Source organism: Streptomyces yaizuensis, from assembly GCF_034961445.1.
GTDB classification, from domain to species: Bacteria; Actinomycetota; Actinomycetes; order Streptomycetales; family Streptomycetaceae; genus Streptomyces; species Streptomyces yaizuensis.
Window position 1 is genome coordinate 57,672 of record NZ_BSBI01000022.1, and the last position, 56,987, is coordinate 114,658.

A 56,987-nucleotide genomic window follows, 5' to 3' on the forward strand; every position below is an offset into this window, starting at 1 on the left:
CGGTAGATCTCGAAGTAGCTCATCGGTACGGAGTCGAGGACCCCGAGGCAGGGCACGCAGCGGCCGTCGCCGTGCACCCGGGTCCGCAGATGGGCGGCGGTCACCGCCTCGGGTCCTGCCAGGTTCCAGAAGGCGGCCACGGCGGGGTCGTTCATCCAGTGGCTGATGAGCGCGAGATCCCGCTCGATACGGACGGGGACGAGACGGAACGCGCCGACCGGGGTCGGCAGGGCGCCCCAGGCCGCGACGCCGTCGAGCAGATCGCCCGCCGGGGCGGTGCCCGCGGAATCGGCGGAGTGGGCGGAGTCGGGGGCCGGGTGCGTGCGGCCGGGGTCCCCCGGCGGATCGACGTGCGGGTCCCGGGCCCTCTGGCCGCTCGTGTCCCCCGTGTCCCCCGTGTCCCTCGGGGGCGGCGGCGGGGGCTCGGCGAAGGGGGCGCCGCCGGGGAAGAATCTGCGGATGTCGTCGGAGAGCAGCAGTTCCAGGGTGTCCACGGCGCAGGGGTCCGGGGCGTTCGCCGGATCCCCGGCGAGCCGGGTGGCCGGACCGGGGCCGCTGCCCGCTTCGGTGGGAGGCACGCCGGCGCTCTCCTCTCGCTCTGGGGTCGGCCGGCACGGTCCCGGGCCCCGCGCGGAGTGTCCGGGCGGGGCGCGGAGCCGTGTCAGCGGTGCAGGGGGTTGGCGATGGTGACGTAGACGGACTGGGTCGCGACCGGGCCGGTGAGTTCGTCGAGCCCGCGCAGCCGGGTCAGCAGATTGGCCTTGGCGCGGAGGGTGGGGGCGTCGAGGAGCCGGGCGGGCAGGGAGGAGCCGAGGCCGGTGGCCGAGGCCAGGAACACGCGCGCCACGCCGAGCAGGACCGGTTCCGCGGCGAGACGCTGGGACCCGAAGGCCCCGATGAGGCCGAGGATCTGGTTGACGCCGAGGTAGTAGGCGAAGCGCTCGTCGGCGACGGCGTCGGGGACGAAGGTGTCGCCGGCGGTGCCGACGCCGGGCAGCAGCCGCTCCAGCCGGTCGCGGTGGGACTCGCGGAAGTAATAGCCCTGGTTGTCGCGGTAGCGGCCGCCGGCGGGCCAGCCGTCGGAGTCCAGGACGACCAGGGTGTTCTGCTGGTGCGCCTCCAGGGCGACGCCCGCGGTGCCGTCCAGCCAGAGGACGGGTCGTACCACCTGGTCGAGGTAGCGCCGGAACCACTCGGCGGCGACCGCGCCCACGGGCCGCCCGGTGCGGCGGGCGAGGCCGGCCACGGTCTCCGCGAGGCGGGAGCGCAGGGTGTCCCGGCCGGGCCAGGGCCTCTGCGCGGCGAGCCCGGCGACGCAGACGGCGTCGTCGCCGGGGCCGAAGGGGTTGTGCCGGAGGACGACGTCGAGGCCGGGCACCGGTTCCCCGGCGGCGGGGCCGGCGGCCGGGGTGTCCACGGCGAGCCAGGCGGGGTCGCGGACGACGCCGAAGCCGGGGTGGGCCGCGCGCCAGCGCTCCGCGAGGCCGGTACGGAGCAGCCGGTGGACCTCGACCCCCCGGTGCAGCTCCTTGCGGAGGTTCTCCCTGCGGGAGTTGGTGAGGTGCAGGGCGAGGGAGAGTTTGAGCATGGCCGGGCTGCCGGGGCGGTGCACGGTCCGTACGGAGGACGTGGGGTACCAGGGCTCCCCGTGGGGGCCGAGGTCCCGGAGCAGCCCGGCGTCGAGAAGGGCGGCGACGGCGGGGCGGCGGGCGAGTTCGGCGGCCTGCCAGGGGTGGAGCGGCAGGGCGACGGTGTCCCCGGGAAGGGCGAGGCCGTCCCCGGCGAGTCGCGCGGTGAGCTGTTCGGCGGGGAGCGGCCGGCCCCGTTCGGTCCACGCGGAGTCGGTGGCGAGGATCGAACGGTCGACCGCCATCCAGTGCAGCGGGAACGATCCGTACAGCTCGGGCGCGTACCGCCGGTGCTCGGTGTCGGTGAGGCCCTCGCGGCTCTTGGGGGCGGGGTGCAGGGGGTGGCCGAGGAGCAGGGACTGTTCGGCGGTGAGGAAGGGGTCGGGGTGCGGCGGCGCGGGGTGGGTCCGGCGGTGGGCGAGGGCGGCGGCGGTGCGGTGGACCGAGTCGGCGACCCGGGCCACGAGTCCGGCGTCGGGCGCGGTGTCCGTCTCGCGGGCGAGGAGGGCGGCGACGGTGACGGCGTCCACCGGGGGCGCGGTGCGGGGCGCGGTCTCCAGGGCGGGCGGGTCGAGACGGTGGGTGCCGGCCGGGGACCAGTGGCGGACCGGGACGAGCAGGGCCGTGCCGCTGGCGGGGAGGGGGATCCGCAGGACGGGTCCTTCGGGCGCGGGCACGTTCCGTTCCCGTACCCAGCAGCGCAGCAGCGCCTCGGTGCCGGCGGCGTCGGCGGCCCGGCGGGGGTCGGGGTCGTCCAGGGGGTCCCGGGTGCCCGGGGTGCGGCGCTCCGTACCGGCGCGTGGTCCCGTTGGTCCCGTACGCGTGGACGGACCGGTGGCGGTCCGGGCCCCCTGGCCGCTGTCGGTGCCGGTGCCGGGTCCGGGTCCGGGTCCGGGGTGCTGCCGGGGCACCCGGCCCGCATCGGTGGACATGCCCGTACCCGCACTCGTATCGGTGGCCGTGCCGGGGTCGGGGTCGGGGCCGGGGCCGGGGCCTGCGGCGGGCGGAAGGGACGGGCCGGGGCGCGCGGGGGTGGCGTTCACGAGCGGTTTCCTTGGGAGGTGGGGCCGGTCAGGACGTCGGTGCCGCAGCGGGCCCCCGCCGGGCCCCGCTCTCCGCCGCCGCCAGGGCGTCCGCGAAGCGGTCGAGGACGGCGACGGCCTGTTCGTCGGTGAGGGTGAGCGGGGGCAGCAGCCGTACGACGGCGGAGTGACGGCCGCCGAGTTCGATGATGAGCCCCCGGTCCAGGCACTCCCGGCGGACGGCGGCGGCGAGCGCGGGCGCGGGCGGGGGCCGCCGGGTGTCGTCGTGGGCCGTGGCCTCGGGGTCGACGAGTTCCACGCCGATCATCAGCCCCCGGCCCCGGACATCACCGACCGAGGGGTGGGCGGCGGCCAGCTCCCGCAGGCTCGCCCGCATCCGGGCGCCGAGTTCCGCGGCCCGGTCGGCGAGCCGGTTCTCGCGGACGTAGGCGAGGGTGGCGGCTCCGGCGGCCATGGCGAGCTGGTTGCCCCGGAAGGTCCCGGCGTGCGTCCCCGGCGGCCAGACGTCGAGCGCGGAGCGGTAGACGATCACCGCCAGCGGCAGGGAGCCGCCGATCGCCTTGGAGAGGACCATCACATCGGGGACGACGCCGCTGTGTTCCACCGCCCAGAACGCGCCGGTGCGTCCGACGCCGGTCTGGACCTCGTCGGCGATCAGGGGGATGGAACGGGCCTCGGTGATCGCGCGCATGCGGCGCAGCCAGACATCGGGCGCGGGCAGGACCCCGCCCTCCCCCTGGACGGGTTCGAGCAGCATCCCCGCCGGGGCCGCCACCCCGCCGCACGGGTCGTCGAGCAGGCTCTCGGTCCAGCGCGCCCCCAGTTCGGCGCCGACAGCGCCGCCGACGCCGAACGGGCAGCGGTACTCCTGGGGGAACGGCAGCCGGGTGACCTTGACCTCGGAGGCTCCGCCGGACGCGGCGAGGGCCCCGGCGGTCATCCCGTGGTACGCGCCGGTGAAGGCCAGCAGTCCGCTGCGCCCGGTCGCCACCCGGACGAGTTTGATCGCCGCTTCGACGGCGTCGGTGCCCGCCGGGCCGCAGAACTGGATCCGCGCGTCGTCGGCGAGACCGGGCGGGAGGGTGGCGTACAGCTCGGTGACGAAGGCGTCCTTCACCGGAGTGGCCAGGTCGAGGACGTGCAGGGGCGCACCGGAGTCGATGACCTTCCGGATGGCTTCGAGGACCACCGGGTGGTTGTGGCCGAGGGCGAGCGCGCCCGCGCCGGAGAGGCAGTCGAGGTAGCGGCGGCCGTCGGCGCCCTCGATCGTCAGCCCTTTGGCGCGGACGGGGACGACGGGCAGCGAGCGGGCGTAGGTTCGGGCCGCGGACTCGCGCAGCGACTGGCGGCGCAGAATCCCTTCGTGCGCGGCCGGGGCCACGGGAGCGGATCGGGTCACGGCCACGGCGGTCGGTCCTCCAGCGGTCACGTCGGTGCGGTATGGGAGTGTTTCGGTACGTCGGTGGTGCGGTACGGGCGATACGAGCGGTGCGGTCGTGCGGCGGCGGTGCGGTACGGATGGTGCGGGGTACGGCGGCGCTCCGGCCCGGCCGGCCGGTGCGGTCGGCCGACACCCGGCGGGGCCGTCGTCCGCGCGGTTCCGGATCGGCCCCGGCGGTACGGATCCGTCCGCCGCCCGGCCGGGCTGAACGCTCGCGGTCCCGCTTCCGTATCCATCCCCGTGTGTACCAACGACGCGGCGGGCCGGGGATCACGGTCGGCCCGAAGATCCTTGCGGGGGCGGAACCGTGGAGCCGCCGGGTGCCGTCCCCATCGGCACCGGCGCCGGGGAATCCGCGCTCCGGGAAGGGCGCCCCCCCTTGTAGGGTTCGCGGCGGTCCCGGGAGGCTCCCCGGACCACACGTCCGCGCGTGCTCACGGCACGCCGGTGCCCGCCGGCACGGCCCGCGCCGCGGGGTGCCGCACGGAAGACGAAGCCCCAGGGGGATCACCACATGCAAACCGTCCGTCCCGTCCTGACCGCGGTGTCCATAGCCGCCGCGCTCGCGCTGACCGCCACCGCCTGCACCACGGAGGGCGAGGGCGCGGGCGAGGGCGCGACGCGGGCCGGCGAGGAGAACCTGCTGGACCGGATCACCATCCCGAAGGAGCTGGCGGACCGGCTCAAGGAACACGGCATCGACCTGGAGAAGTGGCGCGACGGCGCCTGGCGGAACTGGGACAGGGACCAGTGGCTGCGCGAGGCCCAGGACTTCGTCAACCCGATCATCGAGGACCTGTGGGACCCGGACCGGATGCGGAAGGCCGAGACCCCGCCGGAGCGGCCCGTCGGCCGGGGGATCCCGGACGGCGACGGGGTCAGTGACCCGGCTCCCCGGCCCGTGACGGCGCGGCCGGTCGCGGCCCCGTACCGGACCGGGGCGCCGGAGGCGGGGAAGGTGTTCTTCGACGGGCCCGAGGGCTCCATGGTCTGCTCGGCCACCGTCGTCGAGGACCCCGCCAACCCAGGGCGGTCCAACCTCGTCTGGACCGCCGGGCACTGCGTCCACGCAGGGAAGAACGGCGGCTGGTACCGGAACATCGCCTTCGTCCCCTCGTACAACAATGCCGCGCGGCCCACCGCCGAGCTGGATTCCGCGCCGGAGAGCGAGATCGCCCCGCACGGGGTGTGGTGGGGCGACTGGGCGAAGACCTCCGGGCAGTGGATCGCCCAGGGCGAGAAGAACGGCGGCAGGGGCGCTCCGTACGACTTCGCGGTCATCCATGTCACCCCGGAGAAGGGCGGCTCGGGGAAGTCGCTGGAGGAGACGGTCGGTTCGGCGCTGCCGGTGGACTTCGACGCGCCGGGGGCGGCGGATCTTTCGGCGGTGACGGCGACCGGTTATCCGGCGGCGGAGCCGTTCGACGGTGAGCGGATGTTCCAGTGCCCGGACGACCCCGGAAGGCTCTCCGTGGCGTCGGAGCAGCCCACGATGTACCGCATCGGCTGCACCATGACCGGGGGTTCCTCCGGTGGCGGCTGGGTGGCGCGGGGCCGTGACGGCCGGCCCGCGCTGGTCTCCAACACCTCCATCGGCCCGGTGCCGGCGGGCTGGCTCGCCGGGCCGCGGCTCGGCGCGGAGGCGAAGGCGGTCTTCACCGCCGTGAGCAGGAAGTTCGCCGGCCGATAGGCTCCCGGGCCGGGTCCTTCGGGGACCGGCGGCCGGCTCCGACCGAACCCTGAGGGGGGATCGTTCCATGCGACCGACGATTTCGTGGCCGGCCGCCGCCGCGCTCGCCCTGGCGGTGGTGTTCACCGCCTCCGGCTGCGGCGGTACGGGCGGGAACGCCGTCAAGGAGTCCGCCGCCGATGCGGCTGCCGAGGCCGCCGGCACTGCCGCCGGGTTCCCCGCGGAGGTGGCCGAACGGCTGCGGGAGAACGGCCTGGACCCGTCCGCCTGGCTGGACGGCGCCTGGCGGGACTGGGACGAGGACACCTGGCTCCGCGAGGCCCGGGACTTCGTCAACCCGGTGATCCGGGATCTGTGGGGGCCCGAGCCGATGACCTCGGCGAGGCCGCCCGCGCAGACGCTCGCCGACGGGGACACGGCCGGGGACCAGGGGGTGAGCGACCCGGAGCCGCGACCGGTGACGGCGGTGCGGGAGGAGCCTCCGTACCAGCGGAACGCGGCCCCGGTGGGCAAGGTCTTCTTCGACGGCCCCCAGGGGGCCATGGTCTGCTCGGCCACCGTCGTCAAGGATCCCGCCGCCCCGGGGCGGTCCAACCTCGTCTGGACCGCCGGGCACTGTGTCCACGCCGGCAAGGACGGCGGCTGGTACCGGAACATCGCCTTCGTCCCCGCGTACAACGACCAGGGCAGGCCGCCGGAGAAGCTGGCGTCGGCACCGGCGGAGGAAGTCGCTCCGTACGGGGTCCACTGGGCCGACTGGGCGTCCACCTCCCAGGAGTGGATCACCCGGGGCGGTCCGACGGGCGGCGCGGGCGCTCCGTACGACTACGCGGTCCTGCGGGTGAAGCCCCGGGAGGGGGCGCGGTCGCTGGAGGAGACGGTGGGCACCGCGCTCGACATCGACTTCGCGGCACCGGATGCGCGGGAGATCAGTGCCCTGGGGGCCTGGGGTTATCCCGCCGCCGCGCCCTTCAACGGCGCGATCATGCACAAGTGCCTGGACCGGCCGGGCCGGCTGTCCCTAGGGAGTGTCTTCAAAGTAGCGTCGTCCGCCCGGAGGGCGGGCCCGGCGGGGTCTGGTGCGGTGCATCGCAAGGCGGAGGAGGGAGTCCATGCGGAGCATCGGCGACTGACGACAACGCAGCGAGGTGCCGTGCCAGGGCACGCCGGGCAGACGGGACTTTGAAGACACGACCTAGGGCCTGGCACCCCGACGATGCACCGCATCGGCTGCACCATGACCGGCGGATCCTCCGGCGGCGGCTGGTTCGCCGCGCGCGCCGACGGCTCGCCGGTGCTGGTCTCCAACACGTCGATCGGCCCGGTGACGGGCGGCTGGCCGGCCGGGCCCCGGCTCGGCGGGGGCGCCCGGGATCTCTATCCGGCGCTGAGCCGGCGATCCGCCGGGCCGTAGCGCGGGAGCGTCGCACCCCACGGACGCGGAAGTGCCCGCACCGGATTCGGTACGGGCACCTCCACGATCACGGGTGGGCGGTCAGCGGGCCGCCGGCACATACGGCGCGAGCGCCGCCGCCAGCTCCTCGTGGACCCGGGCCTTGAGCAGGGTGCCCTCCTCGTCGTGCTGCTCGGAGATCACCTCGCCGTCGGCGTGCACCCGGGCGACCAGGCCGCCCTGCGCGTACGGCAGCAGCACCTCGATCTCGACGGCAGGGCGGGGCAGCTGGTCGTCGATGAGCCGCAGCAGCTCCTCGATGCCCTGCCCGGTACGCGCCGAGACGGCGATGGCGTGCCGCTCGATCCGCAGCAGCCGCTGGAGCACCAGCGGGTCCGCCGCGTCCGCCTTGTTGACGATCACGATCTCGGGCACGTCGGTCGCGCCGACCTCCCGGATCACCTCACGGACGGCCGCGAGCTGCTCCTCGGGGGCCGGGTGCGAGCCGTCGACCACATGCAGGATCAGATCGGAGTCCCCGACCTCCTCCATCGTGGAGCGGAACGCCTCGACCAGGTGGTGCGGCAGATGCCGGACAAAGCCGACCGTGTCCGCGAGGGTGTAGAGCCGGCCGCTGGGGGTCTCGGCCCGGCGGACCGTGGGGTCCAGGGTGGCGAACAGGGCGTTCTCCACCAGGACTCCGGCGCCCGTGAGCCGGTTGAGCAGGGAGGACTTGCCCGCGTTGGTGTAACCGGCGATCGCCACCGACGGCACCTTGTGGCGACGGCGCTCCTGCCGCTTGATGTCGCGGCCGGTCTTCATCTCCGCGATCTCCCGGCGCATCTTCGCCATCTTCTCGCGGATCCGCCGCCGGTCCGTCTCGATCTTGGTCTCACCGGGGCCTCGGGTGGCCATGCCGCCACCGCCGCCGCCACCCATCTGCCGGGAGAGCGACTGACCCCAGCCGCGCAGCCGGGGCAGCATGTACTGCATCTGCGCCAGCGCGACCTGGGCCTTGCCCTCGCGGGACTTGGCGTGCTGGGCGAAGATGTCGAGGATCAGGGCGGTCCGGTCGACCACCTTGACCTTGACGACGTCCTCCAGGTGGATCAGCTGGCCGGGGCTCAGCTCACCGTCGCAGACGACCGTGTCGGCGCCCGTTTCGAGGACGATGTCCCGCAGCTCCTGGGCCTTGCCGGAGCCGATGTAGGTGGCCGGGTCCGGCTTGTCACGGCGCTGGATGACGCCGTCGAGCACGAGGGCGCCCGCCGTCTCGGCGAGGGCCGCCAGCTCGCCCAGGGAGTTCTCCGCGTCGTGCACGGTGCCGGAGGTCCAGACACCGACCAGCACCACGCGCTCCAGGCGCAGCTGGCGGTACTCGACCTCGGTGACGTCCTCGAGCTCGGTGGAGAGGCCGGCGACACGACGCAGCGCCGCGCGCTCGGCGCGCTCCAGCTGCTCGCCGTCCCGCTCTCCGTCGATCTCGTGGCTCCAGGCGACGTCCTCTTCCATCAGGGCATCGGCCCGAAGGCTCTCGGCGCGCGTCCGCTCGAAGCTCTGCTCGTCCTGGGACTGGGAAGGGGATGAAGAGGAGGTCATTGGATCCTTACGTCGATACGTCGAATGGGTGGGGGTGCGCCGCCCCGGAGCCGGTCCGGTGCGCCGTTCGTCAATCACAACGCGTGACGGGGCCGGATGATTCCCGTGGGGCATCCCCCGGGGAATCCGCGCAGTCGGCGCAACCGGCCTCGGCGGCGTCGCCGACCCGTCGATGGTCCCACGCGGCCGGCGGGCCCGTCACGCGGGTTTCCCCGGCGGCCGGGCGGGGGGCCTCACCGGCGTACCGCAGGGGCGTGCGCGGTGTCCTTGCCGGGCTGCCGGCCGGTGCCCCGGGTGTCCGCGCCCTCGGCCCTGCCGCCGGTGGTCCCGCCGGTGGCCGTGGCGACCGGCAGGCTGCGCCAGTCCGGATGGCCGGGCATCGGCGGGGTGCGCTCCCCGTACAGCCACCCCTGGAGGAACGCCGACAGGTCGCGCCCGGCGGTCTCGGAGGCGAGCCGGACGAAGTCCTCCGTACCCGCCGTTCCGTCGCGGTACTCCCGTACCCACGCCCGCTGCAACCGCTCGAAGGCCTCTCGGCCGATCGTCTGCCGCAGGGCGTACAGGACGAGCGCGCTGCCGTCGTAGACCACCGGCCTGAAGAGGCTGATCTTCTGTCCGGGGGCGGGCGGTTTCGGCGCGGCCGGCGGTCCGCCGTCGGCGCGCCAACGGTCCGACTGCCGGTACGCCTCGCGCAGCCGCGCCTGGAGCGTGTGCCCGGACTTCTCCTCCGCGTACAGGGCCTCGTACCAGGTGGCGTGCCCCTCGTTCAGCCACAGATCGGACCAGCGGCGCGGGCTGACGCTGTCGCCGAACCACTGGTGGGCCAGTTCATGGACCATGATCGAGTCGACGTACCACGCGGGGAACGGGCTCCCGATGAAGATCCGGCGCTCGAACAGCGACAGCGTCTGGGTCTCCAGCTCGTAGCCGGTGGCGGCGTCGGCGATCAGCACCCCGTAGTTCTCGAACGGGTAGGGGCCGACCTTCCCCTCCATCCAGGCGATCTGGTCGGGGGTCTTCGCGAGCCACGGCTCCAGGGCGGCGGCGTCCTTGGCGGGGACCACGTCGCGCACGGGCAGCCCGCCGGGTCCTTCGCGGGTGGGGACGGCGGAGGCCCCGATGGCGACCTGGGCGAGTTCGGTGGCCATGGGGTGCCGGGTGCGGTACGCCCAGGTGGTGGTGGCGCCTTCGGGCCGGCGGCCCACGCGGACCCCGTTGGCGACGGCGGTCAGCTCACTGGGCGCGGTGACCCTGATGGTGAAGTACGCCTTGTCGGCGGGGTGGTCGTTGGAGGGGAAGACCCGGTGGGCGACATCGGCCTGATTGGCCATCACCAGTCCGTCGCGGGTGCGCACCCAGCCGCCGGTACCGCCCCGGGGGTCGCTGGTGTGGGTCACCGTGATCCGTGTCCTGGAGCCCGCCTCCAGGGGCAGCAGGGGCTGGATCACCAGGTCCTCGTCGACGGTGGCGAACTCGGCGGGGAGGCCGTCGACCTCCACGGAGCCGACCGTTCCGTGGGCGAAGTCGAGGTTGATCCGCTCCAGCCGCTCGGTCGCCGTGGCCTCGATGCGGGTGACGGCGTCCAGGGGCGTGGTGTTGTTCCCGTGGTAGGTGAAGGCCAGGTCGTAGGAGAGGACGTCGTAGCCGGGGTTGCCGAGCAGCGGGAAGAGCGGGTCTCCGATGCCGAGCGCGACGGGCGGGGGCGGCGGCAGCACGGCGGCCACCAGGGTCGCCGCGGCTCCGGCCAGCAGCAGCGCACGCATCCGGCGAAGGACGCGGGAGCTCCGGGGTCGCCGGGGGGCGACGGGCGGAGCGGCCAGGGAGTGGGACAGCATGCACAACCGCTATCAGGGCCGGTGGGCCCCGGGTGCGCGGGCGCGCGTCCAAACCACCCGAACGAGGTCAGCCGGTCGCCGCCGGATGCTGGCTCCGGCTCACGTCGTACACGCCCGGCACCTGGCGCATGGCCCGCATCAGGGCAGGGAGTCCGGCGGCGTCGGGGAGGGCGAGGGTGTAGGTGTGGCGCACCCGCTGCTCGCTGGGCGGCTCGACGGTCGCGGAGACGATGGCGGCGCCCTCGACGGCGATGACCTCGGTGAGGTCGGCAAGGAGCCGGGGGCGGCCGAAGGACTCGGCGACGAGGGTGACCCGGCAGCCGGCGGCCTCGCCCCAGCGGGCGGTGATCGGCTGCCGGTCCAGGGTCGCCATCCGGGCGACGGCCGAGCACATCTCGCGGTGGACGGTGACGACTCCGCCGCGTACCGCGAACCCGATCACCGGGTCGGGGGGGACGGGTGTGCAGCAGCCGGCGAGCCGCACGGTGGCGTCGGGGAGGTCGACGACGGCGTTGGCGACGGCCGGCCGATCGGCCTCGGTGGTGACGGGCGCGGTCCTGCGGGGGGCGGTCGCGGGGTCCTCGGCCCCGTGGGGATGGCTCTCCAGCCAGGTGGTGATGGCGATCCGGGCGGCGGGCGTACGGGCGTGCTCCAGCCAGTCGGGCGCCGGGCCCCAGCCGGCGTCCCGGGCCTCGGGGGTGTCCTGGACCCCGGGGGCGCCGGCGGCGTCGGGGGCGTCCTGGGCGAAGAGCAGATGGACGGTGTCGCCGTCGCCGAGGACGGTGCCCAGGGTCGCGAGCCGGCCGTTGACCCGGGCGCCGATACAGGCGTGGGCGTGTTCGCCGTACTGCGCGTAGGCGGCGTCCACGCAGCTGGCGCCGGCCGGCAGACCCAGGGCACGGCCGTCGGCGCCGAAGACGGTGATCTCCCGGTCCTGGGCGAGGTCGGCGCGGAGCGAACTCCAGAAGGTGTCGGAGTCGGGGGTGGACTGCTGCCATTCGAGGAGCCTGGAGAGCCAGCCGGGCCGGGTGGGGTCGGCGCGCTCGCCGTCGGCGGGCTCGGCGCTCTCCAGGGCGGGGTGGGGGTTGCCGAGGGCGATCACCCCGGCCTCGGCGACCCGGTGCATCTGGTGCGTACGGATGAGGACTTCGGCGACGGACCCCTCCGGGCCCGCGACGGCGGTGTGCAGCGACTGGTAGAGGTTGAACTTGGGCGCGGCGATGAAGTCCTTGAACTCGGAGATCACCGGGGTGAAACAGGTGTGCAGCTCGCCCAGGACCGCGTAGCAGTCGGCGTCCTCGCCGACGAGGACCAGGAGCCGGCCGAAGTCGGTGCCGCGCAGGTCGCCGCGTTTGATGCTGACGCGGTGGACGGAGACGAAGTGGCGGGGGCGGATGAGGACTTCGGCGGCGATCCCGGCCTCCCGCAGCACGGCCCGGACGCGCTCGGCGATCGCGTCGAGCGCCGCGCCCGCCGAGGAGTTCTCGGCGATGAGGCGGCGGGTGCGCTCGTACTCGGCGGGGTGCAGGATCGTGAAGACCAGGTCCTCCAGCTCGGTCTTGATCGCCTGGACGCCGAGCCGCTCGGCGAGCGGGATCAGGACCTCCCGGGTCACCCGGGCGATACGGGCCTGTTTCTCGGGGCGCATCACGCCGAGGGTGCGCATGTTGTGCAGCCGGTCGGCGAGTTTGATCGACATCACGCGGACGTCGTTGCCGGTGGCGACGAGCATCTTGCGGAAGGTCTCGGGCTCGGCGGCGGCCCCGTAGTCGACCTTCTCCAGCTTGGTGACGCCGTCGACGAGATAGGCGACCTCGGCGCCGAACTCGCGGGTGACCTGATCGAGGGTCACCTCGGTGTCCTCGACGGTGTCGTGGAGGAGCGACGCCGTCAGGGTGGTGGTCTCCGCGCCGAGTTCGGCGAGAATCAGGGTGACCGCGAGCGGATGGGTGATGTACGGCTCGCCGCTCTTGCGGAACTGGCCCCGGTGGGACGACTCCGCGAGCAGATACGCCTTGCGGAGCGTGGCCAGATCGGCGTCGGGGTGATGGGCCCGGTGGGCGTCGGCCATGTGCGCGATGGCGTCCGGCAGCCGGTCCCGGCCGGGTGTGCCGAGGAGCGCGGCACGGCCCAGCCGGCGGAGGTCGATGCGTGGACGGCCGCGTCTGCGGCTGTGGGCACCAGGGTTCACGGCCTCTGCACTCATGGGGGCTCCTCCGGGCGGCAATCGACCGGCGAGGGAGGGCAGGCGCCCTCCGGGCCGGTCCTTGATGCTATCGAGCCCACCACGTGGAGCAGTCCGCCTCTCGCCGAGCGTGAAACGGATCACCCATTCGAGCGAAGCTCTATGACGTGACGGTTTGGGATGGTGCGAACAAGCCGGGTGCGATATGCCCCTCGGCGACGATCACGGCGGGGCCGGTCATCTCGATCTCGCCGTCCGGCCGCTCCGTGATCAGCAGCCGGCCGCCGGGGAGGTCCACGGTGTACGTGACGGGGGCGCCGGTGACGGCGGGGTCCAGGCCGTCGCGGCGGGCGGCGGCGACGGCCACGGCGCAGGCGCCCGTACCGCAGGACCGGGTCTCGCCGGAGCCCCGTTCGTGGACCCGCATGGCGAGGTGGCGCTCGCCCCGGTCGACGGCGAACTCCACGTTCACCCCGGCCGGGTAGACGGCTGACGGGGTGTAGGACGGCTCGGTGAGGAGGTCGCCCGCGTGGTCGAGGTCGGCGACGAAGGCGACCGCGTGGGGGTTGCCCATGTCGACATGGGTGGTGGGCCAGGTGCGGGCGCCGACGGCGACGGTGACGGTCGCGGCGGGGAGGTCCGCGCGGCCCATGAGCACGGTGATGTCGCCGTCGCCCGCGCCGGGGGCGCTGTCCTTGGCGATGTGCACCCGCTTGACGCCGCCGCGGGTCGCCACGGCCAGGTCGCCGGCCCCGGCGTGGCCGGCGCGCTGGAGGTGGCGGGCGAAGACGCGGACGCCGTTGCCGCACATCTCGGCGATCGAGCCGTCGGCGTTGCGGTAGTCCATGAACCACTCGGCCCGGTCCGCCATCGCGCGGGCCTCCGGGTGGGCGGCCGACCGGACGACATGGAGCAGCCCGTCACCGCCGACACCGGCCCGGCGGTCGCACAGCCGCGCGACCGTGGCCGCGGGCAGGTCGAGCGCGTTGTCGGGGTCGTGGACGATGACGAAGTCGTTCTCGGTGCCGTGGCCCTTCAGGAAGGGCACGGCGGGGTGCTGGGCGGGCGTCGCGGCCGGTGGAGTGCTCACGCCGTCCATCGTACGAGCGAGCGACGACAACGGGGCGACCGGACAGCCGGAGGACCGGACAGCCGGAGGGCCGGGGATCAGGCGGCCTGTACGCACCGCCGGCCCCGCGGGCCCCTCAGCGCAGCCGGGCCACGCGCCAGACGGCGAGCGCCACCAGGAGCGCGCACACCGCCGCGTACAGCAGCAGGACCCGCCAGTCGGGGCGCTCCCCCGAGCCGCGCGGCGGCAGTCCCGGCCAGGTGTGGCCGACCCGCCGGGCCGCCATGACGGCCCACCCCGCGGCACAGCAGCCGATCAGCAGGCCCAGCATCGCGACGACGGGGCCGGAGCCGGAGCTTCCGGTGCCGAAGGCGAGAGGGAAGCCGAACATGAGGGAGCCGGCGACGGCGAGGATCACGATGGGGGCGAGCTGCCAGAGGCGGAGCCTGCGCGCGGGGCGCAGCTCGACCTCGACCTCGCCCGCCAGGACGTCCTGCTCCTCCGACGCGTCGGGGCCGTCCGGGCTCAGCCCGGGTGCCGCGTCCGGACGGTCCAGCCGCTGCCGGTCGGTGTCGTGAGGGCCGGCCTCCATCGCCACGTGCCCTCCCCACTCGGACTCCACAGTCGATCGTCGCTCGATGATGGCACGCTCCAGGGCGCCCCCATGACGGGCAGGGCGTCCCGATGCCATCACGTGATCAGGCTGTAACCGCCCGTTCGACGATCAGGCGGTGACGGCCTGTTCGATCAACGCCAGCGCACGTCCGGGAAGTTCCCGTCGGTCCGCCTCGGCACCACTGAGCCAATGCACCCGGGGATCCCTTCTGAACCATGAATCCTGACGGCGCGCGAAGCGTTTGGTGGCGCGCACGGTCTCGTCGCGCGCCTCCCGATCGGTGCACTCGCCCGCGAGCGCCCGGAGGATCTGCTGGTAGCCGAGGGCGCGCGGGGCCGTGAGCCCCTCGCGCAGCCCGTGCGCCTCCAGGGTCCGCACCTCGTCGACGAGGCCCGCCTCCCACATGCGGTCGACCCGGACGGTGATCCGCTCGTCCAGCTCGGGGCGGGCCACGTCGACGCCGATCTGCACCGTGTCGTACACGCTCTCGTGACCGGGGAGGTTGGCCGTGAAGGGCTTGCCGGTGATCTCGATCACCTCCAGCGCGCGCACGATGCGGCGGCCGTTGCCGGGGAGGATCGCCGCGGCGGCCCCGGGGTCGGCGGCGGCCAGCCGGGCGTGCAGCGCGCCGGGGCCGAGTTCGGTCAGCTCCGCCTCCAGCCGGGCCCGGACCTGCGGGTCGGTGCCGGGGAACTCCAGCGCGTCGACCGCGCCCCGGACGTACAGCCCGGAGCCGCCGACCAGGATCGGGGTGCGCCCGGCGGCCAGCAGCCGGTCGATCCGCGCGCGGGCGAGCCGCTGGTACTCGGCGACGCTCGCGGCCTCGGTGACGTCCCAGATGTCCAGGAGGTGGTGCGGGACCCCGCCGCGCTCGGCCGTCGTCAGCTTGGCGGTGCCGATGTCCATCCCCCGGTACAGCTGCATGGAGTCGGCGTTGACGACTTCCCCGCCCAGCTGCTGGGCGAGGAAGACGCCCAGGTCGGACTTTCCGGCCGCGGTGGGGCCGACGACGGCGATGACCCGCGGTGCGGGAGGGGTGCTTCTCACCGCCCCAGTCTCGCAAACCCGCGGCGATGTCCCCGAACGAGCGAGGTGACGTCACGGCTGGGGGGTCGTTGCCTGTTGCGAGGTCTCGAACGCCGGTTTTCCGGCCGGCACGCCATCACGGCGATGACGAGGCACTTCGGGCAGCCGCGCGGCACGGCGCGGCAACCCCTCACACGAGTACGCTATGGAGTAGATATGGGTGTTTTTGCACGCTTGTTCCGCCGGTCGAAGGGCGACGACCCCGCCGCACAGACCCCGGCCGACGGAAGGACCCCCGATACCCTGGAGGTGGAGCCCGAAGCCGGCAGCACCACCAGCGAGGCCGAGGCCCCGAAGGACGAGGCCGCCCCGAAGGCGGCGGAGACCGCGGAGCGTCCCACCGAAACCACGGGGGCCGCCGAGACCACCGAGGCCGCGAAGGCCGAGGGGGCTTCGACCGCGGCCCCCGAAGGTGTGGAGATTCCGCGCCAGCAGTCGTCCGGGGACGCGGCGGATCGCGAGGCCGGCGAGGGCGCCCGCCAGTAGTCCCACGAGGAAAGGTGCCCCATGGGTCTCATGGACACACTGAAGGCCAAGCTCGCCCCGGCCAAGGAGAAGGTCTCCGACCTGGCACAACAGCACGGGGGCAAGATCGAGCAGGGCCTTGACAAGGCCGCTCACGCGGTCGACGCCCGCACCAAGGGCAAGTACAGCGACAAGATCCAGTCCGGCACGGGCAAGGCCAAGGAGGCCCTGGACCGCATCGCGCACAAGGACGACGGCGGCACCCCGCCGCCGGCGGCGCCGCCCGCCTCCTGAGGCCCGAGGGGCCTTTCACGATCACGGCCGGAGGGCCGCGGGGCGATGACCCCGCGGCCCTCCGCCGTCGTCTGCGCAGTCGTGTGTGCCGTCGCGCACGTCACCCGCACGGACGCGGCCCGGACGGCTCAGGTCCAGGCGGCGACCGGCTCAGGTCCAGGCGGCGACCAGATAGCCGACCCCGTAGGGCGCCTCGTCGTAGAGCAGCCGCCCGGCGGCCGAGGTGTCCTCGGCGGCGCCCGCGAGCACCTGCCAGGGGGCCCGGCCCGCCGCCTTCAGCTCCCGCGCCAGCGGGGCGTCCAGCGCCTTCAGGGCGGCGGTGTCCGCGGCGCCCAGGGCCCGCGCGGCGAGGGCGTCGAAGCCCTCCGCCCGTTCGTCCAGATAGCCGGGGGCCTTCACCCCCCGGCAGGCGCTCCCGTCGCCCATCACCAGCAGGGCGACCCGGCCGGCCCGGGTCGCGGTGCGCCGGCCCAGCTCCACCGCCCGCTCCGGCGCCAGGTCCTCGGTCACCGCCGCGCCCTCGACGGGGCAGGCGTCCCAGCGCGCGCGGGAGAGCAGCCAGGCGGCCACGGACAGGGAGTACGGAAGCTCCCGGGCCGGCTCCTGGTCCGGTTCCCGGGCCGGTCCGGTGCCCAGCCGTACGGTCAGGTCCGCGCCGAAGCCCCGGAAGGAGCCCGGCGTACCGGGGTGGTACGTACCGTCCGCGCCGGTGGGCGCGGGGCCGACCACCACCAGCAGATCGGGGCGGGAGGCCGCGAGCACGCCGACGGCGTCGGCGCAGGCGTCCCGGGCCGCGTCGAGTTCCGGCGCGGCGCCCGCGGCGACCTCCGGCACGAGCAGCGGCGGGCAGGGGCAGACGGCGGCGGCGACAAGCATGATCGGCAGCCTAGCCCGCCGGGCGCGGGCACGCGGCCCCCGTAACGACCCGTACCGGAGCGCGCACGCCCGCGGACGCCCGTGACGTCCGCGGGATCGGACGGGTCAGCCCAGGCCGCAGGCGGGCGCGGACGCCGCCGGCAGCGGCTCCGGGACGCCGATCTTCGGCAGTCCGAGCAGCACGCCCGCCGGCTTCGCCGCCCGCCCCTCCTGGCGCTTCTGCCAGGCGTCGCCCGCGCGGGTGCGGCGCACGGACGTCACCGGGCCCTCGGCGAGCAGATGGTGCGGAGCGGCGTAGGTGATCTCCACGGTGACGGTGTCCCCGGGGCGCACTTCCTGGTCCGGCTTGGTGAAGTGCACGAGCCGGTTGTCGGGGGCGCGGCCGGAGAGCCGGTGGGTGGCGTCGTCCTTGCGGCCCTCGCCCTCGGCGACCATGACCTCCAGGACCCGGCCGACCTGCTTCTTGTTCTCGTCCCAGGAGATCTCCTCCTGGAGCGCCACCAGCCGCTCGTAGCGGGCCTGGACGACCGCCTTGGGGATCTGGCCCTCCATGGTCGCGGCGGGGGTGCCGGGGCGCTTGGAGTACTGGAAGGTGAAGGCGTTGGCGAAGCGGGCCTCGCGGACCGTGTGCAGCGTCTGCTCGAAGTCCTCCTCGGTCTCGCCGGGGAAGCCCACGATGATGTCGGTGGAGATGGCGGCGTGCGGGATCGCCTCGCGCACCTTGTGGATGATCCCGAGGAACTTCTCCTGCCGGTAGGACCGGCGCATGGCCCGCAGCACGGTGTCCGAGCCGGACTGGAGGGGCATGTGCAGCTGCGGCATCACGTTCGGCGTCTCGGCCATGGCGGCGATCACGTCGTCGGTGAAGTCCCGGGGGTGCGGCGAGGTGAAGCGGACCCGCTCCAGGCCCTCGATCCGGCCGCAGGCGCGCAGCAGCTTGCTGAAGGCCTCGCGGTCGCCGATGTCCGAGCCGTACGCGTTGACGTTCTGCCCGAGCAGGGTGATCTCGGAGACGCCCTCGCCGACCAGGGCCTCGATCTCGGCGAGGATGTCGCCGGGGCGGCGGTCCTTCTCCTTGCCGCGCAGGGCGGGCACGATGCAGAAGGTGCAGGTGTTGTTGCAGCCGACGGAGATCGACACCCAGGCGGCGTACGCGGACTCCCGCCGGGTCGGCAGGGTGGACGGGAACGCCTCCAGCGACTCCGCGATCTCGACCTGCGCCTCTTCCTGGACCCGGGCGCGCTCCAGCAGCACCGGCAGCTTGCCGATGTTGTGCGTACCGAAGACGACGTCGACCCAGGGGGCGCGGCCGACGATGGTGTCCCGGTCCTTCTGCGCCAGGCAGCCGCCGACGGCGATCTGCATGCCGGGGCGCCGGGTCTTCATCGGGGCGAGGCGGCCGAGGTTGCCGTAGAGCTTGTTGTCCGCGTTCTCCCGGACGGCGCAGGTGTTGAAGACGACGACGTCGGCGTCGCCGTCGGAGCCCGCGGGGGCGCGGACGTAGCCGGCGTCCTCCAGCAGCCCGGACAACCGCTCGGAGTCATGGACGTTCATCTGGCATCCGTAGGTGCGGATCTCGTAACTGCGCTGAACGTCCACTGCCTGGCTCCGGTCGCTGCTGGTCATGGAACAAGGGTAGGCGGTGGCGGGGACAGCTCCGCCCACCTGCCCGGCGATGGCCGGCGGGAGCGGCCGCGAGCTGCGGGAACGTGCTCCGCGCGGGGGTGTGCGCCGATGCGCGCGGGGGCCGGAGGGGGCGGCTCGCGCGGGGGCCGGTGGGGGCGACTCGTGCGGGGCCGGTGGGGGCGGCGGCGCACGGGCCGTCGGCGGGGGTCCATCACGGTTTGGCCTCCCCGGGGCACTTTCTGGCCAGCGCGGGGAGTGGCCTGGCAGGATCGCCCGTATGTTCCAGGCCGTCTCCCGTCTCAGCCGCCGCCGGGCCGCGCAGGCCGCCGCGGCGCTGTTGGTGGTGTCCGGTCTGCTGCTGTGGTGGCTGTTCCCCCTCGGTGAGCCGGGCCCCCGCGGCGACGTCAGGATCAGCACCGGTCTGCGCAACGGGGTCTACGACCGCTACGGGGAGCTGCTGCGGACCGAGCTGGCGCACGATCTGCCCGAGGTGGACGTGGTGCTGGAGAACAGCGCCGGGTCGCAGGAGAATCTCGCCCGCGTCGCGGGCGGCGGGGCGGACTTCGCCATCGCCACCGCCGACGCCGTCGTCAAGTACCGCCAGAAGGGCGAGCCGGGCGCGGCCGGGCTGCGCGGCTGTGCCCGGCTCTACGACGACTACGTGCAGCTGGTGGTGGCCGAGGACTCGCCGGTGCGGAGCGTCGCGGACCTGCGCGGCCGCAAGGTGGGCATCGGCCCGGAGGGGTCGGGCGTGCGGCTGGTGGCGGAGCGGCTGCTCCAGGCGGCCGGTCTGGACCCGGACACCGACGTCACCCGGGTCCCCGCCGGGATAGACACGGCCCCCGGCCTGATGGAGAAGAAGGCCGTGGACGCGTTCTTCTGGTCGGGCGGCCTGCCGACCGGGGCCGTGGAGGACCTCTCCCGGGCGATGGAGATCCGGCTGGTGCCGCTGCCCGCGGCCCTGGTGGAGGAGGTCCACCGCAGCTCCGAGGCGACCAGCCACTACCGGCAGGCGGTGATCCCGGCGGACGCGTACCGGAACATCGACAGCCGGGAGCCGGTGCCGACGATGGCCGTCGCCAATCTGCTGGTGACCACGGACACCATGGACGAGGGGATGGTCGAGGGCCTGACCCGGACGGTGATCCGCAGCCGTGACGAGATCGGCCAGATGGTGCATCCGGCGCAGGGGGTCGATCTGCGGACCGCGATCTACACCGCCCCGCTGGCGCTGCACGAGGGCGCCCAGCGCTACTACACCTCCGTGAAGCCCTGACCCTCAGTTCCTGCCGGGATGCCCACGGCGGGCCGGGCGGCCGTCCGGGGAACGGTGACGGTCACTTTCAGGCCGCGTGGCCGGTGATGGTCGTACGCGATCGTCCCGCCGCCCGCCGAGAGCAGCGCCCGGGAGATCGACAGGCCCAGTCCCGACCCCTTGACGTTCTGGTGGCGTCCGCTGCGCCAGAAGCGGTCCCCGACGCGGAGCAGTTCGTCGTCGGTGAGTCCGGGTCCCCGGTCGGCGATCACCAGGGTGCAGTGGTCGCCGCGGGAGGACACGGTCACGGTGACCTCCTCGCCGCCGGGGGTGAACTTGAGGGCGTTGTCGATCACCGCGTCGAGGGCGCTGGAGAGGCCGATCGGGTCGCACCAGGCGGTCACGGCAGTGTCGGGCCCGGACAGGCGCACGCCCTTCTCCTCGGCGACCGGGCGCCATGATCCGACCCGCTCGGCGGCGAGTGCGCCGATGTCGGTGAGCTGGAGCGTGGCCGCCGCGTGCTCGGCCAGGGCGAGGTCGAGGAGGTCGTCGAGGACCCGGGCGAGCCGTTTGCCCTCGGTGCGGACGGAGGCGATCTCCTCGTTGCCCTCGGGGAGTTCGAGGGCGAGGAGTTCGATGCGCAGCAGCAGGGCGGCGAGCGGGTTGCGGAGCTGGTGGGAGGCGTCGGCGACGAACGCGCGCTGTTGTTCCAGCACCATTTCGACGTTGTCGGCCATCTCGTTGAAGGAGCGGGCCAGGCGGCGCAGTTCGGGTGGCCCGCCGGCGGCCGCGACCCTGGAGTTCATCCGTCCGGTCGCGATGTCGTGGGTGGCCGCGTCGAGGACGCGGACGGGCCGCAGCACCCAGCCGGTGAGGCGGAAGGCGGCGGCCACGGCGACCAGCATGGCGGCGGCCTCCCCGGCGGCGATCAGCAGCCAGCCCTCCAGGATCCGGGCGCGCAGCCGGTCGGTGGGCGAGTCGGTGTAGACGACGGCGACGACGTCCCCGTCGCGAACGACCGGTGAGGCGACGACGAGGCGGCTGCCGGTCTGCCAGGGCCACACCTGCGGCGGGTCCTGGCTGCGCCGTCCGGACCGGGCCTCGTCGAAGGCGTCGGCGCCCTCCCCGGCGTCGGGCAGCGACCAGCCCGCGGGCGAGCGGTGCATGGGGGTCCGGTCGCGTTCGAAGACACCGACCCTGATCCGGTAGGTCTCCCAGTACCGGTGGAGCTGCCCCTGGAGCAGGGCCTGGCGTTCCCCCGGCTCCTCGGGTCCGGCGACGAACTGGGCGAGGGCGGCGAAGCGGACGGTGTCGTCGATCCGGTCGACGACGACCCGCTGCTGCTGGGCGGCGGCGAGGCTGACCGCGAGCGGGAAGCCGAGTGCCAGCAGGATGCCCGCGAGCAGGATGATGAGGAGCGGGAGGAGTCGGGTACGCACAGGATCCGTCAGCCGGCCGGTGCGACGAGCCGGTAGCCGACCCCGCGTACGGTCTCGATCAGCGCGGGCATCCGGAGTTTGGAGCGCAGCGAGGCCACGTGGACCTCCAGGGTGCGGCCGGTCCCCTCCCAGCTGGTGTGCCAGACCTCGCTGATGATCTGTTCCCGGCGGAAGACGACGCCGGGCCGCTGGGCGAGCAGCGCGAGCAGGTCGAACTCCTTGCGGGTCAGCTGCACTTCGTCGCCGTCGACGCTCACCCGGCGGGTGAGCAGTTCGATGGTCATGGAGCCCAGCCGCAGGCCCTGGTCGGAGGCGGCCGCCGGGTCGTCCCCGGCGGGGGTGCGCCGGGCCACGGCGTGGATGCGGGCGAGCAGTTCGCCGGTGTCGTAGGGCTTGACGACGTAGTCGTCGGCGCCCAGGTTGAGGCCGTGGATGCGGGAGCGCACGTCGGAGCGGGCGGTGACCATGATGACCGGGGTGGTGGTGATCTTCCGGAGCCGTCCGCAGACCTGGTAGCCGTCCTGGTCGGGCAGGCCGAGGTCGAGCAGGATCACCCCGAAGGGCGGCCGGCCGGGGTGCGAGGCGGGCAGGACGGCGTGCAGTGCCTCACCGCCGTTGCGGGCGTGGACGACCTGGAAGCCGTGCCGGGCGAGCACGGCCGACAGGGCGGCCGCGACATGGTCGTCGTCCTCGACGAGCAGCAGTCTCATGGCCCCCCTCGGGTCGTTCGGTGTCGCGCGTTCCGCGAATCTCGTGCGTGTCGTGCGTGTCGTGAGCATCGCGAGTGCCACGAGTATCGCGGGTGTCTCAGGTGTCGCGGGTGTCGCGTATTCCGGTCAGTGGTCGGTCGTACGTGGTCGGCGGCCGGTCCGGCCCCCGGCTCCGGTGGTCCGGGCCCGAGGTCCGGTGTGCGCGGCTCCGGTCCAGTGTGCGGCGCCGCGCCGGGCCCCCTCCAGTGTGCGGCCCGTCGCACGGTCGTCATGCGCACAGGGCATCAAGGCCGATTCTCCGCCAATCAGTCAAGAGGTTGTCGGCCGGGGGACGTCTTCCGTTATCCACCCGGTACGCCATTCGTCACCCTCATCACGCATCGTGGCCATCCGAAGCCATATCGTTATGCTCAATTTCCGCTCAGATGTAATGACGCTCGTCACAACCCCTCACTACTGTCCTCCCAACCGATGGAGGATGGAGCGAGAAGCCGATGAGCGGAGTAGCGAAGACCGGGGGCCCGGAGGACGCCGTAGCGGCAGCGGGTGACCTGGTCGTGCTGAGCGGGGTGAACAAACACTTCGGCGCGCTGCATGTCCTCCAGAACATCGATCTGACCATCGAGCGCGGCGAGGTCGTGGTCGTCATCGGCCCCTCCGGGTCCGGCAAGTCCACGCTGTGCCGCACCATCAACCGTCTGGAGACGATCGACTCCGGCGAGATCTCGATCGACGGGAAGCCGCTGCCCCAGGAGGGCAAGGAGCTGGCCAGGCTCCGCGCCGACGTCGGCATGGTGTTCCAGTCGTTCAACCTCTTCGCGCACAGGACCGTGCTGGAGAACGTGATGCTGGGCCAGGTCAAGGTCCGGCGCAAGGAGAAGGCCGCCGCCGAGCAGCACGCGCGCAAGCTGCTCGACCGTGTCGGTGTCGGCTCCCAGTGCGACAAGTACCCGGCCCAGCTCTCCGGTGGCCAGCAGCAACGTGTGGCGATCGCCCGTGCGTTGGCCATGGACCCCAAGGTCATCCTCTTCGACGAGCCCACGTCGGCGCTCGACCCGGAGATGATCAACGAGGTGCTGGAAGTCATGCAGCAGCTGGCACGGGACGGGATGACGATGGTGGTCGTCACCCACGAGATGGGCTTCGCCCGCTCCGCCGCCAACCGGGTGGTCTTCATGGCCGACGGCAGGATCGTCGAAGAGGCCACGCCCGAGGAGTTCTTCAACAACCCGCGCAGCGACCGCGCGAAGGACTTCCTCTCGAAGATCCTGCACCACTGACGACCGACCGAATCACGACACAAGGGATGTTCTCCATGAAGCTCCGCAAGGCATCGCTGGCGCTCGCCACGGGTCTGGCCCTCTCCCTGACGCTCACCGCGTGCGGTGGCGGCTCCGGCAGCGACGACGGCAAGATCACCATCGGTATCAAGTTCGACCAGCCCGGTGTCGGCCTGAAGACGGCGGACGGCGAGTACACCGGCTTCGACGTCGATGTCGCCACGTATGTCGCCAAGGAACTCGGCTACGACGCCAAGAACATCGAGTGGAAGCAGGCGCCCAGCGCCAACCGCGAGACGCTGATCCGCAACGGTGACGTCAAGTTCGTCGCCGCGAGCTACACGATCAACGACAAGCGGAAGGCCGAGGTCGACTTCGCCGGTCCGTACTTCCTGGCCCACCAGGACCTGCTGGTCCGTGCCGACGACGACGCCGGCATCAAGAAGGTCGAGGACCTCAACAGCAAGAAGCTGTGCTCGGTGACCGGCTCCACCTCGGCGCAGAACGTCAAGGACAAGCTGGCTCCCAAGGCCGACCTCCAGCCGTTCGGCGGCTACTCGGAGTGCCTGACCGGCCTGGAGAACAAGGCCGTCGACGCCCTGACCACCGATGACTCCATCCTGGCCGGCTACGCCGCGCAGAAGGAGCACCAGGGCAAGTTCAAGCTGGTCGGCCTGAAGATGAGCGACGAGCCCTACGGCATCGGCCTCAAGAAGGGCGACAAGGAGCTTCGCGACAAGATCAACAAGGCCCTGGAGAAGATGAAGAAGGACGGCTCCTGGGACAAGTTCGTCAAGAAGAACTTCGGCGCGGCCAACTACGCGTACGAGCCCGCCCCGGAGATCACCGAGACCAGCTGAGGCCAGCGGTGACGTGCCACCGGCCCCGGCCGGTGGCACGCGCCACGATCCAACCAGGAGAGATCGCGGGTCATCGTGTTCGACTTCCTTGATTCCGGGCAGTACGACCTGCTCGGCGCGTTCTGGGTGACGACCCAGCTCGCCCTCTACTCGGCCATCGGCTCCCTCGTCTGGGGAACGGCCCTGGTCGCCATGCGGGTCGGCCCCGTCCCCCTGCTGCGGGCCTTCGGCACCGGCTATGTCAACGTGGTGCGCAACACCCCGCTGACCGTGGTCATCGTCGGCTGCTCCATCGGCCTCAACCAGACCCTGGGGTTCTCCCTCGGGGCCGACCGGTTCGAGGACATCGGCTTCCGGATGGCCGTCCTCGGCCTGGTCGCCTACACCGGCACCTTCGTCTGCGAGGCACTGCGCTCCGGCATCAACACGGTCCCCGTCGGCCAGGCCGAGGCCGCCCGTGCGCTCGGGCTCGGCTTCTTCCAGGTGCTGACCCTCATAGTCCTGCCCCAGGCGTTCCGCGCGGTCGTCGCCCCGCTGGCGAACGTCCTGATCGCGCTCACCAAGAACACGACGGTGGCCGCGGCGATCGGTGTGGCCGAGGCCGCGCTGCTGATGAAGGACATGATCGAGAACGAGGCCGACGCGCTCTTCGCCGTCTTCGCGGTCTTCGCCTTCGGCTTCGTCGTTCTCACCCTGCCGATGGGCCTGCTGCTCGGCTGGGTGTCCAAGCGTGTGGCGGTGAAGCGATGACCTCGGTCCTGTACGACGCCCCCGGCCCCCGGGCCAAGCGGCGCAACATCCTCTACACCGTGCTGTTCCTGGTGGTCATGGCCGCCGCGGCATGGTGGGTGCTCGGCACCATGGCCGACAAGGACCAGCTGGCGTCGGAGAAGTGGAGTCCGTTCGTCACGGACTCCAAGGTGTGGACCACCTTCCTGCTGCCGGGCCTCTGGGAGACCCTGAAGGCCGCCGGGCTCGCCATGCTGATCGCCCTGCCGCTCGGTGCGGTGCTCGGCATCGGCCGGCTCTCCGAGCACGCCTGGATACGGGTGCCGGTCGGCGTGGTGGTCGAGTTCTTCCGCGCCATCCCCGTCCTGCTGCTCATGGTCTTCGCCTACAACGCCTTCGCGGAACTCACCACCATCGAGTCGGAGATCCGGCCGATGTACGCGGTGGTCACCGGCCTGGTGCTGTACAACGCCTCCGTCATCGCCGAGATCGTCCGGGCGGGCATCCTCTCTCTGCCGAACGGGCAGACGGACGCCGCCAAGGCGATCGGCATGCGCAAGAGCCAGATGATGGCCCATGTGCTGCTGCCGCAGGCGGTCACCGCGATGCTGCCGGCGCTGGTCAGCCAGCTCGTGGTCATCGTCAAGGACACCGCGCTGGGCGGGGCGATGCTCGGCTTCGCCGAACTGCTCTACCAGAACCGGGCCATCACGGCCAACTACGGCGCCAACACCATCGCCACGCTCACCGTGATCGCGCTGATCTTCATCCTGCTCAACTTCCTTCTCACCTCCTTCGCGAGCTGGCTGGAAGGCCGGATCCGCCGGGGCAAGAAGGGCACGGGCGCCGTAGTCGACATCAAGGCCGTCGACGGGCAGCTCGGCGGCGTCTGACCGCACGGCGGGGCGCCCCCAAAGACCAGGGAGGGGCGGTGGCACGGCGGTGCCACCGCCCCTCCCTGCTTGCCCGCACCCCCCGGGAAGCGGGGGTGCGGAACCGGTGGTCGTGTGCACGCCATGCCACCCTCCCGTCACTTGACGCAGGCATCCCCAGTCGGTTGCATACGTTCTGTGATCACACACCGGGCCACCACGCTGCCGTTCGGGCCGCCCACCGCCTTCCCGCGAGGCCGGGGGGTCCCGCTGTGGACCCGGTGATCGTCGTCGGCGCGGGCCCGGTGGGGCTCGCGCTCTCCCTCGCCCTCGCGCAACAGGGCGTCCCCTCCGTGCTGCTCGACGAGACCACCGGCCGGGAGGAGCCGCGCCCCGCCCGTACGGTGGTGCTCCGCCCCGACACCGCGCACATGGTGGACCGGCTCGGCTGCACCACCCTCCGTGACGAGGGCGTCCGCTGGACCGCCTGGCGCTCCTACCGGCGCAAACAGCTGGTACGGCGGGTCGAGCTGACGGGCCCGCAGACGCCGACGGAGTCCGCCACGGAAGCACGGTCCCGTGACGTCGCTTCCGCTGCTTCCCCTGTCTCCGCCGCTTCCGCCGCTTCCGTGGTCTCCGCTCCCCTGCACCTTCCGCAGGACGCCCTGGCGCGCGGGCTGCGGGAGGCCGTCGCGGGCCGGCATCTGATCAAACTGGTCACCGGGAGCCACGTCGACTCGCTGGAGCAGGACGGCGCCGGGGTCACCGTGCACACCCGGGGGCCCGGGGCCACCTGGTGGCGGGGCAGCCATGTGGTGGGCTGCGACGGAGCACGCTCCACCGTGCGCAAACTCCTCGGCATCCGCTTCCCCGGCCGGACGGCGGTCGAGCGCCACGCCGTGGCCACGCTCCGCGCCGAACTGCCCTGGCCCGGCGAGGCCGTGCTGCACCGCCGGCCGCCGTGGCGCTCCGGCGGCGAGGAGATCACCGCCCGGCCGCTCCCCGACGGCGTGTGGCGGCTCGACTGGCTGCTGCCGCCGCAGGGGGAACTCGTCACCCCGGACGTCCTGGTGACCCGGGTCCGGGAGACCCTGGCCGGCTGGTGCGGCGAGACTCCCCCGTACGAACTGATCGACACCGGGGTGCACACGGTCCACCACCGGCTGGCCCGCGACTGGCGGGTGGGGCGGGCGTTCCTCGCGGGCGACGCCGCGCATCTGCTGGGCGCCCTCGGCACCCAGGAGCTGGACGAAGGGCTCCGGGACGCCGAGAACCTGGCGTGGAAACTCGCCCACGACTGGCACCAGGGCGCCGCCGAACCCCTCCTCGACAGCTACCAGTCGGAGCGCCGCACCGCCGTCGCGGCCCGGCTGCGCGCCGCCGACCAGGCCCTCTCGGTACGCGGCGGGGCCCTGCGCAGCCGCCTCCCGGGCGCGGGCCGGGGCCAGGCCACCCTGCTCGCCGACGGACATCTGGGGCTGGGGCAGCTCGGCGCGCCCCCCGCGCACCCCCACTTCCCCCTCGGCCCCGTGTGCGCCCCCGCCCAGGTCGTCCTGGGGACGGCCCTGGGGGCCCAGGTCGCCGACGTACGGATCACCGCTCCGGACGGGTCCGGCGCGCGGCTGTGGGACCGGGTGGGCCGGGGGCGGCTGCTGGTGGTGCTCGTCGCCCCGGGTACGGGGGTGTGGGACCGGCGCCACTGGCAGAGCGCGGGGCTGATGCCCCGGCTGGCGGAAGCGGTGGCCGCGCTCCCGGCACGGGCCGAACTGCTCGTGGCCGAGGCCTATCCGGGCGCCGCCGCCCACACCGTGCTGCTGGTGCGCCCCGACGGTCATCTCGTCGCCTCGTTCGCCGGGGTACGGCCCGAGGAGCTGTACGCGGCGGCCGACGCGGTCCGGGGCGGTGAGCCCTCCACCGCCTCCAGCGCCTCCAGCGACCGTACGGCGGACGTCAATTGACCCGGCTCCGCGCCCTGGTCATACTCGCCGTATGACCGACACCGATGTGCGTCTGTGGCGGAGGGTCCATATGGATCTGCTCCGTTACGCGGGCTGCGTGTGTCGTCCCTCCTGCTGAATTCGCCTCTTTCCCCGCGCCGCCGCGCGCTTCCCGCCCGGCTCCCGCGCGCCCTCAGCGAACTTCCAGGACGGTTTCCCATGTCCCAGGCTCCACCCCGCTCCGCGCTGCTCACCGCGCCGCCCCCCGCCGCCCCTCTTCTTCCCACCGATCCTCCCTCCGGTCCTCCCGCCGATCCCGTCGGCGGCTCCGGATCCGGTGACTCCGGATCGCGTGACTCCGGGTCGGTGACGGCCCGTCCCGATCCGGCCGTCTCCCCGGCACCCACCCCGGCGGAACTGCTCGACTTCGTCCGGCGCACCGCCGCCGACCGGGCCCTGATCGCCTCGCTCCCCCTGGTCGCCGGGGAGCGGACCTGGGTACGCCTGGACGGGCCGGGCGGCAGCGAGGCATGGCTCATCGGCTGGCCGCCGGGGACGGGCACCGGCTGGCACGACCATGCCGAGTCGCACGGGGCCTTCGCCACGGCGCACGGCGAACTGACCGAGCGTTCCCTCGCCGTACGGCTCCCGGCCGGCGGCTGGCGGGCCCTGGAACTGCACGAGGGGGTGGACCGGGAACGCCGGCTGGCCACGGGGCAGGGGCGGGCCTTCGGCACCCACCATGTGCACGAGGTGCTCAACGAGTCCGCCACCGAGCACGCCGTGTCCGTCCACGCCTACCACCCGCCGCTGCCCCTGATCCGCCGGTTCGGCCGGACCGGCGCGGTGCTCCGGCTGGAGCAGGTCGAACACCCGGAGGACTGGCAGTGAGCGACACGACCACACCCGCCGGCGGCAAAGAGCCCGACGGGACCGGACCGGTACCCGTCGGCATCGACGACCTGCTGGAGCAGGTCCGCGCCGATCTGGACCGGGTGGGCCCGGAGCAGGCCCGCCGGGAGGCGGCCGACGGCGCCGTGCTGGTGGACATCCGCTACGCGGCCCTGCGCGACCGGGACGGTCTGATCCCCGGCGCACTGGTCGTGGAGCGCAATGAGCTGGAGTGGCGGCTGGACCCGCGGGGCAGCCACCGTCTTCCGGAGGCGGTCGGCCATGATCTGCGGATCGTCGTCGTCTGCAACGAGGGTTACGCCTCCTCTCTCGCGGCGGAATCCCTCCGCCGGCTGGGCCTGCACCGGGCGACCGATCTGATCGGCGGTTTCCAGGCGTGGCGGTCGGCGGGGCTGCCCGTGCACACCACGCACAACACGGACACCACCGACGCTCCCGACGCCACGGCCGTCACGAACGGCTGATCCCCTCCGGCCGCCGGCCTCCCGGGGCTGCGGCGCGGAAGGAACGGAAGGACGGGAACATGGCGCCCCGTCCGCCGGCACACGAGGTCGCGCGGGCGGGGACGGTCAGGACCGGTGGGGCGAGGACCGGCGGGGGCGGGGCGGGGCGGCGCGGGACCCGGGGGTCAGTACCCCTCGTCCAGCCCCACCAGGTCCCCGTCCTCCAGGTCCTCCGCCAGGCCTTCCTCCTCCAGGGCCTGCCGCACGACCCGCAGCGCCACTCCCTCCCCGTAGCCCTTCCGGGCCAGCATCCCCGCGAGCCGGCGTATCCGGCGGTCGCGGTCCAGCCCGCGGGTCGACCGCAGCTTGCGGGCGACCAGCTCCCGCGCGGTCTCCTCCTCCTGCTCGGGGTCGAGCCGGTCCATCGCGTCGTCGATCAGGGCCGCGTCCACCCCCTTGGTCCGCAGCTCCCGGGCGAGCGCCCGGCGGGCGAGGCCCCGGCCGTGATGCCGTGACTCCACCCAGGCCCCCGCGAACGCGGCGTCGTCGATCAGCCCCGCCTCCTCGAAGCGGGACAGCACCTCCTCGGCCACCTCCGGGGGGATGCCCCGCCGGTCGAGCGCGTCGGCGAGCTGCTTCCGGGTACGCGGGGTCCCGGTGAGCAGGCGCAGGCAGATCGCCCGCGCCCGCTCGGCCGGGTCCTGGGACGGCGGCTGCCGATCGGCCCTCGACGAGTCGGAGCCGCCGTCCTGTCCCCGGGGCCGCCTCTCCGCTGCAAACGGCATGGCGGACCCTAGCTCTTGGCCGCCGCCGACTTGGCCGCCCGGGACTTGGCGGCGGGCGCCGCCACGGCCTTGGCCGGCTCATCGGCGGACGCGGGCGCGGCACCTGCGGCGTCCGGGCCCGGCTCGGCGGCCGCGGCCTCCGGGCGGATCCCGACACCCAGCTTGGTCTTGATCTTCTTCTCGATCTCATCGGCGAGATCGGGATTGTCCTTCAGGAAGTTACGGGCGTTCTCCTTGCCCTGGCCGAGCTGGTCGCCCTCGTACGTGTACCAGGCGCCGGCCTTGCGGACGAAGCCGTGCTCCACGCCCATGTCGATCAGGCCGCCCTCGCGGCTGATGCCCTGGCCGTACAGGATGTCGAACTCGGCCTGCTTGAAGGGCGGCGCCACCTTGTTCTTCACGACCTTGCAGCGGGTGCGGTTGCCCACCGCGTCGGTGCCGTCCTTCAGGGTCTCGATACGGCGGATGTCGATCCGGACCGAGGCGTAGAACTTGAGCGCGCGGCCACCGGTCGTGGTTTCCGGCGAGCCGAACATCACGCCGATCTTCTCGCGGAGCTGGTTGATGAAGATCGCGGTCGTCTTGGACTGGTTCAGCGCGCTGGTGATCTTCCGCAGCGCCTGGCTCATCAGCCGGGCCTGGAGACCCACGTGGGAGTCGCCCATCTCGCCCTCGATCTCCGCCCGGGGCACCAGCGCCGCGACGGAGTCGATCACGATGAGGTCGAGTGCGCCGGAGCGGACCAGCATGTCGACGATCTCCAGCGCCTGCTCGCCGTTGTCCGGCTGGGACAGGATCAGGTTGTCGATGTCGACGCCCAGCTTCTTCGCGTACTCGGGGTCGAGCGCGTGCTCGGCGTCCACGAAGGCGACCTGGCCGCCCGCCCGCTGCGCGTTGGCCACGGCGTGCAGGGTCAGGGTCGTCTTGCCGGAGGACTCGGGGCCGTAGACCTCCACCACACGGCCGCGCGGCAGGCCACCGACGCCGAGCGCGATGTCGAGCGCGGTCGAGCCGGTGGGGATCACCTCGATGGGATCGTTGGGCCGGTCGCCCATGCGCATCACTGCGCCCTTGCCGAATTGCCGTTCAATCTGTGCGAGCGCGGCGTCGAGCGCCTTCTCGCGGTCGGTTCCTGCCATGGGTTCCACCCGATTTGCTTGTGTCGATCGCTTCACGTCAAAGACGCTAACCCCTGCCACTGACAATGGGCCCGGCGTCCCTGCCGGCCTGTGGAAAACCCTGCGGTAGCCGGGTGCCGCATCACCCATGAGAATAGATGTTCGATTTTGCTGTCAAGCAGACTCGCCACCCTCTCCGCACCCCATCAAAATTATCTATATGCCTACAAATCACCCCGCCCAGACGTCCGGACCGTCGGCCCGCCGACCCTCCGGACACCGGCGCTCGGCGCGGTCTCCGTAACGTCCGTCACACCGGTCCGTCACACGGAAGAGCCCCCGTCCACGGTCGGGTGGACGGGGGCTCCGCGGTCTCGGCGCGCGGGGCGCGGGTCAGTCAGGCGGACCCCTGCCCCGAGCGGCCCCGGGCGAGCACGGTCCGCCCCTTCGCCAGGGTGCCCCGGGCCCGCCCCATCAGCCGGCCGCGCTCCCGCTGCCGGTGGCCGTGGACCCGGGGGTCGTCCGTGACGTCGTACCGCCGCACGTAGGCGCCCAGGAACGCCTGGAGGGTGGCGACCGCCGGAATCGCGATCAGCGCGCCGACCGCGCCCATCAGGGCCGTACCCGCGATGACCGAGCCGAAGGCCACCGCCGGGTGGATGTCCACGGTCCTGGCGGTCAGCTTGGGCTGGAGCACGTAGTTCTCGAACTGCTGGTAGATCACGACGAAGCAGAGCACCCAGACCGCGTACCAGGGGTTCACGGTGAAGGCGATCAGCATCGGCAGCGCACCGGCCAGATAGGTGCCGATGGTCGGGATGAACTGCGAGACCAGCCCCACCCACACGGCGAGCGCCGGGGCGTAGGGCACCCCCAGGGACTCCAGCAGGATGTAGTGCGCGCCACCGGAGATCAGCGCCATCAGGCCGCGCGAGTAGATGTAGCCGCCGGTCTTGTCGACGGCGATCTCCCAGGCGCGCAGCACCTCGGCCTGCTTGGCGGGCGGCAGGACGGAGCAGATCCCCCGCCGCAGCCGGGGCCCGTCGGCGGCGAAGTAGAACGAGAAGAGGAATATCGTCAGCAGCCGGAACAGCCCGCCGAGGACGGTGGCGGAGACGTCGAGGACGCCGGTCGCGCTGTCCTCGACGTAGTTCTGGAGCCAGTCCGAGCGCAGCACGCTGTCCTGGACCTCGACCCGGGACAGCTCGGTCTTGAAGGTCAGGTTGATCCAGCTGATGACCGAGTCGAGGTACTTGGGGAAGTCCTCGACCATGGTCACGATCTGGTCGGCGAGCATCGAGCCGAGCATGACGACGAAGCCGACGGCGGCGGCCAGCACCCCGAAGAAGACGAGGAAGGTCGCGAGCCCCCGGCGCATGCCCCGGGAGGCCATCCGGCCGACGGCCGGCTCGATCGCCAGGGCGATGAAGAACGCGATCAGGATGTTGATCAGCAGGCCGATGAGCTGGTGGAAGGCCCAGCTGCCGAGTTGGAAGCAGGCGTAGAGGGCGAGCGCGAGGAGCATCGCGCGCGGCAGCCAGCGGGGCATCCGGACCGGACCGCCCGTGACGCCCGTGCCGTCTGTGCCGTCAGGGGGTGGGGCGCTCGGCGGCCGCGCCTCCCGGTCCGGACCGGCCTTCGGGGGCGTACCGGGGCCGGCGCCCTGCTGGGGCACCCCGGTTCTGTCGGTGTCGTCCGGGATGCCCGGGTCCTGTGCGTCGGTCTTCGGAGCCACGGGGTCAGTGTCGCGTACCGCGCGCCTGGCGGGAAAATCGCCCCGGGATCCGGGGGTCCGGGGCGCCGCCGGGAGGGTGCCCGGCGGTCACCGCTTGTCCGCCGGAACGCCTGCGGCTGCGCAGACCGCGCGCCAGACGTCCCTGGTCTCCCAGCCGGCGTCCAGGGCCTCGTGCACGGTACGCCCGCCCAGCTCGGACATCACATGGTCGCGTGCGAAGGAGTCCGCGTACGAGGCACCGAAGTGGTCCGCCATGCGCTCCCAGAAAATCGTCAACCGCATGCCCCCAGTATCCCGCCCCCGGGTAGCGGTATCGCCGGTTCCGTATGCCGGGAGCACTTTCCGCCCTACGGTCGGGGCATGGCTGGAACCGGAGCAGGCCCCGACCCGTCGTCCTCGTCACCGCTCTCCCGTGCGGAGCGGTTCGTCTGGCTCACCGCACGGGTACTGGAGCAGCGGCGTTTCGCGTACCACTTCCTGGGCGGGGAAGCGGACCCCGTCGAGGCCGCCCTGACCGCGTATCTCCGGAGCGACGGGGGCTACGGCCACGGGCTGGAACCCGATCTGCGGGGTCCCGTCAGCCAGCCCCTGCACACGGGGCACGCGCTGCGCGTGCTGGACTCCATCGGCCGTTGCGGCGGGCTGCGGGTGGAGCGGGTCTGCCGTTACTTCACCGATGTGTCGACCCGGGAGGGCGCGCTGCCCGCCGTCCATCCGTCCCAGGGGGGCTATCCGGCGGCTCCGTTCGTCCCGGTGGTGGACGATCCGCCGGGGTCGCTGCTGGCGACCGGTCCTGTGGTGGGTGTGCTCCACCGCAATCAGGTCTGGCACGCCTGGCTCTTTCGGGCCACGGACTTCTGCTGGGCTGCGGTGGAGTCCCTGACCGACTCCCACCCGTACGAGATCGAGGCCGCCGTCGCCTTCCTGGACGGGGTGCCCGACCGGGTCCGCGCGGAGGTGGTGGCGGACCGGCTGGGGAGACAGGTCCGGGAGCGGCGGATGGCCGTGCTCGACCCGGACCGGATCGCGGACCATCCGGTCGCAGAGGGGTATGCGCCGGGCGAGCACCACTTTCCGTACGACTACGCGCGCACGCCCGGGTCGCTGGCCCGGCGCTGGTTCACGGGGGAGGAGATCGAACGCTCCCTCGACCATCTGGCGGCCGCGCAGCAGGAGGACGGCGGCTGGCCGGTCACCTGGCGGCAGTGGGCACCGGGGCCGGCGCTGGAGGCCCGGCCGCTCGTGACCATCGAGGCACTGCGGACGCTGCGGGCGTACGGGAGGGTCGTCGGCTGACGCTCCGCCGATGTCGGCGGACGCCCGGTGCGCCGTGACCGCGACCGCCGTCCGGTCGCCGCGTACCGGGTGCGGACGGACGAGCGCGCCGGACATCCGGCCGGTACGGGTCACCGGGCGGACGTCACGAGCAGCGGGCACGAAGGCGGGGGCGGAGTCACCGGGTGCGCGGTGCCCCGGTCAGCCGCCGAGCGCCCGTACCCCCGCCGTGACGGCGACGGCCGCCGCGACCACGACCAGGAAGGGGGCGCGCAGCAGCAGGGCGAGGGCCGCCGCGCCGATTCCGGCGGCGCGGGCGTCGAGCACCAGGGCGGTGCCGGTGGCGAAGGTCTGCTGCGCGGTGAGGGCCGCGAGCAGGGCGACCGGCAGCAGCGCGGCCAGCCGCCGCACGACGGGGCGCTCCAGCGTGTGGGCGGGGACCAGCAGGCCGGCCAGTTTGACGAGGTAGCAGCCGACGGCGGTGGCGGCGATCGCGATCCAGACGCTCAACGGTCCTCCCCGGGTGCGGTGGTGTGCGGCGGCTGTCCGCCGGTGGGCACGGTGGGCGGCGGTGTGTCCGGCCCGGTGGGCCGCGGGCGCGGGTCCGCGGCGCCCCGGCCCGTGAACCAGAGGACGGCGGGTGCGGCGAGGGCGGCGACCAGTACCGGGACACCGGCGGGGAGCAGGGGCAGGGCGCCGAGGACGAGGACGACCGCGAGCGCGGCGGCCGCGCGTTCCGTGCCGGTGCGCAGCATGGGGGCGAGGAGGGCGAGGAAGACGGCGGGTCCGGCGGCGTCCAGGCCCCATGCCCGGGTGTCCCCGATGGCCTCGGCGCCGACCGCTCCGGCGAGGGTGGTCAGGTTCCACAGGACGTACAGCGTCGCGCCGGTGACGGTGAAGCCGAGGAGTGCGGCCCGCCGGGTGGGCTGGGCGAGGGCGACGGCCGCGGTCTCGTCGATGACCCAGTGCGCGGCGAGCGGCCGCAGGAAGCGGGGCAGGGCGAGCAGCTGGGACAGGCGCAGCCCGTAGAAGGCGTTGCGGACGCCGAGGAAGAAGGCCCCGGCGGCGGCCGTGAAGGGGTTGCCGCCCGCCGCGAGCGCGCCGACCAGGGCGAACTGCGAGGCACCGGTGAAGACCAGCAGGCTCAGCAGACAGGTCTGGAGGATGCTGAGCCCGGAGCCCGCCGCGGTCACCCCGAAGGCGAAGCCGGAGAGGCCGACGGCCACGCCGACACCGAGGGCGTCGCGGACCACGGCCCGGTCGGGCTTGGCTCCGGGACCCGTGCCGGGGCCGGTTTCGGGGCCGCTGCCGGTTTCCGCGCCGATGGCGCCGGGTATCGGGGAGTCCGCCGCGCGGGGCGGCGGGGGGCTCTCTGGGAAGGTTGTCTGTTCCACCACGCCGGGGACCCTACGCGGGGACGTGACCAGCGGTCTTGTACGTTCTTGCGATTCGGTTCCGGCCTGTCCCCCGGCGGTCCCCGGCCATTTCCGGTCTGTCTCAAGTCCGCTTTCGGTCGTCTGTCCCCTGGCTGCTTTCGGCCTGTTTCCCGTCGGCTTCCGGTGTGTCCCCTGTTCGCCGGTCGGGTCACCGCGCTCCGTCACTCAGGCGGCCGGCCGGGGCGGGCCGGGGGTGCCGCCGCCGGGGCCGTCCGGGCGGTGTACGGCGTGTTCCCTGCGGTAGGCGCCCGGCGGCACCCCCACGATCCGCGTGAAGTGACGGTTGAGATGGGGCTGGTCGGTGAAGCCGACGGCGGCCGCGGTCTCGGCGGGGGTGCCGCCGTTCTCCAGGAGCCTGCGCGCCCGGCGGACCCGGGCGTCGGTGAGCCAGGTGTGCGGGGGCATGCCGTACGCCGTGCGGAAGGCGCGGAGCAGGACGAAGGGGCCGGTGCCGACCTCCTGGGCCAGCTGTTCCAGGGAGGGCGGATCGGCCATGCGCTCCTCCAGCAGGTCCCGGGCGCGGGCGGCGGCGCGGGCGCCGGATTCCTGGGGGGTACGGGCGGGCAGCCGGCTGCCGTACCGGGCGAGGAGCCGGGCGATCGCGACCCGGAGCAGGCTGTCGGCGGCGAGCGCGTTGCCCGCCTCGGCGGCCCGGTGGACGCCCCGGATCAGTTCGGCGGCCCTCGGGTCCTCGACGATGGTCTCGCCGAAGCCGGGGGTGCCGTGCGTGCCGTGCGCGGTGCCCGTGTCGGCCGCTATCGCGGAGACCAGCTCGACCGAGGGGTAGAGGGTGGAGTAGGTCCAGCCCTCGGGGCCGCCCGCGCGGGCGGAGTGCGGCACCTCCGGGTTGATCATGACGACGGTGCCGGGGCGGGCGCTGATCACGCCCTCGGGCAGGTGGACCTCCTCGACCCCGCCGGTGACCGCGCCCAGGGTGAAGCCGTCATGGCTGTGGCGGCGGAAGGTGTGCCGGACGTAGTGCGCGCGCAGCAGGTCGAGGCCGGGCAGCTCCTCGTACCGCCAGTGTCTCGCCCACTCGCCCGTGCCGCCCCCTGCCGGATCTTCCATGGCTCCATTGTGCGCCGCGCGGTCCGGGACCCGCCGACCCGCCGGAGGGGATGGCTCCGGGCAGGGCCGGGCACCCACTGAGCCGGAAGGATCAGATCCGGATCGGCGGCGACCAGCCGGAACGCCGTCGGGACGGCCGGTTGTCAGTGGCCGGGTGCACGATGGGGGGCATGGCCAGGACTGCGCTCGACTCCTTCTCCCCCGCGACCCGTGGCTGGTTCACGGGAGCCTTCAGCGCGCCCACCGCCGCGCAGGAGGGCGCCTGGCAGGCCATCGGCGAGGGATCGGACGTCCTGGTCGTGGCCCCCACGGGATCCGGCAAGACCCTGGCGGCCTTCCTCGCCGCGCTGGACCGGCTGGCCTCCACGCCCCCGCCGGCCGATGCCAGGGCCCGCTGCCGGGTCCTCTACATCTCCCCGCTCAAAGCCCTCGCGGTCGATGTGGAGCGCAATCTCCGCAGCCCGCTGACCGGCATCCGGCAGGAGGCCGTGCGGCTGGGGCTGCCCGAGCCCGAGGTGCGGGTGGGCATCCGGTCGGGCGACACCCCCGCCGCCGAGCGCCGCTCGCTGGCCACCCGGCCGCCGGACATCCTGATCACCACCCCCGAATCGCTCTTCCTGATGCTCACCTCGTCCGCCCGGGAGGCGCTGGCGGGTGTGGAGACCGTGATCCTCGACGAGGTCCACGCGGTCGCCGGGACCAAGCGGGGCGCCCACCTCGCCCTCTCCCTGGAGCGGCTGGACGAGCTGCTGCCGCGCCCGGCCCGCCGGATCGGCCTCTCCGCCACCGTGCGCCCGGTCGACGAGGTCGCCCGCTTCCTCTCCCCGCTGCGGAAGGCCCGGATCGTCCAGCCGCCGTCGGCGAAGGAGTTCGACCTGTCCGTGGTCGTCCCCGTCGAGGATCTGGGCGAGGTGGGCGGCTCACCCGCGGCCGACGCCGGCGGGTCCGGCGCCTCCTCCGGCGCCGGGGACCGGCCCTCGATCTGGCCGCATGTCGAGGAGCGGATCGCCGACCTGGTCCAGGCGCACCGCTCCACGATCGTCTTCGCCAACTCCCGCCGCCTCGCCGAGCGCCTGTGCAACCGGCTCAACGAGATCGCGTACGAGCGGGCCACCGGCACCGCCCTCTCCGCCCCCGACCCCGGGACGGCCACCGGAGCGGCACCGCCGAAGAGACCCCCCGCCGAGATCATGGCCCAGTCCGGGGCCGCCCAGGGCGCCCCGCCGCTGCTCGCCCGCGCCCACCACGGCTCCGTCTCCAAGGAGCAGCGGGCCCAGGTGGAGGAGGACCTGAAGGCAGGCAGGCTCCCCGCCGTGGTGGCCACGTCCAGCCTGGAGCTGGGCATCGACATGGGCGCCGTCGACCTCGTCGTCCAGGTCGAGTCCCCGCCGTCCGTCGCCTCCGGGCTCCAGCGGGTCGGCCGCGCGGGCCACCAGGTGGGCGCCGTCTCCACCGGCGTCGTCCTCCCCAAGTACCGGGGCGACCTGGTCCAGGCGGCCGTGGTCACGGAGCGGATGCGCACCGGGGCGATCGAATCGCTGCGCGTCCCGTCGAATCCGCTGGACGTGCTCGCCCAGCAGCTGGTCGCCATCGCCGCCATGGACAGCCGGCCGGCCGACGACCTGCTGGCGCTGGTCCGCCGGGCGGCCCCGTTCGCGTCCCTGCCCGAGTCCGCGTTCACCGCCGTCCTCGACATGCTCGCCGGACGCTACCCCTCCGACGCCTTCGCGGAGCTGCGCCCCCGGGTCGTCTGGGACCGGATCGCGGGGACCGTCACCGGCCGTCCCGGAGCCCAGCGCCTCGCCGTCACCTCCGGCGGCACCATCCCCGACCGGGGCCTGTTCGGGGTCTTCCTGGTCGGCTCCGACCCGAAGAAGGGCGGCGGCCGGGTCGGCGAGCTGGACGAGGAGATGGTGTACGAGTCACGGGTGGGCGATGTCTTCACCCTCGGCACCACCTCCTGGCGGATCGAGGACATCACCCGGGACCGGGTGCTGGTCTCCCCCGCGCCCGGCGTCCCGGGCCGGCTGCCCTTCTGGAAGGGCGACCAGCTCGGGAGGCCGCTGGAGCTGGGGCGCGCGGTCGGCGCCTTCCTGCGGGAGGTCGGCGGGGCGGCCGAGGACGACGCCAGGCTCCGGCTCCTCGCCGCCGGCCTGGACACCTGGGCCGTGGACAACGTCCTCGCCTACCTCGACGAGCAGCGCCGGGCCTGCGGTCATGTCCCCGACGACCGCACCATCCTGGTGGAGCGGTTCCGGGACGAGCTGGGCGACTGGCGGGTGGTGATCCACTCCCCGTTCGGTGCCCAGGTCCACGCCCCGTGGGCACTCGCCCTCGGCGCCCGCCTCGCCGAGCGGTACGGGGTGGACGCGCAGGTCATGCACGCCGACGACGGCATCGTGCTGCGGCTCCCGGACGCCGATCTGATGGGCCTGGACCTGCTCGACCAGGAGCCCGCCGACGGCGGCGGCTCCCTGTTCGACGACCGGCCCCCGGTCGGCGCGGCGGACGCCGTCTTCGACCGGGGCGACATCGAGCGGATCGTCACCGAGCAGGTCGGCGGCTCCGCGCTGTTCGCCTCCCGGTTCCGGGAGTGCGCGGCCCGGGCCCTGCTGCTGCCCCGCCGCCGGCCCGGCAAGCGGACCCCGCTGTGGCAGCAGCGGCAGCGCGCCTCCCAGCTGCTCCAGGTGGCGAGCGAGTTCGGCTCGTTCCCCATCGTCCTGGAAGCGGTCCGCGAATGCCTCCAGGACGTCTTCGACGTGCCCGGCCTCACGGAGCTGATGGGCGACATCGAATCCCGCCGGGTCCGCCTGGTCGAGGTCACCACGGCGGAGCCCTCGCCCTTCGCCCGCTCCCTGCTCTTCGGCTATGTCGCCCAGTTCCTGTACGAGGGGGACTCGCCGCTCGCGGAGCGGCGGGCCGCCGCGCTCTCGCTGGATTCCCGGCTCCTCGCCGAGCTGCTGGGCCAGGCTGAGCTGCGCGAGCTGCTCGACCCGGACGTCCTCGCCGAGCTGGAGCGCGAGGTCGGATGGCTCACCGAGGACCGCCGCGCCAAGGACGCGGAGGGCGTCGCCGACCTGCTGCGGATCCTGGGGCCGCTGACCGGCGCCGAGCTGGCCGGGCGCGGCGCCGACCCCGAGTGGGCAGCTGAGCTGGCGGCGGCCCGCCGGGCCATCCGGGTCAGGATCGCGGGCGAGGACCACTGGGCCGCGATCGAGGACGCGGGCCGGCTGCGGGACGCGCTGGGGACCGCGCTTCCGGTGGGCGTCCCCGAGGCGTTCACCGAGCCGGTCAAGGACCCGCTGGGCGATCTGCTCGCCCGCTACGCCAGGACCCACGGCCCCTTCACCTCCGCGCGGGTGGCCGCCCGCTTCGGGCTGGGCACCGCCGTCACCGAGGGCGCGCTCCAGCGGCTGGCGGCGGCCGGCCGGATCGTGCAGGGCGAGTTCCACCCCGCGGGCATCGGACAGGAGTGGTGCGACGCGGCCGTGCTGCGCAGACTGCGGCGCCGCTCCCTCGCCGCCCTGCGGCACGAGCTGGAGCCCGCGCCCCCGGCCGCGCTCGCCACCTTCCTGCCCCAGTGGCAGCACCTGGGCGGCGGGCTGCGCGGCGTCGACGGGCTGGCCCGGACCATCGAGCAGCTCCAGGGGGCCGCCGTGCCCGCCTCCGCGCTGGAGAAGCTGATCCTGCCCTCCCGGGTCCACGACTACGGCCCGGCCCTGCTGGACGAGCTGACCATGACCGGCGAGGTCGTCTGGGCCGGCGCCGGCCCCCTGCCCGGCAAGGACGGCTGGATCTCCCTCTACCCGGCGGACACCGCGCCCCTGCTGCTGCCCCCGCCGCGCCCGCTGGAGCCGACCGCGCTCCAGGAGTCGGTGCTGACCGCCCTCGCCCCCGGGTACGGCCTCTTCTTCCGGCAGATCGCCGACCAGGTCAGAGCCACCACCCACCCGGACGCCACCGACACGCAGCTGGCCGACGCCCTGTGGGAGCTGGCCTGGTCCGGGCGGCTCACCAATGACACGCTCGCCCCGCTGCGCGCCCTCCTCGGCTCGGGCCGCACCGCCGGATCCACCGCCCACCGGGCCCGGCGGACCGTGCCCCGGGGCCGGTACGGCGGACTGGCGGCGGCCCGGCCCGCCGGCCGGAGCGGGCCACCGACGGTGGGCGGCCGCTGGTCCCTGCTGCCCGCGCCCGCGCCGGACCCCACCCATCGCGCCCACGCCCTCGCCCGTACCCTGCTCGACCGCCACGGCGTGGTGACCCGGGGAGCGGTGGCGGCCGAGGGGATCGAGGGCGGCTTCTCGGCGGTGTACCGGGTGCTGTCGGCCTTCGAGGACAGCGGCCAGGCCCGCCGGGGCTATGTGGTGGAGGGCCTCGGCGCGGCCCAGTTCGCCGTCGAGGGCGCCGTGGACCGGCTGCGGGCGGCGACCACCGCCGGGGAGCGCGGTGAGGGCCACCGGGCGCCGTCGGCCCTGGTGCTGGCCGCGGCGGACCCGGCCAACGCCTACGGCGCGGCCCTGCCCTGGCCCGAGTCCCCGGCGGGCGCGAGCCACAAACCGGGCCGGAAGGCGGGCTCGCTGGTGGTCCTGGTCGACGGCGAGCTGACGCTGTACGTGGAGCGCGGCGGCAGAACCCTGCTCGCCTGGGCGGACACCCCCGACGCACCCGCGCTGCACGCGGCTGCCGCGGCCCTCGCCGACGCCGCCCGCGCGGGTGCGCTGGGGACGGTCACGGTGGAGCGCGCCAACGGGGTCCCCGCGCTGACCTCGCCCCTGGGCCCCGCGCTGGAGGCGGCGGGTTTCCATGCCACCCCGAAGGGACTGCGCATACGCCCCTGACCCGGCCACGGACGGGGCAGTGAGCAGGCCCGGTGCCGTGGAGCGGAGGGCCAAGGACTGTCACCCCGGGCCGCGCGGGGCCGACCCGGCCCCGACACCGCACGCTGCCCCGGGAGCGGCCCCCACGAGGAGGAATCGCGACGCCGCGGGCGCCGAGGACCGCGACGCCGGAGAAGGTGCGGTGCCCGGGCAGATGGGCCGGCAGCGTCCCGGCTCCGGGCCCGTGGTCCCGCATCAGTGCCGCATCCACGCCTCATCAGTGCCGCATCATGGGGGCATGCCCGAAGGAGACACCGTCTGGCGGACCGCGAAGCGGCTCGACACCGCCCTCGCCGGGCAGGTGCTGACCCGGTTCGACCTGCGGGTGCCCCGGTTCGCCACGGCCGATCTCACCGGGCGGCGGGTGCGGGAGGTGGTGCCGCGCGGGAAGCACCTGCTCACCCGGATCGAGGGTGGGGTCACCCTCCACTCCCATCTGCGGATGGACGGGGCCTGGCGGGTGTTCCCGGCGGGCGGGCGCTGGAGCGGCGGCCCCGGGCACCAGATCCGGGCCGTCCTCGGCACCGATGCCCACACCGCCGTCGGCTACCGCCTCCCGGTGCTGGAGCTGCTGAGCACCGGCGACGAGCAGCGGGTGGTGGGGCATCTCGGACCGGATCTCCTCGGCCCGGACTGGGACCCCGGCACGGCGGTGGCCGCGCTGCTCGCGGATCGGGCCCGTCCGCTCGGCGAGGCCCTGCTCGATCAGCGCAATCTCGCGGGGATCGGCAATGTCTACAAGTCCGAGCTGGCCTTCCTCGCCGGAGTCACCCCCTGGCTCCCGGTGGGGGACCTGCCCGAGGGCGTCATGGCCCGCCTGGTCGCCACGGCCCACCGGCTGCTGGACGCCAACAAGGACACTCCGGAACGGCGCACCACGGCCCCCGGTTCCCGGGCCGCGGCGTCCCGGCTCCATGTCTACGGCCGGGAGGGCCGGCCCTGTCCGCGCTGCGGCACACCGGTCCGCCGCCATGCGCGCGAGGACGGCACGGAGGAGCGCGTCTCCTACTGGTGTCCCGGCTGCCAGTCCGGCCCCGGCCCGGATCCTTCGGCCGGCCCCGCCACCTGACGCGCCACCGCCTGACGCCCCCACGCCCGGGCCCCACCACCCGTTCACCGGACCGCTCCGGCTCCCTGTCCGGAAGCCCCGCCGGGCATCCGCGCCCGAAGTCGTCACCCCGCACCTTGATTGACACATCGTCAGATCCGGTCGTACGGTCCCCGCATGCCCCTCACGGCGTACGACCTCAGCGGCAGGACGGCGTTGGTCACCGGCGCGGCGAGCGGCATCGGCCGGGCGTCGGCGGTCCTGCTGGCGCGGGCGGGCGCGTCGGTCCACTGTGCGGACATCGACGAGAAGGGCCTGGCCCGGACCCTGGAACTGATCGACAGCGACGGCGACGGCGGCCCGGGACGTGGACGGTCCCTCACTCTGGACGTCACCGACCGCTCGGCCGTCGCCGCGGCCGTGGCCGGCATCGTCGCCGGTGACGGGCGGCTGGACATCGCCGCCGCCGTCGCGGGCATCATGTTCAGCGCCTCCGCCCTGGAGACCACGGACGAGGACTTCGACCGGGTGCTCGCGGTCAACACCAAGGGCGTGCTCTACACCTGCCAGGAGTCGGCCCGCGCGATGATCGGGCGCGGCATCCCGGGCTCGATCGTCACCGTGGCCTCCACCGCCGTCGACATGGGCCATCCCGGGACCCTCGCCTACAGCGCCTCCAAGGCGGCCGTGGTCCAGCTGACCCGTACCTTCGCCACGGAACTCGGCCCCCGGGGGATACGGGTGAACAGCGTCGCGCCCGGCTGGATCCGCACCCCCATGACCACCACCGGCGAGGCCGGGGACGACCATGCGAGGGCGCAGGCCATGGCGAAGCGGTCCCCGCTGGGCCGGCCGGGCGAGCCGGATGAGGTCGCCCACACGGTGCTCCACCTGGCGTCCGACGCGTCGTCGTTCACCACGGGCCAGGTCATCCGCCCGAACGGTGGCGCGACGATGCCCTGGTGACCCCACCCGGGTCACCCTGCGCGCCCTGCGCGTCCGCCGTCCGCTCCACACCGCCCCTCGCGGCGCCCCGGCGACCGTCGACCCGGCGACCGTGGGTCCGGGGACCGTCGACCCGGGGACCCAGGAAGCGGCGCCGCCCCCGGTGGGCCGTCACATGGACCGGAAGCAGGCTCAGCCCCCAGCCGCCGGCCAGCACCACGGCCTCGACGGGACCGGCACGCTCGGGCGCCGCCACCAGCCGCACCAGGGCCCACCACCAGAGCCCACCCGCGACCGACGCGACCGCCAGCACGGCCAGGACGGGCCCGAGGCCGCCTCCGCGTTCCGCCATGGCTGCCTCCCTCGGCACCACGCTAGGGCCTGTCTGACGGATCTTGCTGGGGCTCGCGTGCCCTGGCACCGCACCTCGCCGCGTTGTCGTCAGTCGCCGATGCTCCGCATGGACTCCCTCCTCCGCCTTGCGATCCACGGCACCAGACCCCGCTCCCTTACCCAGCCTGATCCGTCAGACAGGCCCTAGGGCTTCCCGATCACCCCCAGGGAGGGCGCACCGGGGGTGACCCCGGGCGCGCGCCCCCGGACCGCGCCGTCCCCACCACCCCGCAGACGGCCACAGCCGCCACGGCAGCGGCGACAGCGGCGACAGCTACGCGCTTTCCGCCTGGAACATCCACGAATGCTTTTCGAGGTCACCCGTCAGCCCGATCAGGATGTCCTGGCTCACCGGGTCGGGGTCGCCGGTCACCTCGATGCGCTTGCGCATCCCCACGATCACCGCTTGCAGCGCGCCCACCATCACCCGGATCGCGTCGGTGTCCTTGATCCAGCCCTCCGGTACGGTGCCAATCGCGCTCTGCGCGGCCACCGTCGCGGACCGCCCGTCCGGCGTCACACCGATCGCGGAACATCGCTCGGCCACCGTGTCCGAGTGCAGCCGGGCGGTGTCGACCACCTCGTCCAGTTGCAGATGGACGGAGCGGAAACGTGGGCCGAGGACGTTCCAGTGGACCTGCTTGGCCACGAGCGAGAGATCGACCAGATCCACCAGCGCTCCCCGGAGCGCTTCTCCGACGACCTTGAGATCGGCGTCGGACAACGGGCTCTTCACCACAGACATGCAGGGCCTCCACTCGATAGGCGACGTTTTCCACCATGACATAGACCCCCGAAACAGACATACGGACGGGTGTCGCACGAGCGCGCACCGCAGCGCGCGGACCGCGAACCGCCGACCGGTCGTCTGCCGGCACGCCTACCCGGGCCTCCGGCACCCACACGCCCCCGCCGGCCCCCGCCACCCCTGCCGGCCGTCCGCAGACGTCACGCTCCGTGCATCACCAGGGGATGTACCGCCGCCCCGCACCGCCCCTCGGGCAGTCGTCAGCGTCCGTCCGGACCCCGCACCGCCGCCCCCGGCCACTGGCGGAACTCAAGCCTCACCCAAGCCCGGCGCAAGCACGCGCCCCGGACCGTCCCGCCCGACCCCCCCAAAAAAGGACCCCTTGCACCCCTACGCAAGAACCCCGGCCCGCCGCCCGCAAGGGCAGCGACCGGGGTCAGGGTCGCACCGCACCGTATCCGCGCCGGCGGAGGGATCGCCTCCCGGCCCGGTCCGCCGAAGACCGTAAAACGCCGTACCGGGTGGTACGGCGGAACGGGTCGACGCCCTGCGCATTACGCCGCGACGACGTCGACGGCCTCCGCCGGCGCCTTGATCGTCACCCGCTCCGTGGGCACACCGGTCACCGATGTCACGGAAACGGAGTTCAGCATCGTACGAACCGGCGTGGGCACCGGTTCGCTGGCCGCTGTGGAAGCAGCCAGCTCGGCCAGCGACAGCTCGTCACTGACTTCACGCATCAGCTCGGACATCCGTACGTCCAGCGCGTCGCAGATCGCGGAGAGCAGCTCGGAGGAAGCCTCCTTCTGCCCCCGCTCCACCTCGGAGAGATAGCCGAGCGAGACTCGGGCGGACGAGGAGACTTCGCGCAGAGTACGGCCCTGGCGCTGGCGCTGCCGACGCAGCACGTCACCCAGCAGGCGACGGAGCAGAATCATCGGTGGCTCCCTCCTCGGACCGCGTAACCGCATCCTTCACGCCCCACCGTACCGCCTTGTGCTGCGGCCGTGCGGGGAGCGATGTCGTGTTCACTCAGGGCTGCAAACATCAATTCCCCCCGTTCTGTTCCGTATCCTGTGCCCGCGCAGCCCCCCGGAGTTCGTCCAGCAGCAGCACGAGTACGCTCCGTACACTTTCTTTACGGATTTCCGCCCGGCTGCCGTTCAATCGCAGCGCGGCCGTTTTCTCCGTTCCGTCCGCTCCCGAGAGCGCCACATGGACGGTGCCGACGGGCTGCCCGTCCTGGGCGGCGGGACCCGCCACTCCGGTGGTCGCGATGCCCCAGGCGGCGCCAAGCGCTCGCCGGACACCCGTCGCCATCTGCAACGCAACCTCGGAATCGACCGCTCCGCGCTCCTCCAGGAGGGTGGGGTCGACACCCAGGAGGTCCCGCTTCAGGTCGGTCGCGTAGGCGGTCACGGAGCCCCGGAAGACGACGGAGGCCCCGGGGACCTCCGTCAGCTCCGCGGCCACGAGGCCACCCGTCAGGGATTCCGCGGCGGCCAGTGTCTCACCACGCTCCGCAAGCAGAGCCAGGACCCGGGCCGCCGTCGTCATCGCGGGCTCCCTGCCGTGCCGCGCTCCTTGGCGAGTCCCCGCCGCCTCAGGGTGACCGCCTGTCGCACATAGTCGAGCCCGGTGATGACCGTGAGCGCGACGGCGACCCCCATCACCCAGAAGCGGAGGGTGGCCAGCGGCCCGGTCAGCGCCAGGACGTACATCCCCACCGCCGTGCCCTGCGCCAGGGTCTTCAGCTTGCCGCCCCGGCTGGCCGGGATCACGCCGTGACGGATCACCCAGAACCGCATCAGCGTGACGCCCAGCTCCCGGAAGAGGATCACCGCCGTCACCCACCACGGCAGATCGCCGAGGGCGGAGAGACAGATCAGCCCGGCGGCCATGATCGCCTTGTCCGCGATCGGATCGGCGATCTTCCCGAAGTCCGTGACCAGGTTGTACGTCCGCGCCAGATGGCCGTCGAAGATGTCCGTGATCATGGCGACGGCGAACGCCGCCCATGCCCAGGCACGCCAGGCGGGGTCGTACCCGCCGTCCTGGAGCATCAGGACGACGAAGGCCGGCACCAGCACCAGACGGAGCATGGTGAGGAGATTGGCGATGTTCCAGAGACTGGCCTGATTGACGGCCGCAGCGCCCAGCTTGCCACCGGGGGCGGGCCTGCCGGAGCCGCCCCCTGCGGATGCCGGCACTCCGGTCATCTGCCCGCCTCCTCGCCCGGGGCCCGGCCGCCGGTCCGCACGTCCTCGCAGTACTCGGCCAGCAGGTCGACGCCCTCGGTGCCGACGGCCTTCGCCACGACCATACGGCCGGGCACCAGGTGCTCGCTCGTGGTGAACACGATCTGGCCGTCGGTCTCCGGCGCCTGGTGCGCGGCCCGGCCCACGGCCCCGTCCTCGCCGTCCACCGACTCGACCAGGACCTCCAGCATCTCCCCGAGCCGCTCCTCGGCACGCTGCGCGGTCAGCTCCTCGGCGAGCCGGGACAGGTGCGCCAGCCGCTCGCCGATGACGTCCTCGTCCAGCTTGCCGTCGTAACCGGCGGCCTCGGTGCCGTCCTCGTCGGAATAGCCGAAGACACCGATGGCGTCCAGGCGGGCATGGGTGAGGAAGCGCTCCAGCTCGGCGAAGTCCGCCTCGCTCTCGCCGGGGAATCCGACGATGAAGTTGGAGCGCACACCGGCCTGCGGGGCCTTGGAGCGGATGGTCTGCAGCAGTTCGAGGAAGCGCTCGGTGTCCCCGAAGCGGCGCATCGAGCGCAGCACGGCGGGGGCGGAGTGCTGGAAGGAGAGGTCGAAGTAGGGCGCCACCTTCGGCGTGCCGGTCAGCACGTCGATGAGGCCGGGGCGCATCTCGGCGGGCTGGAGGTAGCTCACGCGGACGCGCTCGATGCCGTCGACGGCCGCCAGCTCGGGCAGCAGCGTCTCCAGGAGCCGGATGTCGCCGAGGTCCTTGCCGTAGGAGGTGTTGTTCTCGGAGACGAGCATGACCTCCTTCACGCCCTGCTCGGCCAGCCAGCGGGTCTCACCGAGGACGTCGCTGGGGCGGCGGGAGATGAAGGAGCCCCGGAAGGAGGGGATGGCGCAGAAGGAGCAGCGCCGGTCGCAGCCGGAGGCCAGCTTCACGGAGGCGACGGGGCTGCTGCCCAGTCTGCGGCGGAGCGGGGCGCGCGGGCCGGAGCCGGGCGCGACCCCCTCGGGGAGGTCGGCGATCGGGGCGGGCGTATCCCCGTGGCCCGGCAGCGCGACCCCGGCGGCGGCCTCGGCCTGCCGCTCGACGGGGCTCAGGGGCAGCAGTTTGCGCCGGTCACGGGGGGTGTGCGAGGCGTGGATGCCGCCGTTGAGGATGGTCTGGAGGCGGTCGGAGATATCGGCGTAGTCGTCAAAGCCGAGGACTCCGTCGGCCTCGGGCAGCGCGTCGGCCAGCTCCTTGCCGTACCGCTCGGCCATGCAGCCGACCGCGACGACGGCCTGGGTCTTTCCATGGTCCTTGAGGTCGTTGGCCTCAAGCAGGGCGTCGACGGAGTCCTTCTTGGCGGCCTCCACGAAGCCGCAGGTGTTGACGACGGCGACATCCGCGTCGGCGGCGTCCTCGACGAGCTGCCAGCCGTCCGCTGCCAAGCGGCCTGCCAGCTCCTCCGAGTCCACCTCGTTACGGGCGCAGCCAAGAGTGACAAGGGCGACGGTACGGCGTTCGGGCATGGGCTCAAGACTACTTTGTCCCGGCCCACGCCCCTGCCGCGAGGGCTCCCTCCGCCCGCCGCGCATACGCTCCGTGAGGGATCAGCCGACCTCGGGGTCGCCCTTCGTGTACGAGAGCCGCTCGACCTGACCTGGCCGGAAACCGCCGTCGACCTTCTTGCCGTTGACGAACAGCTCGATCGCTCCGGCGTTCCCGAGGATCAGATCGATCCCCTCTTTGTCCTGGAAGGTCTTGGATTCCCCCTTGGCGAGGGTCCCGTCGAAGATCAGTCGGCCATTGCGGGCCTTGGCCGAAATCCAGCTGCGGTCGTCGACGACGGAGAGCCGTACGGTGACCTTGTCCTTCGGCACGGCGGCGATGGCACTGTCCGTCGGAACGGGCTTGGGGTCGGCGGGCTTGCCGCTCGGCCGGGTCGACGCCTTGGCCCCCGGCGCCTGGCCCTCCGCGACCGTACGCTCCCGGCCGCTGCGGTCGTCACCGCCGCTGAACAGGGTGAATCCGACGAAGCCGACCACGGCGACGATCGCGGCGACCATGGCCGCCGTCCAGTTGGGCCGGCGGGCGTCCGGCCGGATCCGCTCCGCTTCGAAGAGGGGCGCGGCCGGGGTGGGCGCGGGCCGCCCGCCGCGCTCGGCGTCGTACCGCTCGATCAGCGGAGCGGGGTCGGTCCCGACCCGCCGCGCGATCATCCGGATGTGTCCGCGGGCGTAGACGTCGCCGCCGCTGCGGCTGAAATCGTCCTGCTCGATCGCGTGGATGATCGGGACCCGCACCCGGGTGGCGGCACTGACCTCGTCGACGGTCAGACCGGCGGAGATCCGGGCCTGCTGGAGCACCCGGCCGATGGAAGGCCCTTCGTCCACGGGAGAGGTCCCACCCGGGGAAGTCCCACCGGGCGGAGTCCCGCCGGGGGAAGGCCGGTCGTCTTCGGGGGAGTTGCCGAGGGACACAGGGGTGCCTTTCGAGCGTGTAACCACCTGCTGGAGGTTCAGTGTATGGCTGGTACGAAAGGGTGGGGCAACCGGGCGGACGGAGTTTGTACGCCATCCGAATGGCCGATGGCCGCCGGACTGACGGAACGGGTTCCTTCCCTCATTCCAACTGGACGTACGAGCGAGGGAAACGGTTGCTCGCCAAACGCCCGGCGAGCCGAACCCTTATGGGTGAGGCTCCCCCCGGATCAGGGCGAGCACACCGTCCAGCTCCTCGGGTTTCACCAGGACGTCCCGTGCCTTGGACCCCTCGCTGGGGCCGACGACACCGCGCGACTCCATCAGGTCCATCAGCCGTCCAGCCTTGGCGAAGCCGACGCGCAGCTTGCGCTGGAGCATCGAGGTCGACCCGAACTGCGTGGACACCACCAGCTCCGCCGCCTGGCAGAGCAGGTCCAGATCGTCGCCGATCTCCTCGTCGATCTCCCGCTTCTGCTGGGAGCCGACGACGACGTCCTCCCGGAAGACGGGCGTCATCTGGTCCTTGCAGTGCTGTACGACCGCCGCGACCTCGTCCTCGGTGACGAAGGCGCCCTGCATCCGGACCGGCTTGTTGGCCCCCATCGGCAGGAACAGGCCGTCGCCCTTGCCGATCAGCTTCTCGGCGCCCGGCTGGTCCAGGATGACGCGGGAGTCCGCGAGCGAGGAGGTCGCGAACGCCAGCCGCGAGGGCACGTTCGCCTTGATCAGACCGGTGACGACATCGACGGACGGCCGCTGGGTGGCCAGCACCAGATGGATGCCGGCCGCCCGCGCGAGCTGGGTGATCCGGACGACGGAGTCCTCCACGTCCCGGGGGGCCACCATCATCAGGTCCGCCAGCTCGTCCACGATGACCAGCAGATACGGGTACGGCTGCAACTCGCGCCCGCTGCCCTCCGGCGGCTTCGCCTTGCCCGCCCGGACGGCCGCGTTGAAGTCGTCGATGTGCCGGTACCCGTAGGCCGCGAGGTCGTCGTAGCGCAGGTCCATCTCGCGGACCACCCACTGGAGGGCCTCGGCGGCCCGCTTCGGGTTGGTGATGATCGGCGTGATCAGATGCGGGATGCCCTCGTAGGCGGTGAGTTCGACCCGCTTGGGGTCGACCAGCACCATCCGGACGTCCTCGGGGGTCGCTCTTATCATGACCGAGGTGATCAGGCAGTTGATGCACGACGACTTGCCGGAACCGGTGGCCCCGGCGACCAGGACGTGCGGCATCTTCGCCAGGTTGGCCATCACATAGCCGCCCTCCACGTCCTTGCCGAGCGCGACCAGCATCGGATGGTCGTCGCCCGCCGCGTCCGCGAGCCGCAGCACGTCGCCGAGCTTGACCATCTCCCGGTCGGTGTTGGGGATCTCGATCCCGACGGCGGACTTCCCCGGGATCGGCGAGATGATCCGTACGTCGGGACTGGCGACGGCGTACGCGATGTTCTTGGTCAGGGCCGTGATCCGCTCGACCTTCACGGCCGGGCCCAGCTCCACCTCGTACCGGGTCACCGTCGGCCCCCGGGTGAAGCCGGTGACGGCGGCGTCGACCTTGAACTCCACAAACACATTGGTCAGCGCGGCGACGACGCTGTCGTTGGCGGCACTGCGCGTCTTGCCCGGACCACCGCGCTCCAGCAGGTCCAGCGCGGGCAGCGAGTAGGTGATGTCCCCGGAGAGCTGGAGCTGCTCCGCGCGCGGCGGCAGGGGGCGGTCCGCCTCGGGGGCCGGCTTGGTCAGATCCGGTACGGAAGGGGAGGCGCCGGCCGGGGGGCGGGGCCCGCGCGCGGGCGGCACCGGCCGGCCCAGGGCCTCCTCCCGGTCCGCCGTCAGATCCTTGGTCAGATCCGCGACCAGCGGCGACGGCGGCAGACCGTTCAGGACGGCCCCGTCGAGGGCGGCGGCAGCGGCGGCCGCCACGTCGACCGCGTCCTGGGTGCGGCCCGCGCCGGATTCACCGGCGGTACGGGATCCGCGCCGCCGGTTCAGCGCCGCCTCCTCGGCCGACTCCGCGTCGACGTCGAGGACCTGCGGCCGTCCTCCCCGCCGGGCCGGACCCGCCGGCCCGGATGTCCCGTCCCGCCACGGCTCCTCGTACCGCTGCCCGTCCTCGCCCGGCTCCCACTCCTCCTCCTCGCCGGGGGCGATCAGATGGAGCCAGACGCCGAGCCGGCGCAGCCGCCGGGGGATCGCCGTGACCGGGGTCGCGGTGACCACGAGCAGCCCGAAGAAGGTCAGGAGCAGCAGCAGGGGTACGGCGAGGGCCGCCGTCATGGTGAAGATCAGCGGCTCGGCGGCGCCCCAGCCGATCAGTCCGCCCGCGTCCCGGACGGCCTCCGTGTCGGCGCGCTCGGGCGCTCCACAGGCGATGTGGACCTGCCCCAGCACCCCGATGACCAGCGCGGACAGTCCGATCACGATCCGGCCGTTGGCTTCGGGGCGCTCCGGGCGCAGGAAGAGCCGCATCGCGATCACGCCCAGCAGTATCGGCACCACGAGATCGAGACGGCCGAACGCGCCGGTCACCAGCATCTCGACCAGGTCGCCGACCGGGCCGCGCAGATTCGCCCAGGTGCCGGCGGCGACGATCAGCGCGAGCCCGAGGAGGAGCAGCGCGAGCCCGTCCTTGCGGTGGGCCGGGTCGAGGCCCTTGGCACCCCGCCCTATGCCCCGGAAGAGCGCGCCCACACCCCGCCCGAGCCCGCGCACCAGCCTCCGGAAGGCCCCGGGGGACGCGGGTTGCGGGGCGGTCTTGCGGGCCGCGGCCTTCTTCGCGGGAGCCTTCTTCGCCGGGGCCTTGCGGGCGGGTGCCTTCTTCGCGGCAGGTTTCCCGCCGGCGGATTTCCCGGCCGGTGACGTGGCGGCGGCCGGGGGCTTGGCGGCGCCCCGGGGCGCCGCCGGCTTGCCGGGGGCCGCCTTCTTCTTCGCCACGCCGGCGGGACCGCTCGTCCGGCCGGTGCGCGGCTTGGCGGAGCCCGCCTTCTCCTCGGAACCCTTGCCGGACGTACGTGAAGCCATGGGGGTGAGATTACCGGTGACGGCCGCGGTGGACACGTGTGCCCACATCTTCACCCGTTGGTGTCGCTCCGGCGGCGGTGGACGGGTGACGGCGCCTCAGGTTCCTTCCCGACGGAGCCGGTACGTACGAGGGTGTCTCGCGGATGGTGCCCGTGGCGGCCGAACGGTTCCGGCGGCCCGGCACCTGCGGAACGGTCCACCGACGGCTCGGATCGCCCGCCCGGCACCCGCGTGATCCACCGGCCTCAGAACTTCCGGGGCACGGCCCACCGTGCCCCGCTCACGCCTCCTGTCCCCCGGTCCCGGCCGATTCACCCGGGCGGATCGCCGCCCGGTGCTCCGCGCCCGCGCTCAGCTCTGCGTCGGCAGGGCGCTCGGCCCGCCGGTGCCCGGCTCCAATGCGTCCAGGGCGCGCCGCAGCCCGGTGAGTTTGCGCTCCAGATGGGCGGCCGTCGCGACCGCCGCCACATCGGCCGACTCGTCGTCGAGCTGCTTCGACAGCGCCTCCGCCTGCTCCTCGACCGCCGCGAGCCGCGCGGACAGCTCGGCGAGCAGCCCCACCGGCTCCCGGCCGTCACCGCCCGCGCCGGCGCGGCCACCGCCTTCGAGCTGGAGCCGCAGCAGCGCCGCCTGCTCCCTCAGTTGACAGTTCTTCATGTAGAGGTCGACGAAGACCGAGACCTTCGCCCGCAGGACCCACGGATCGAACGGCTTGGAAATGTAGTCGACCGCGCCCGCCGCATAACCCCGGAAGGTGTGGTGCGGCCCATGGTTGATCGCGGTGAGAAAGATGATCGGAATGTCCCTGGTCCGCTCCCGCCGCTTGATGTGCGCGGCGGTCTCGAAACCGTCCATGCCAGGCATCTGAACGTCCAGCAGAATGACCGCGAAATCATCGGTCAGCAGCGCCTTGAGCGCTTCCTCCCCTGACGATGCCCGCACCAGTGTCTGATCGAGCGCGGAAAGAATGGCCTCCAGCGCCAGCAGATTCTCCGGCCGGTCATCAACCAGGAGGATCTTGGCCTTCTGCACCATGCCCCGTCCTCCTCGCCCCGGCCTGGGGTCTCCCCGGCTCCAGGAGCCGGAGCGCGCCACCGGCGCCGCCCCAGGGGGCGACTCCCTTGCGTCGCCCAATGTTGTGCCGGTCATGGTAGCCGCACCCCGCCCGTCGCCACACCCTGTCACCGCGATGTCACTGTGCACATAGCAGAAACGTGAGGAGGGTCCGAAAGGTTCCCCGTACGACGGCCGCGCACACACCTTCCGCCACAGTCAGTCAGCAACGGGCGGGGAAGCGGTCACCGTGCGCGCACCCACTGCTCCATCACCGTGAGCAGATGATCGGGATCGACGGGCTTGGTGACATAGTCCGACGCCCCCGACTCGATCGCCTTCTCCCGGTCGCCCTTCATCGCCTTCGCGGTGAGCGCGATGATCGGCAGCCCCGCGAACTGCGGCATCCTGCGGATCGCCGTCGTCGTCGCGTAGCCGTCCATCTCCGGCATCATGATGTCCATCAGCACGACCGTGACGTCGTCGTGCTGCTCCAGCACCTCGATGCCCTCCCGCCCGTTCTCCGCGTACAGCACCGTCAGACCGTGCTGCTCCAGCACGCTGGTGAGCGCGAACACATTGCGGATGTCGTCGTCGACGATGAGCACCTTCTCGTTGTCGAAGGCGTAGGTGCGCCGGGGCTCCGGCGGCTCGGCGAGCCCGCCCAGGGCGCTCGCGTCCTGCCCCTGCGCTCCTCCCGCGGCCGTGGGCAGCGCGGAGCGCGCCTCGGCGCTCTCCCGGGCCTTGCGCCGCCGGAAGAGGGTCGCCGACGAGGAGTGCCCGACCTGCCGCACCCGCTCCGGCTGCTCGGCCTCCTCCAGCGCCGGGCCGTCCCCTCCCATGCCCTGCCCGTTCGACGGCGGCTCGATCGGGCGCAGCGGCAGATAGAGCGTGAACGTGGAGCCCCGGCCCGGCTCGCTCGCCGCGTGGATCTCCCCGCCCAGCAGCCGGGCGATCTCCCGGCTGATCGACAGACCCAGGCCGGTGCCGCCGTACTTGCGGCTCGTGGTGCCGTCGGCCTGCTTGAACGCCTCGAAGATCACCCGCATCTTGCCCGCCGCGATCCCGATGCCGGTGTCCGTGACGGAGAACGCGATCAGATCGCCGTCGGGGTCCCGCAGGGAGCCCACCTCCAGCAGCTGTTCCCGGATCGACTGCGGCACATCGGCCGCGGCCGGCCGGATCACCAGCTCCACCGAGCCGCTGTCGGTGAACTTCACCGCGTTCGACAGGAGGTTGCGCAGCACCTGGAGCAGCCGCTGCTCGTCCGTGTGGAGCGTCGCGGGCAGCTCGGGCGAGACCCGTACGGAGAAGTCGAGCCCCTTCTCCGCGGTGAGCGGCCGGAATGTCGCCTCCACGTAGTCGACGAGCTGCACCAGCGCGATCCGGGTGGGGCTGACGTCCATCTTGCCCGCCTCGACCTTCGACAGGTCGAGGATGTCGTTGATCAGCTGGAGCAGGTCCGACCCCGCGCCGTGGATGGTCTCCGCGAACTCCACCTGCTTCGGGGAGAGGTTGTTCTCGGGGTTGTCCGCGAGCAGCTTGGCGAGGATCAGCAGCGAGTTCAGCGGGGTGCGCAGCTCGTGCGACATGTTCGCGAGGAACTCGCTCTTGTACCGCATGGACACGGCCAGTTGCTCGGCGCGCTCCTCCAGTACCTGCCGGGCCTCTTCGATCTCGGTGTTCTTGACCTCGATGTCCCGGTTCTGCTGGGCCAGCAGCTCGGCCTTCTCCTCCAGTTCGGCGTTGGACGCCTGGAGTGCGCTCTGCCGGTTCTCCAGTTCGGCGGAGCGCTCCCGCAGTTGCTCGGTCAGCTCCTGCGACTGCTTCAGCAGTACCTCGGTCTTGGTGTTGACGCTGATGGTGTTGACGCTGGTGCCGATCATCTCGGCGATCTGGTTGAGGAAGTCCCGCTGGATCTGGGTGAACGGCTGGAACGAGGCCAGTTCGATCACTCCGAGGACCTTGCCCTCGAACCGCACGGGCAGCACGATCACATGGGCCGGTGATGCCTCGCCGAGCCCGGAGGAGATCTTCAGATACCCCGGCGGCACATCGACCTGGATCGTCCGGTTCTCCTCGGCCGCCGTGCCGATCAGGGTCTCGCCCGGCCGGAACGAGGTCGGCATCGACCCGGCGGAGTAGCCGTAACTGGCCCGCATGACCAGCTCGTACATGCCGTCCCCGCTGCCCGTGCGCACCAGGTCCTGGCTGCCGGGTCGGACGGTCAGGAAGAATCCGCCGTGCTGCGCGGAGACGACCGGCGTCAGCTCGCTCATGATCAGTGAGGCGACGTCGTCGAGGTCCCGCCGGCCCTGCATCAGGGCGGAGATCCGGGCCAGGTTGCCCTTGAGCCAGTCCTGTTCCTCGTTGGCGAGCGTCGTGTCGCGCAGATTCGCGATCATGGTGTTGATGTTGTCCTGGAGCACCTGGATCTCACCGGCGGCGTCCACGTCGATCTTCAGATTGAGGTCGCCCCGGGTCACCGCGGTGGCCACGGCGGCGATCGCCCGCACCTGCCGGGTCAGGTTCCCGGCCATCTCGTTCACGGACTCGGTGAGGTCCCGCCAGGTGCCGTCGACGGCCCGGACCCGGGCCTGACCGCCCAGCTGCCCGTCGGTGCCCACCTCGCGGGCCACCCGGGTGACCTCCTCGGCGAACGACGACAGCTGGTCGACCATCGTGTTGATGGTGTTCTTCAGCTCCAGGATCTCGCCCCGGGCATCGATGTCGATCTTCCGGGTGAGGTCGCCCTTGGCGATCGCGGTGGTCACCGTCGCGATCTGCCGCACCTGGCCCGTCAGATTGGACGCCATCGAGTTCACCGACTCGGTGAGGTCCTTCCAGGTGCCGGAGACCCCGGGCACCTGCGCCTGACCGCCGAGGCGGCCGTCGGTGCCGACCTCCCGGGCCACGCGGGTCACCTCGTCGGCGAACGACGACAGCGTGGTCACCATCGTGTTCACCGTCTCGGCCAGCTCGGCGACCTCGCCCCGGGCCTCCACGGTGACCTTCTTGGTCAGATCGCCGCCGGCGACGGCGGCGGAGACCCGGGCGATGTTCCGCACCTGGCTGGTCAGGTTGTTCGCCATCAGATTGACGTTGTCGCTGAGGTCCTTCCAGATGCCCGTGACACCGCGGACCCGGGCCTGACCGCCCAGGACCCCTTCCGTGCCCACCTCACGGGCCACCCGGGTCACCTCGTCGGCGAAGTCCGACAACTGGTCGACCATGGTGTTCACCGTGGTCACCAGCTCCAGGATCTCGCCCTTCGCCTCCACGGTGATCTTCTTCGTGAGATCGCCCTTCGCGACGGCGGTGGTGACCTCGGCGATGTTCCGCACCTGACTGGTCAGGTTGTTCGCCATGAAGTTCACCGACTGGGTGAGGTCCTTCCAGGTGCCGGAGACGCCCTGCACCTCGGCCTGGCCGCCGAGGATGCCCTCGGTGCCGACCTCGCGCGCCACCCGCGTCACCTGCTCCGCGAAGTTGGACAGCTGATCCACCATCGTGTTGATGGT

At 73.0% G+C, this 56,987-nt stretch carries 46 protein-coding genes and 2 pseudogenes (2 of these 48 cut by a window edge); 18 read left to right on the forward strand and 30 right to left on the reverse strand.

Annotation, left to right across the window (positions count from 1 at the left end):
* The 3 genes from SYYSPA8_RS35640 to SYYSPA8_RS35650 form a co-directional block, all read right to left on the reverse strand.
* Positions 1-578 carry the 5' portion of a GNAT family N-acetyltransferase gene (locus SYYSPA8_RS35640; protein WP_323451613.1) on the reverse strand. Its footprint begins 307 nt before the window's first position, so the window shows 578 of its 885 coding nt (coding positions 1-578); it begins with the start codon at positions 576-578; its stop codon lies off the left edge, out of view.
* A gap of 83 nt (positions 579-661) precedes the next feature.
* Positions 662-2,560 (reverse strand): IucA/IucC family protein, encoded by a 1,899-nt coding sequence (locus SYYSPA8_RS35645; RefSeq protein ID WP_407706157.1) that lies wholly within the window; start codon positions 2,558-2,560, stop codon positions 662-664.
* A 139-nt stretch (positions 2,561-2,699) separates the two neighbouring features.
* A complete protein-coding gene (locus SYYSPA8_RS35650; protein WP_323451615.1) occupies positions 2,700-4,076 on the reverse strand; it encodes a diaminobutyrate--2-oxoglutarate transaminase family protein in 1,377 nt (458 codons plus the stop codon).
* A 550-nt stretch (positions 4,077-4,626) separates the two neighbouring features.
* Between SYYSPA8_RS35650 and SYYSPA8_RS35655 the strand changes: the two genes are divergently transcribed.
* From SYYSPA8_RS35655 to SYYSPA8_RS35665, 3 genes and pseudogenes are all read left to right on the forward strand, one after another.
* Entirely contained in the window at positions 4,627-5,802 is a 1,176-nt protein-coding gene (locus SYYSPA8_RS35655) for a trypsin-like serine peptidase (RefSeq protein WP_323451616.1), read from the forward strand.
* 67 nt (positions 5,803-5,869) lie between these two features.
* A complete protein-coding gene (locus SYYSPA8_RS35660; protein WP_323451617.1) occupies positions 5,870-6,988 on the forward strand; it encodes a trypsin-like serine peptidase in 1,119 nt (372 codons plus the stop codon).
* A 9-nt stretch (positions 6,989-6,997) separates the two neighbouring features.
* A pseudogene (locus tag SYYSPA8_RS35665) lies at positions 6,998-7,216 on the forward strand (hypothetical protein); the annotation flags it as partial.
* A gap of 81 nt (positions 7,217-7,297) precedes the next feature.
* Here the strand turns inward: SYYSPA8_RS35665 and hflX are convergent.
* The 6 genes from hflX to miaA all read right to left on the reverse strand — a co-directional run bounded on the left by hflX (position 7,298) and on the right by miaA (position 15,546).
* Positions 7,298-8,794 carry a GTPase HflX gene (gene hflX / locus SYYSPA8_RS35670; protein ID WP_323451618.1) on the reverse strand — a complete coding sequence of 499 codons (1,497 nt, stop codon included), beginning with the start codon at positions 8,792-8,794 and terminating at the stop codon, positions 7,298-7,300.
* A gap of 233 nt (positions 8,795-9,027) precedes the next feature.
* A complete protein-coding gene (locus SYYSPA8_RS35675) occupies positions 9,028-10,629 on the reverse strand; it encodes a M1 family metallopeptidase (protein ID WP_407706155.1) in 1,602 nt (533 codons plus the stop codon).
* Positions 10,630-10,696: 67 nt separating this feature from the next.
* The gene (locus tag SYYSPA8_RS35680) at positions 10,697-12,835 is read right to left on the reverse strand and encodes a RelA/SpoT family protein (protein WP_323451620.1); all 2,139 of its coding nucleotides are present in this window, start codon (positions 12,833-12,835) and stop codon (positions 10,697-10,699) included.
* Positions 12,836-12,974: 139 nt separating this feature from the next.
* Positions 12,975-13,913, reverse strand: coding sequence for a diaminopimelate epimerase (dapF, locus tag SYYSPA8_RS35685; protein ID WP_323451621.1), 939 nt, complete (start codon positions 13,911-13,913; stop codon positions 12,975-12,977).
* Between the two features lie 106 nt (positions 13,914-14,019).
* On the reverse strand, positions 14,020-14,475 hold the full coding sequence (locus SYYSPA8_RS35690) for a hypothetical protein (protein ID WP_323451657.1): 456 nt from the start codon (positions 14,473-14,475) through the stop codon (positions 14,020-14,022).
* Positions 14,476-14,607: 132 nt separating this feature from the next.
* Positions 14,608-15,546 (reverse strand): tRNA (adenosine(37)-N6)-dimethylallyltransferase MiaA, encoded by a 939-nt coding sequence (miaA, locus tag SYYSPA8_RS35695; RefSeq protein WP_323451622.1) that lies wholly within the window; start codon positions 15,544-15,546, stop codon positions 14,608-14,610.
* 195 nt (positions 15,547-15,741) lie between these two features.
* On the opposite strand from miaA, the gene SYYSPA8_RS35700 reads away from it, so the two are divergent.
* Positions 15,742-16,071: a hypothetical protein gene (locus SYYSPA8_RS35700; RefSeq protein ID WP_323451623.1), complete on the forward strand. Its 330-nt coding sequence runs from the start codon at positions 15,742-15,744 to the stop codon at positions 16,069-16,071.
* A gap of 21 nt (positions 16,072-16,092) precedes the next feature.
* On the forward strand, positions 16,093-16,344 hold the full coding sequence (locus SYYSPA8_RS35705; RefSeq protein ID WP_323451624.1) for an antitoxin: 252 nt from the start codon (positions 16,093-16,095) through the stop codon (positions 16,342-16,344).
* 150 nt (positions 16,345-16,494) lie between these two features.
* Here SYYSPA8_RS35705 and SYYSPA8_RS35710 read toward each other — a convergent pair whose 3' ends face one another.
* Both SYYSPA8_RS35710 and miaB read right to left on the reverse strand, forming a co-directional pair.
* Positions 16,495-17,220, reverse strand: coding sequence for a class III extradiol dioxygenase subunit B-like domain-containing protein (locus tag SYYSPA8_RS35710; RefSeq protein WP_323451625.1), 726 nt, complete (start codon positions 17,218-17,220; stop codon positions 16,495-16,497).
* Positions 17,221-17,325: 105 nt separating this feature from the next.
* A complete protein-coding gene (gene miaB / locus SYYSPA8_RS35715; RefSeq protein WP_323451626.1) occupies positions 17,326-18,846 on the reverse strand; it encodes a tRNA (N6-isopentenyl adenosine(37)-C2)-methylthiotransferase MiaB in 1,521 nt (506 codons plus the stop codon).
* 277 nt (positions 18,847-19,123) lie between these two features.
* Here miaB and SYYSPA8_RS35720 point away from each other — a divergent pair, with 277 nt between their 5' ends.
* Positions 19,124-20,122: a TAXI family TRAP transporter solute-binding subunit gene (locus tag SYYSPA8_RS35720; protein ID WP_323451627.1), complete on the forward strand. Its 999-nt coding sequence runs from the start codon at positions 19,124-19,126 to the stop codon at positions 20,120-20,122.
* Here SYYSPA8_RS35720 and SYYSPA8_RS35725 read toward each other — a convergent pair.
* Together SYYSPA8_RS35725 and SYYSPA8_RS35730 are read right to left on the reverse strand one after the other, a co-directional pair.
* Positions 20,101-21,540: a sensor histidine kinase gene (locus tag SYYSPA8_RS35725; RefSeq protein WP_323451628.1), complete on the reverse strand. Its 1,440-nt coding sequence runs from the start codon at positions 21,538-21,540 to the stop codon at positions 20,101-20,103. The genes SYYSPA8_RS35720 and SYYSPA8_RS35725 overlap by 22 nt on opposite strands.
* 8 nt (positions 21,541-21,548) lie before the next feature.
* Positions 21,549-22,250, reverse strand: coding sequence for a response regulator transcription factor (locus SYYSPA8_RS35730; protein ID WP_323451629.1), 702 nt, complete (start codon positions 22,248-22,250; stop codon positions 21,549-21,551).
* Between the two features lie 494 nt (positions 22,251-22,744).
* Here SYYSPA8_RS35730 and SYYSPA8_RS35735 point away from each other — a divergent pair, with 494 nt between their 5' ends.
* The 8 genes from SYYSPA8_RS35735 (at position 22,745) to SYYSPA8_RS35770 (ending at position 29,304) form a co-directional block, all read left to right on the forward strand.
* Positions 22,745-23,530: an amino acid ABC transporter ATP-binding protein gene (locus SYYSPA8_RS35735; RefSeq protein WP_323451630.1), complete on the forward strand. Its 786-nt coding sequence runs from the start codon at positions 22,745-22,747 to the stop codon at positions 23,528-23,530.
* Between the two features lie 35 nt (positions 23,531-23,565).
* On the forward strand, positions 23,566-24,390 hold the full coding sequence (locus SYYSPA8_RS35740) for a glutamate ABC transporter substrate-binding protein (protein ID WP_323451631.1): 825 nt from the start codon (positions 23,566-23,568) through the stop codon (positions 24,388-24,390).
* A 75-nt stretch (positions 24,391-24,465) separates the two neighbouring features.
* Positions 24,466-25,140, forward strand: a complete 675-nt coding sequence (locus tag SYYSPA8_RS35745) for an amino acid ABC transporter permease (protein WP_323451632.1) — start codon at positions 24,466-24,468, stop codon at positions 25,138-25,140.
* Entirely contained in the window at positions 25,137-26,012 is an 876-nt protein-coding gene (locus tag SYYSPA8_RS35750) for an amino acid ABC transporter permease (RefSeq protein ID WP_323451633.1), read from the forward strand. Before SYYSPA8_RS35745 ends, SYYSPA8_RS35750 begins: the two co-directional genes overlap by 4 nt.
* 251 nt (positions 26,013-26,263) lie before the next feature.
* Positions 26,264-27,949: an FAD-dependent monooxygenase gene (locus SYYSPA8_RS35755; protein ID WP_323451634.1), complete on the forward strand. Its 1,686-nt coding sequence runs from the start codon at positions 26,264-26,266 to the stop codon at positions 27,947-27,949.
* Positions 27,950-27,980: 31 nt separating this feature from the next.
* The gene (locus SYYSPA8_RS35760; protein WP_311307652.1) at positions 27,981-28,067 is read left to right on the forward strand and encodes a putative leader peptide; all 87 of its coding nucleotides are present in this window, start codon (positions 27,981-27,983) and stop codon (positions 28,065-28,067) included.
* A gap of 80 nt (positions 28,068-28,147) precedes the next feature.
* The gene (locus tag SYYSPA8_RS35765) at positions 28,148-28,819 is read left to right on the forward strand and encodes a cupin domain-containing protein (RefSeq protein WP_323451635.1); all 672 of its coding nucleotides are present in this window, start codon (positions 28,148-28,150) and stop codon (positions 28,817-28,819) included.
* Positions 28,816-29,304: a rhodanese-like domain-containing protein gene (locus SYYSPA8_RS35770; RefSeq protein ID WP_323451636.1), complete on the forward strand. Its 489-nt coding sequence runs from the start codon at positions 28,816-28,818 to the stop codon at positions 29,302-29,304. Before SYYSPA8_RS35765 ends, SYYSPA8_RS35770 begins: the two co-directional genes overlap by 4 nt.
* Positions 29,305-29,468: 164 nt before the next feature.
* Here the strand turns inward: SYYSPA8_RS35770 and recX are convergent.
* The 4 genes and pseudogenes from recX to SYYSPA8_RS35790 all read right to left on the reverse strand — a co-directional run.
* Positions 29,469-30,107 (reverse strand): annotated as a pseudogene (recX, locus tag SYYSPA8_RS35775) (recombination regulator RecX); the annotation flags it as partial.
* On the reverse strand, positions 30,077-31,216 hold the full coding sequence (gene recA / locus SYYSPA8_RS35780) for a recombinase RecA (protein WP_323451637.1): 1,140 nt from the start codon (positions 31,214-31,216) through the stop codon (positions 30,077-30,079). The pseudogene recX and the gene recA, both read right to left, overlap by 31 nt.
* Before the next feature lie 367 nt (positions 31,217-31,583).
* Positions 31,584-32,735, reverse strand: a complete 1,152-nt coding sequence (locus SYYSPA8_RS35785; RefSeq protein WP_323451658.1) for an AI-2E family transporter — start codon at positions 32,733-32,735, stop codon at positions 31,584-31,586.
* A 273-nt stretch (positions 32,736-33,008) separates the two neighbouring features.
* A complete protein-coding gene (locus SYYSPA8_RS35790) occupies positions 33,009-33,203 on the reverse strand; it encodes a DUF3046 domain-containing protein (RefSeq protein ID WP_323451638.1) in 195 nt (64 codons plus the stop codon).
* Between the two features lie 78 nt (positions 33,204-33,281).
* Here SYYSPA8_RS35790 and SYYSPA8_RS35795 point away from each other — a divergent pair, with 78 nt between their 5' ends.
* Complete coding sequence (locus tag SYYSPA8_RS35795) at positions 33,282-34,217, forward strand: hypothetical protein (RefSeq protein ID WP_323451639.1); 936 nt, start codon at positions 33,282-33,284, stop codon at positions 34,215-34,217.
* Between the two features lie 180 nt (positions 34,218-34,397).
* On the opposite strand, the gene SYYSPA8_RS35800 is transcribed toward SYYSPA8_RS35795, so the two are convergent.
* From SYYSPA8_RS35800 to SYYSPA8_RS35810, 3 genes are all read right to left on the reverse strand, one after another.
* On the reverse strand, positions 34,398-34,706 hold the full coding sequence (locus SYYSPA8_RS35800) for an AzlD domain-containing protein (protein ID WP_323451640.1): 309 nt from the start codon (positions 34,704-34,706) through the stop codon (positions 34,398-34,400).
* Positions 34,703-35,521, reverse strand: coding sequence for an AzlC family ABC transporter permease (locus SYYSPA8_RS35805; RefSeq protein ID WP_323451659.1), 819 nt, complete (start codon positions 35,519-35,521; stop codon positions 34,703-34,705). Before SYYSPA8_RS35805 ends, SYYSPA8_RS35800 begins: the two co-directional genes overlap by 4 nt.
* Before the next feature lie 276 nt (positions 35,522-35,797).
* The gene (locus SYYSPA8_RS35810; RefSeq protein WP_323451641.1) at positions 35,798-36,700 is read right to left on the reverse strand and encodes an AraC family transcriptional regulator; all 903 of its coding nucleotides are present in this window, start codon (positions 36,698-36,700) and stop codon (positions 35,798-35,800) included.
* 170 nt (positions 36,701-36,870) lie between these two features.
* On the opposite strand from SYYSPA8_RS35810, the gene SYYSPA8_RS35815 reads away from it, so the two are divergent.
* From SYYSPA8_RS35815 to SYYSPA8_RS35825, 3 genes are all read left to right on the forward strand, one after another.
* Positions 36,871-41,541: an ATP-dependent helicase gene (locus SYYSPA8_RS35815; protein WP_323451642.1), complete on the forward strand. Its 4,671-nt coding sequence runs from the start codon at positions 36,871-36,873 to the stop codon at positions 41,539-41,541.
* Positions 41,542-41,818: 277 nt separating this feature from the next.
* Positions 41,819-42,649, forward strand: a complete 831-nt coding sequence (locus SYYSPA8_RS35820) for an Fpg/Nei family DNA glycosylase (RefSeq protein ID WP_323451643.1) — start codon at positions 41,819-41,821, stop codon at positions 42,647-42,649.
* Between the two features lie 156 nt (positions 42,650-42,805).
* Positions 42,806-43,594: an SDR family NAD(P)-dependent oxidoreductase gene (locus SYYSPA8_RS35825; RefSeq protein WP_323451644.1), complete on the forward strand. Its 789-nt coding sequence runs from the start codon at positions 42,806-42,808 to the stop codon at positions 43,592-43,594.
* Here the strand turns inward: SYYSPA8_RS35825 and SYYSPA8_RS35830 are convergent.
* The 10 genes from SYYSPA8_RS35830 to SYYSPA8_RS35875 all read right to left on the reverse strand — a co-directional run.
* Positions 43,557-43,925, reverse strand: a complete 369-nt coding sequence (locus SYYSPA8_RS35830) for a hypothetical protein (protein WP_323451645.1) — start codon at positions 43,923-43,925, stop codon at positions 43,557-43,559. The genes SYYSPA8_RS35825 and SYYSPA8_RS35830 overlap by 38 nt on opposite strands.
* Before the next feature lie 315 nt (positions 43,926-44,240).
* A complete protein-coding gene (locus SYYSPA8_RS35835; protein WP_323451646.1) occupies positions 44,241-44,711 on the reverse strand; it encodes a Dps family protein in 471 nt (156 codons plus the stop codon).
* 557 nt (positions 44,712-45,268) lie between these two features.
* On the reverse strand, positions 45,269-45,652 hold the full coding sequence (locus tag SYYSPA8_RS35840) for a helix-turn-helix domain-containing protein (RefSeq protein ID WP_323451647.1): 384 nt from the start codon (positions 45,650-45,652) through the stop codon (positions 45,269-45,271).
* Positions 45,653-45,761: 109 nt separating this feature from the next.
* Positions 45,762-46,271, reverse strand: coding sequence for a CinA family protein (locus tag SYYSPA8_RS35845; protein ID WP_323451648.1), 510 nt, complete (start codon positions 46,269-46,271; stop codon positions 45,762-45,764).
* Entirely contained in the window at positions 46,268-46,933 is a 666-nt protein-coding gene (pgsA, locus tag SYYSPA8_RS35850) for a CDP-diacylglycerol--glycerol-3-phosphate 3-phosphatidyltransferase (RefSeq protein ID WP_323451649.1), read from the reverse strand. Before pgsA ends, SYYSPA8_RS35845 begins: the two co-directional genes overlap by 4 nt.
* Positions 46,930-48,432, reverse strand: a complete 1,503-nt coding sequence (rimO, locus tag SYYSPA8_RS35855) for a 30S ribosomal protein S12 methylthiotransferase RimO (protein ID WP_323451650.1) — start codon at positions 48,430-48,432, stop codon at positions 46,930-46,932. Before rimO ends, pgsA begins: the two co-directional genes overlap by 4 nt.
* A gap of 81 nt (positions 48,433-48,513) precedes the next feature.
* Complete coding sequence (locus SYYSPA8_RS35860; protein ID WP_407706156.1) at positions 48,514-49,383, reverse strand: helix-turn-helix domain-containing protein; 870 nt, start codon at positions 49,381-49,383, stop codon at positions 48,514-48,516.
* 207 nt (positions 49,384-49,590) lie between these two features.
* The gene (locus tag SYYSPA8_RS35865) at positions 49,591-52,413 is read right to left on the reverse strand and encodes a DNA translocase FtsK (protein WP_323451652.1); all 2,823 of its coding nucleotides are present in this window, start codon (positions 52,411-52,413) and stop codon (positions 49,591-49,593) included.
* A gap of 351 nt (positions 52,414-52,764) precedes the next feature.
* A complete protein-coding gene (locus tag SYYSPA8_RS35870; RefSeq protein WP_323451653.1) occupies positions 52,765-53,448 on the reverse strand; it encodes a response regulator in 684 nt (227 codons plus the stop codon).
* A 263-nt stretch (positions 53,449-53,711) separates the two neighbouring features.
* Positions 53,712-56,987, reverse strand: partial view of a HAMP domain-containing protein gene (locus SYYSPA8_RS35875; RefSeq protein WP_323451654.1) — the 3' portion only. It continues 2,154 nt past the right edge of the window; only the last 3,276 of its 5,430 coding nucleotides appear in the window; its start codon lies beyond the right edge, outside the window; its stop codon occupies positions 53,712-53,714.

Bases quoted from the DNA above. Each gene is read 5' to 3' on its own strand.
- SYYSPA8_RS35645 (WP_407706157.1), bottom strand. From the start codon at position 2,560: ATGTCCACCGATGCGGGCCGGGTGCCCCGGCAGCACCCCGGACCCGGA.
- SYYSPA8_RS35655 (WP_323451616.1), top strand. From the start codon at position 4,627: ATGCAAACCGTCCGTCCCGTCCTGACCGCGGTGTCCATAGCCGCCGCG.
- SYYSPA8_RS35660 (WP_323451617.1), top strand. From the start codon at position 5,870: ATGCGACCGACGATTTCGTGGCCGGCCGCCGCCGCGCTCGCCCTGGCG.
- hflX (WP_323451618.1), bottom strand. From the start codon at position 8,794: ATGACCTCCTCTTCATCCCCTTCCCAGTCCCAGGACGAGCAGAGCTTC.
- SYYSPA8_RS35675 (WP_407706155.1), bottom strand. From the start codon at position 10,629: ATGCTGTCCCACTCCCTGGCCGCTCCGCCCGTCGCCCCCCGGCGACCC.
- SYYSPA8_RS35680 (WP_323451620.1), bottom strand. From the start codon at position 12,835: ATGAGTGCAGAGGCCGTGAACCCTGGTGCCCACAGCCGCAGACGCGGC.
- dapF (WP_323451621.1), bottom strand. From the start codon at position 13,913: ATGGACGGCGTGAGCACTCCACCGGCCGCGACGCCCGCCCAGCACCCC.
- SYYSPA8_RS35690 (WP_323451657.1), bottom strand. From the start codon at position 14,475: ATGGAGGCCGGCCCTCACGACACCGACCGGCAGCGGCTGGACCGTCCG.
- SYYSPA8_RS35700 (WP_323451623.1), top strand. From the start codon at position 15,742: ATGGGTGTTTTTGCACGCTTGTTCCGCCGGTCGAAGGGCGACGACCCC.
- SYYSPA8_RS35705 (WP_323451624.1), top strand. From the start codon at position 16,093: ATGGGTCTCATGGACACACTGAAGGCCAAGCTCGCCCCGGCCAAGGAG.
- SYYSPA8_RS35710 (WP_323451625.1), bottom strand. From the start codon at position 17,220: ATGCTTGTCGCCGCCGCCGTCTGCCCCTGCCCGCCGCTGCTCGTGCCG.
- miaB (WP_323451626.1), bottom strand. From the start codon at position 18,846: ATGACCAGCAGCGACCGGAGCCAGGCAGTGGACGTTCAGCGCAGTTAC.
- SYYSPA8_RS35720 (WP_323451627.1), top strand. From the start codon at position 19,124: ATGTTCCAGGCCGTCTCCCGTCTCAGCCGCCGCCGGGCCGCGCAGGCC.
- SYYSPA8_RS35730 (WP_323451629.1), bottom strand. From the start codon at position 22,250: ATGAGACTGCTGCTCGTCGAGGACGACGACCATGTCGCGGCCGCCCTG.
- SYYSPA8_RS35735 (WP_323451630.1), top strand. From the start codon at position 22,745: ATGAGCGGAGTAGCGAAGACCGGGGGCCCGGAGGACGCCGTAGCGGCA.
- SYYSPA8_RS35740 (WP_323451631.1), top strand. From the start codon at position 23,566: ATGAAGCTCCGCAAGGCATCGCTGGCGCTCGCCACGGGTCTGGCCCTC.
- SYYSPA8_RS35750 (WP_323451633.1), top strand. From the start codon at position 25,137: ATGACCTCGGTCCTGTACGACGCCCCCGGCCCCCGGGCCAAGCGGCGC.
- SYYSPA8_RS35760 (WP_311307652.1), top strand. From the start codon at position 27,981: ATGACCGACACCGATGTGCGTCTGTGGCGGAGGGTCCATATGGATCTG.
- SYYSPA8_RS35765 (WP_323451635.1), top strand. From the start codon at position 28,148: ATGTCCCAGGCTCCACCCCGCTCCGCGCTGCTCACCGCGCCGCCCCCC.
- SYYSPA8_RS35785 (WP_323451658.1), bottom strand. From the start codon at position 32,735: ATGCCCCGCTGGCTGCCGCGCGCGATGCTCCTCGCGCTCGCCCTCTAC.
- SYYSPA8_RS35790 (WP_323451638.1), bottom strand. From the start codon at position 33,203: ATGCGGTTGACGATTTTCTGGGAGCGCATGGCGGACCACTTCGGTGCC.
- SYYSPA8_RS35795 (WP_323451639.1), top strand. From the start codon at position 33,282: ATGGCTGGAACCGGAGCAGGCCCCGACCCGTCGTCCTCGTCACCGCTC.
- SYYSPA8_RS35810 (WP_323451641.1), bottom strand. From the start codon at position 36,700: ATGGAAGATCCGGCAGGGGGCGGCACGGGCGAGTGGGCGAGACACTGG.
- SYYSPA8_RS35815 (WP_323451642.1), top strand. From the start codon at position 36,871: ATGGCCAGGACTGCGCTCGACTCCTTCTCCCCCGCGACCCGTGGCTGG.
- SYYSPA8_RS35820 (WP_323451643.1), top strand. From the start codon at position 41,819: ATGCCCGAAGGAGACACCGTCTGGCGGACCGCGAAGCGGCTCGACACC.
- SYYSPA8_RS35825 (WP_323451644.1), top strand. From the start codon at position 42,806: ATGCCCCTCACGGCGTACGACCTCAGCGGCAGGACGGCGTTGGTCACC.
- SYYSPA8_RS35830 (WP_323451645.1), bottom strand. From the start codon at position 43,925: ATGGCGGAACGCGGAGGCGGCCTCGGGCCCGTCCTGGCCGTGCTGGCG.
- SYYSPA8_RS35835 (WP_323451646.1), bottom strand. From the start codon at position 44,711: ATGTCTGTGGTGAAGAGCCCGTTGTCCGACGCCGATCTCAAGGTCGTC.
- SYYSPA8_RS35840 (WP_323451647.1), bottom strand. From the start codon at position 45,652: ATGATTCTGCTCCGTCGCCTGCTGGGTGACGTGCTGCGTCGGCAGCGC.
- SYYSPA8_RS35845 (WP_323451648.1), bottom strand. From the start codon at position 46,271: ATGACGACGGCGGCCCGGGTCCTGGCTCTGCTTGCGGAGCGTGGTGAG.
- pgsA (WP_323451649.1), bottom strand. From the start codon at position 46,933: ATGACCGGAGTGCCGGCATCCGCAGGGGGCGGCTCCGGCAGGCCCGCC.
- rimO (WP_323451650.1), bottom strand. From the start codon at position 48,432: ATGCCCGAACGCCGTACCGTCGCCCTTGTCACTCTTGGCTGCGCCCGT.
- SYYSPA8_RS35865 (WP_323451652.1), bottom strand. From the start codon at position 52,413: ATGGCTTCACGTACGTCCGGCAAGGGTTCCGAGGAGAAGGCGGGCTCC.
- SYYSPA8_RS35870 (WP_323451653.1), bottom strand. From the start codon at position 53,448: ATGGTGCAGAAGGCCAAGATCCTCCTGGTTGATGACCGGCCGGAGAAT.